Genomic DNA, 57,671 nt, shown 5'->3' with positions numbered 1-57,671 from the left:
AGATTTTTCTTCGACTGATCAAGACGATCATTGCTCCGCTGCTGTTTGGTACGCTGGTGGTCGGTATTGCGGGACATTCCGATCTGAAGCAAGTGGGCCGGATGGGCTGGAAATCGCTGCTCTATTTTGAAGTAGTCACAACGATAGCCCTCTTTATCGGTCTGGCCGCTATCAACATCAGCAAAGCCGGCGTCGGCATTACCCTGCCGGAAGTGGCCGGTGGCGAAAAACTGCCGGATGTCGCCAAACAGTCGATTTCAGACGTTGTTCTGCATATTTTCCCCGAAAACATCGCCAAATCCATCGCCAACGGCGAAGTGCTCCAGATCGTTGTTTTCAGCGTATTGTTTGCCATTGCGCTCGCCGTTACGAAAGAACATTACCGTCGCCCGGTGCTGAAATTTGCCGAGAGCCTGTCGGAAGTGATGTTCAAATTCACGTCCATCATCATGTATTTCGCTCCCATCGGGGTGGGTGCGGCCATTGCCTATACCGTCGGCCACATGGGGCTGGGCATTCTGGTGAACCTCTTTCAACTCCTGGCAACGCTCTACCTGGCCCTGCTGGCGTTCCTGCTGCTGGTGCTGTTTCCGGTGGCGCTGATTGCCAAAGTGCCCATTAAAAAATTCATTCAGGCGCTGGTCGAGCCGGTTTCGATTGCCTTTGCCACCACCAGTTCGGAAGCCGCCTTGCCCAAAGCGATGGAAGCCATGACACGTCTGGGTGTTCCCCGCAAAATTGTGGCCTTTGTCATGCCGACGGGCTACAGCTTCAACCTGGACGGCTCCACGCTTTACCTGTCGCTGGCGTCGGTTTTTGTGGCCCAGGCCGCCGGAATCGAAATGTCGTTCAGCCAGCAATTGCTGATGGTTTTCACCCTGATGCTGACCAGCAAAGGTGTGGCCGGTGTGCCGCGGGCCACGCTCGTCATCCTGCTGGGAACGTTGGCTTCGTTCGGCCTGCCCGTCGAGCCGGTTTTTATCATCCTCGGTATCGACGAATTAATGGACATGGCCCGGACATCGGTCAATGTGATTGGAAACTGTCTGGCCACGGTGGTGATTGCCCGGTGGGAAGGGGAATTTGACGAAAACGGTTCGACCATCGAGGCCGAAGACGAAGCGCTGGAAATGGAGGGGAAAGTATAGCGCAAAAAGGCCGTAATGGGCTATTTTTTAGCTGAATGGGGCGGTTTGATAGCCACTTCTTCCGCTTATTACCCCTAAATCCCCTGAAGGGGACTTTTTGCATCCGGATGATGCTGCGTCCAAGTCCCCTTCAGGGGATTTAGGGGTAAAAGGAAAGGTATTATAGTATGTTTTCAGAATTAATGAATAGGTAACATTGGATATTGGCATAGCGTCATAGTTTTGTGATAAACAACGCTATCCGTATGCTTCATCCACTTTTACGACACTTCATCAAGGACTTTTTAGTCCTCATTTTGTTGCTATTTGCCGTACAGGCAAACAGCTTCGCCCAGGTTTCCTTCACGGTTGGGAATCTGACCCGAACCGAAAATCTGGATGCTCTGCCCGCCAGCGGTTCGCCGGTTTTTACCCAGAACAGCACCATTCCCGGTCTGTACGGTGAACGAACCGGCACCGGCACCACCATCGTGGCCGGCACCGGAAGTTCCAATGCCGGAGCAATGAACAGCTTCGGAACCAGCGCCGACCGGGCTTTGGGTTCTGTTGGTTCCGGTAATGCGGCCGCTGGAAATTTCACGTACGGGTATCGGCTGAAAAATGAAACCGGTACGACCATTACGGCACTAACCGTGAATTACAACGGAGAGCAGTGGCGAAACAGTGCCGCCGTTGATCTACAGGTCGTTCAGTTTTCGTATTTGATTTCGACCTCCGCCATTGAAACCACCAGCCCGGCGGGCGGGGCGGTTCCAACCAATTACACCGCCGTTCCGGAATTAAACTTCTCCAACTCTGTTTCAGGTGGTACGGCGGGAGCCATCGACGGCAATGCCAATCGCCAGACTAAAAGCTTTACGATCAGTGGATTGTCGATCACGCCCGGTAGTGAAATCATGCTGCGGTGGTATGATCCCGACCACGCCGGTTCGGATCACGGGTTGGCCATCGACGACCTGAGCATTACGGCGACCATCGAAGGCGGAGGGACGCCAACGCCGGTTCTTTCCGTGAATCCACCCACCTTGTCGGGTTTTACCACCTCGGAAGGAACCGCTTCAACCCCCAAATCCTACACGATTTCCGGGACAAACCTAACCGCCGATGTGCTGATCACAGCACCCGCTGGTTTTGAAATCAGTACAGGCAGCACCTACACATCTTCCCTGACTTTGCCGCTCTCGAACAGCAGTGTGGCCGCCACCCCGATCAACGTCCGGCTGACCGGAGCCGCTCAGGGAACGCCGGGTGGAACTGTTACCAACGTCAGTGGTTCGGTGTCATTCGATATAACCGTCAGTGGAACGGTGTACGATCCCAATACCATCGCCAGCATCGCCCTGGCGCGCAGTCAGCCGGTGAATACGCCAATCTCCGCGTTACCGGGCGGGAAAATTGCGGGTCGGGTGACGGTCAGCAACCAGTTCAACGATGTGGCCTATATTCAGGATCCGACGGGCGGGATTGCAATTTTCAATGCGGCTTTCCGCAGCAGCATTCAGATTGGCGACTCGGTTCAGATCACGGGCGGAACGCTAGGCGCTTTCAACAGCAACAAGCAGGTTTCGGGAGCGGTCACCTTTACGAGCTTCGGTTCACAGGGGCCGCTGGCTCCCAGGGTAGTTACGACCACTCAACTACCTGATTTTGAAGGGCAACTGGTGACGGTGAATGCCGCCGTCATTCGCCCGAATACGACTGTGGCGTCGTCCAACCCGGTTTTTGTGCTGACGCCGGATGCCAATTTCCGGTTACAGGATGGCAGTGGCACGCAGGAAGTGCGGATCAACCGGGGGACGAATATTCCCGGCAACACCAACCCCGCCAATCCGGCGGCTATCACCGGGGTGGTCGGTCGGTTCAACACCGTCACGCAATTGCTGCCGCGCTCGACGCAGGACATACCGGGTTCCGTGCCCTATGCGCCGACGGGTGGCACCATTGCCCGAAGTCAGACGCTCGACGTAGCCACCTGGAACATCGAATGGCTGGGCAGCACTGGCAACGGCCCGACGAACGAAGCACAGCAGGTGACCAATGCCATTTCGGTCCTGAACAGTCTGCAATCGGACATCATTGTTCTGGAAGAAATCTCGTCGGACAATGCCATTGCCAGTTTGCTGGCGGGAATGCCGGGGTATCAGGGAAATTGCTCGCCTTTTGTTTCCAACAATCCGGGTCACGAAATTCCGGCCAATCCGGCGACACCGACGGCGACCTTACCCGCAAACACGCAGCGGGTTTGTATTTTGTATAAATCGGACGTAGCAACGCTGATTTCTCAAAAACCGTTGATGGAAAAAGTGGAAAACCTGACGGGCTATCCAACCGCCGTTGACAATTTCTGGGCATCCGGGCGGTATCCGTATTTGTGGAAATTCAACGTGACGGTGGCCGGGGTGAGCAAACAGGTCAATGTCATTGGCCTTCACGCCAAAGCCAACGAAGGCGGGGCCAATGCGCTGGTGGCGTATAACCGCCGGAAATACGATATTCAGGTGTTGTATGATACCCTGAAAGCGCAGTATCCGAATGATCTGCTGATTCTGGCGGGAGACTTCAACGACGACCTCGACCGGACGGTGGCCGATATCGCCACGACCGAAACGACGTACAAACCGTTTACTGACGATGCCGCTGGTTTTACGGGCGTAACCCAGGTGCTGAGTGACAACGGTTTCCGGACCTATCTGACGGAAGACAACGTGATCGATCACATCATGGTTTCCAATGAGTTAGCACCGGCTTACCTCGCCGGTTCGGCGGGGGTTGGAACACCGTATCTGACGATTCCTGATTATGGCAACACCACCTCCGATCACGTTCCGGTGGTGGCGCGTTTCGATCTGTCGCAGTTGACGCTGGTGAAAGTTCAATACCAGAACGGCGATAACGGAAATGGACAGGCTACCAACAACCAGATCAAACCGTATCTGAAACTGGTCAACGAGGGAACGACCGCCGTGCCCTACAGCGAATTGACGGTTCGCTACTGGTTTACGGCGGAAAATTACGCGGGCATCAACACCTTTATCGATTATGCGCAGTTGGGAAATAACAAAGTGAAGATGACCTACGTCCGGCAGGACACACCCGCCCGAAACGGAGCCAACGGATACGTCGAATACGGTTTTGATCCCTCAGCGGGCAGTCTGGCTGTGGGCGGTACGTCCGGCCCGATTCAAACCCGGATTGCGAACAAAGACTGGGCAGACCTGAGCGAAACCGATGATTACTCCTATCGGACCAATACCAGCTATGCCCTGACGGACCGCATAACGGTGTATCGCAACGGCACGCTGGTGTGGGGTGAGGAACCGCCCATCGCTCCGGCCCTGGTCAAGTTGAAGGTGCTTTCGGAGAACAAAAACAACCGGCCCAACTCCAATTCGATCAGCACCTTTCTGAAAGTCAACAATGAAGGCAATGTGCCGCTGGCGTATGGCGACCTAACGGTGCGCTACTGGTTTACGCCCGAAGGAACCGCCAGCCTGAATTATTTTATCGACTACGCCAAACTCGGCAATGCCAATGTGACGGGCCAGTTCGTTCCGGTCGACCCCGTGCGGACGGGTGCTGAAACCTACCTGGAACTGAAGGTGAATCCGGCGGTTGGCACCCTGTACCCGCTCAGTAATACGGGCAACATTCAGTACCGGATTTCGAAAGCCAACTGGTCGAATTTCGTGGAAACGGATGACTACTCGTACAAAGCGGCCGCACCTTTCTCCGAAAACGACCGCATTACGGTTTATTACCAGGGCAATCTGGTGTACGGAATTGAGCCAGCGGTTGCTTCCGGAGCGCGGTTGTCAACCTCTGAAACGAGCGAGGGGCTGCACGTTCGCGTGTTATCCAACCCGGTTTCAGACATCTTTGACGTAGAGTTTTCGGCACCGGCAGGCGAGGAGGTTCGTTTCCAACTGACGGATCTACAAGGCCGTACGGTTTTGCAGCACGCAATGCCGGCAACGGGCCAGTGGCAACGTCAGACGATGACTGTTCGTCACCAGGCTGCCGGCCTCTACCTGCTTCGCGCCCAGGCCGGACAACAATCCCGCTTGATCAAAATAGTGAAACCCTGACAGCGGCCGAAGGCCCTGTCAGCGGTTGAACGGCCGTATCACCAAAAAACTCCTGACAACAGCACGGCGCTTTGTCAGGAGTTTTCCTTTTTAAGAATCTATCGATCTGGAATTCTATTTTAAACTCAAATTTTCCAACCGCTGACAGGGCCCTAGGCCGCTGTCAGGGTTGGAAAATACGTTTATAAACCGGTCCCCGATAGGCAAACAAACCGTAAAAAACCGGGTAAAGCAGAAAATCCGTTAGCAACGTGGGCGTACGGAAGGTGATTTCGTCGGCAATGCGGGTGTGGTTGCCATCCCGGATGATCCGGTGTTTGTGGTGCCAGGAGGAGAGGAAGAAGGGCAGTTGGGTGCCTTTGTCGATAAAATAAATCTCCTGATCGATTTCCTGCTGCTCAATGATTACACTGATCCAGTCCTGTTTGAAAAGCAGAAAATTGAGACGCAAATGCACGGTATCTCCTTTCAGACAGCCATCAAACCGAACGACATCGACGGGCGGAAACGGCGGACTAAGCTGGTCGAACAACTGCCGGGTGAAGCCCGCCCACACGCGTCGGTAGTCCTGCTGAACGGAGGTATAAATAGTGATTTTCATAGGTACCCACGGACTGAAGCCCGCGTTTTTTGAGATAGTGGAAAAAACAGGGACTCAATCCGTGGGTACTGAAACCTAGAGTTGCTCCAGAATCCGCTCCATCGAAACCGCCTGTCCGATGTGCTGTTTCAGTTCGCTGATGGGCATCCGGATTTGCTCGGTCGTGTCGCGGTGGCGAATCGTGACGGTATCGTCTTCCAGCGTCTGGTAATCGACGGCGATGCAGAACGGTGTTCCGATCAGATCCTGGCGGGTATAGCGTTTGCCGATGGCGTCGCGTTCTTCGTAAATGACCCGGAAATCGTTGCGCAGGAGCTTGAGAATCTGCTGCGCTTTTTCGGGCAAACCGTCTTTCCGAACGAGCGGGAAGATGGCGGCTTTCACCGGCGCCAGGGCTGGGTGCAGTTTCAGGTACGTCCGGGTTTTCTGGGTTTCGCCTTCGCCCACCACTTCTTCCGTAAAGGCATTGCAGAAAACCGCCAGAAACAGCCGGTCGGCGCCGACGGACGTTTCAACCACGTACGGGATGTAATTACCGAACGGTTTGCCGTTTTCGTCGAGGTCGTTGTCGAAATATTGCTGCTTTTTCCGGCTCAGTTCCTGATGGCTTTTCAGGTCGAAATCAGTCCGGGAGTGAATGCCTTCCATTTCACGGAAGCCAAATGGAAACTGGTATTCGATGTCGACTGCAGCGTTGGCGTAGTGGGCCAGCTTCTCGTGAACGTGAAATTTCAATTTTTCGGCGGGCAAACCGACGGCTTTGTGGAAGTTCAGCCGGGCGGCTTTCCATTTTTCGTACCATTCCATTTCGGTGCCGGGCCGGACGAAAAACTGCATTTCCATCTGCTCGAACTCGCGCATCCGGAACGTAAACTGCCGGGCCACGATCTCGTTCCGAAACGCTTTACCGATTTGGGCAATCCCAAACGGAATCTTCATCCGACCGGTTTTCTGCACGTTCAGGAAGTTGACAAAAATACCCTGAGCGGTTTCCGGACGGAGGTAAATCAGGCTGGAATCTTCGGCCACGGAACCTACCTGCGTCGAGAACATCAGGTTAAATTGCCGCACTTCGGTCCAGTTGGCGGTTTTGGAAATCGGATCGACGATGCCTTCGCTGATGATCAGTTCGCGGACGGCGTCGAGATCGTTTTCGCCCAGTAACCGGCCCATCTCCATCAGCAGGGCGTGGCCTTTTTCAGGCTGGCCGTTGGCGGCATATTCCTCAGCTTTCAGTTCGAGCAACTGGTCGGCGCGGTAGCGTTTTTTGGAATCCTTGTTGTCGATCATCGGGTCGTTGAAGGAGTCCACGTGGCCCGACGCTTTCCACGTCAGCGGGTGCATGAAAATGGACGCATCGATGCCCACGACGTTGTCGTTGAGTTGCGTCATGGCCTTCCACCACACCGATTTGAGGTTATTTTTCAGTTCAACGCCGTTCTGACCGTAGTCATAAACCGCCTGTAACCCGTCGTAAATTTCGCTGGACGGGAACACGAAGCCGTATTCTTTGGCGTGGGAGATAATGTCTTGCAGAGAGGTGGCGGGTGCCTGTTTCGGTTTTGCGTCTTCCATGATGGCGCAAAAATACGGATTTAGACCAGTCGCCTGACAAAAAATTTATACTTTTGAGTAGAACACCAAAACCGTATCGAATAGAAGGCCAATTGACACAGAGACGGTTTCAAAAAACGAACAGACGTTACGGCCTTCCTTCATACACATTCAACCGGCTTTTCAGCAACCGAATCTCTTCCTGCATCGTTTCCACTTTCCGGAGCAGATGACTGATCGCGTCGATCCCGTCGACATTGATGTCCAGCTCGTAATAAAAGTGGCTGAATTTTTCGATCACCTGCAATTGATGGAGGGGAATCCACTTCCGGTCGTTTGCTACGACCAGCTCGACCAAGCCGTATTCTTCCAGTGAGAACACGAACGTTTCTTCAATCGCATAGTTCAGACAATATTCCTCAACAAGAATCACATCTTCCGGTTGCATAACATGAGCAGTTACAATTGAGAGATTTCCTTGAATAATTCTTTTTGTTTGTCCGTTAAACCGGTCGGGATTTTGACGGAATACGTGACGTATAAATCGCCAAACTGGCCGTCCTGTTTATAGACCGGGAAGCCTTTGCCTTTCAGCCGGACTTTCGTTCCATTCTGCGTTTCGGGACTCACTTTCAGCTTGACTTTGCCGCTCAGGGTCTCGATGGTGAGTTCACCGCCTAAAACCGCCGTATACAAGTCCAGGTCAACGGTCAGGTAGAGATCATCGTTCAGGCGTTTGAAAACCGGATCGTCGGCGATGACAAACGTAATGTACAGATCCCCCGCCGGGCCGCCGTTGGCACCCGGCCCGCCCTGGCTTTTGAGCTTGATGACCTGCCCGTTGGCAATACCGGCCGGAACCGTGATGCGGATATTTTTCCCGTTCACCGTGAGCGTGTGCTGGTGAGTCTGGTAGGCTTCCCGCAAACTGACGTGAAGCTCAGCGGTGTAATCCTGACCCCGAAACTGGGCCTGCCGACCGCTGCGGGGCTGTTCGCCAAAAAATGATTCAAAGAACTCGGAGAAATCGCCCCCGGAAAAGGACTCGCCGGAAGTCCGCGGTCCGCCCGGATTGCTCCGTTGCTGCGACTGCCGGGCCTGTTCAAACTGTTCGGCATGTTTCCAGTCTTCGCCGTATTGATCGTATTTCTTCCGTTTCTCCGGATCGCTCAACACCTCATTGGCTTCGTTGATTTGCTGGAATTTGGTATTGGCTTCCTTGTCATTGGGGTTGAGATCCGGATGGTATTTTCGGGCCAGTTTCCGGTAAGCCTTTTTAATAGCCTCCTCCGTTGCGCCCTTCTCGATGCCGAGTGTTTGATAATAATCAATAAATGCCATAGCGGTGTAAACGAACGTACTCCCAGAGAACTATTCTCCCATAGAATGAGTCGTTGAATTTACGAAGGATCTGTTCTGAAAAGCAATTTCTTTTTTGAAGCATTCCGTTACTTTTCAAATTTTCACCGTCTAATAAACAAGTTCCGGGAATCCCACCGTGACACCAATTTATCCACTCATCCCGGAATGTGTTCATGAAGAGGGCAGTAGCCATACTCCGCGATTATTTTGGAGTATCCCAGCAGGAAGCGCGGGGTATGTTAGCCCTGCTGACACTTACCGGCTTCCTGTTGCTGCTGCCGCTCGCCTACCGCCTGTGGGTTCCCGATTCGATTCCCGACACATCCGCGTCTGATAAACGACAGCTTGACAGTCTGGTGGCTTTGCTGGAAGTTGATAACCGTGAAGTTGATGAACGACGCGAAACGAGGCCAGGGCGTTACGAGCCCGACGTAAAAACCAAAAAAGCCGAACGGTTTGCGTTCGATCCCAACACCGTCGATGCTGAAAGCTGGCAACGGCTGGGGGCTCCGCGCTGGCTGGCCGACCGCATTGTTCGCTACCGTTCTAAAGGTGGTCAGTTTCGAAAAAAAGAAGACTTGCTGAGAATTTACGATTTTCCCCCGGAACTCTACGGCGAACTGGAACCGTATATCCGGCTGAGTGAGGGAAAAAAAACTGAAAAACCGTCTGAGAAATTCCGGGAACGGTTTGCTGATGCAGAACCGGAGAGGAACAAACCGTATGCTGACCGTAAACCGGCCTATTCCGTTTCCGCCGAACGCTACAGCAGGCCCGTGGTGCAACCTTTCGACATCAATACCGCCGACACCACCGAACTGAAAAAACTCCGGGGCATTGGTTCCAAACTGGCGGGGCGGATCATAAAATTTCGGGATGCACTGGGCGGTTTTATTTCACCGGATCAATACGCGGAGGTGTTTGGGCTGGACTCGCTGGCCCTTGAAGAATTGAATAAATATGGTCAAGTTCAAATGCCGGTTAAAAAGCTGGCGATCAATACCGCCACCGCCGAAGAACTGGATCGACACGTTTATCTCTCGAAACGGCAAGCCGAAATCATTGTCAATTACCGCACGCAACACGGGCCGTTTACCTCGCCCGAATCGCTCCGCAACATCCGGATTCTCGACGCCAAAACGATTGAAAAGCTGACGCCGTATCTGGCGTTTTGATACGCCCCTAAATCCCCTGAAGGGGACTTTCTGATCTGGATTTAGTCGCGTCCAAGTCCCCTTCAGGGGGTTTAGGGGCAAAATAGCCATTAAAAGTTCGGTTTCAGCAGATACTTCATATAGAAATCATCGATGGCTTTGACGGCTTCTTCCGGCGTATCGACCAGCGAAATCAGTTTCATATCGCCGGGACTGATGTTGTTTTCTTTCTCCAGCATCGTTTCTTCAATCCAGTCGACCAGCCCCTGCCAGAACGTCCGGCCAACCAGAACGATTGGGAAGCGCGCAATTTTTTTCGTCTGAATCAGCGTCAGCGATTCGAACAGTTCGTCCAGCGTACCAAAACCGCCCGGCAGGGCAATAAATCCCTGGGCGTATTTGACGAACATCACTTTTCGAACAAAGAAAAAGTCGAAATTGATGTTTTTGTCCGGATCGATGTAGATGTTGCTTTCCTGTTCGAACGGAAGCTGAATGTTCAGACCGACTGATTTACCGCCCTGCTCGAAGGCCCCTTTGTTTCCCGCTTCCATGATACCGGGGCCACCGCCGGTGATGACTCCGTAGCCGTGCTTCACGAGTTTAGCCGCAATTTCTTCGGCGATCTGGTAATACGGATTATCCGGTTTGGTCCGTGCCGATCCGAAGATGGACACACACGGCCCAATTTTGGCCAGTTTGTCGAAGCCTTCGACGAACTCGGCCATGACTTTGAAAATGACCCAGGAGTCGGCAATTTTTATTTCGTTCCAGTTCCGGTCCTGAAAGGCTTCTTTGATCCGTTGCTCGTCGGGGGTGAGCAGTAATTCGTCGCGTTTGTTAAGGTCTTTCTGTATTTGGGAAACGTTCTGAGCTTCTGATCGTTGTACTGTTTTTTCTGCGTCCATGTTCTTTCAGGATTTAGGAGAGGGAAGGCTGTGGATCAGGATTTGATGGAGGGTCGGTTGCAAAACCGGTCTTCCATTCCTGAGTCGTTCAAGCGCCTGTTTCTCCGGTGGTGGGTCTGTTTACAAACAAACTGGGCGGAATAACCGGCGTTACTTTTGCCAGCGTTTGTAAAATTTCCAGTGTGAATTGCGTTGATGATGCGTTTTTGATCGCTTACTTTGTCCAAAATTTTGACAGCACCGGGGCTTAAAACCCGGCTGTCACGCCGGTTCGGCAGCCTCTCAGCGCAGAACCGGAACATAATAACGTAATATCGTATTTTTAGTTTCATTTGTTCAAGAAAATCCCATGAAACCCTCCATTGCTGTTGGTGCCGATCATGCCGGCTTTGCCTATAAACAGGAAATTGTAGCCTGGCTGGAAAAAGAAGGCTATCCGACGAAAGACTTTGGTACCTACACGGAAACTTCTGCCGATTATCCGGATTTTGCGCATCCCGTGGCGTCGGCGGTTGAAGCCCATCAATTTGACTGGGGAATTCTGGTCTGTGGTAGCGGCAACGGGGTGGCCATTACGGCCAACAAACACCAGGGCATTCGGGCGGCTTTGTGCTGGAAACCCGAACTGGCGGCACTGGCCCGTCAGCACAACAACGCCAATATTCTTTGCCTGCCGGAACGGTATATTTCACCCGAAGAGGCACTGGAATGTGTGAAAGTGTTTCTGAAAACGGAATTTGAAGGCGGGCGTCACCAGACGCGCGTGGGCAAAATCAGTTGTTGATGGCTTCTTCTTTTCGTCGGTAAACGCCTTCCAATTCGGTTTTTTCATACATCGTGGACAGAGAAGGCGCACGCTGGAAGAGTTTTTTGATCACGCTTTCTTTGTCGATGATGTAACTGGGCGGGTCTTTGCGGAAATGGTCGTAAACGCTGATCACGCTTTCGTAATTGTCCAGATTGCGAAGATCGTATTTGGCCAGATCCCAGTTGAGATAGGGCGTGGCGGCCTGGTTGTTCCGGTAGGCACTGATGTCTTCGCCAATGACCAGAATCCGCTGCTGCTGAATGTGCCGGTCGATGGGTGAGGTTTTGACCTGTAACGCACTGAGTCGTCCTAACTCCCATCTCGGAACCAGTCCCAGGGCACCTTGGTAGAGGATGAGCAGCGTAAAGACAAAGACGCCCAGAAAAATCAGTTCGGCCATCCACTCCCGGCGGATGCCCTGAAAATAATACGAAGCAAAAAAGGCCAGGGCTGGCACAAAGCTGATGAACAGCATCGGTGCCAGAAAAGGCATCAGCGCCACCGAGACTATGGCTGTGACCGCCCAGATCATCATAATTTGCTGACACCGTTGCTGGAAGTTGACATACCGGGTCGTTTGCCGGAACAGACTCAGCAACCCCAGGGTCCCCATCGCAAAGGGCAGAAACATCGACGCCAGCAACGTCTGGAAGTCGGTCAGGTCATATTGCCGGACCCGAAAAACCGACGACAACAGATTGCGGTTCAGGTCGGTGAGGCTGTCGGCCAGGTAATAGTACAAAACCGTCAGCAAAATCGGGAAAGCAAAACCGAAAATCAGCAGCGAATGTTGCCGGAAACTTGCCCCGGTAAACAGCAGCAACGCCATCAGCGCCCAGAGAATGAACAGGGCGGAAGGCAGGTAAAACAGGGCGGCCAGACTGATGTAAAAACCGACTTCAAACACTTCGTCGGTGGCACCCCGCCGGTCCATCTGTTTGATAATCGTTCCGAAAGCCAGCAGCAGAAACGTGGTGGAAAGCAAAACCGGTGACAGGGTGCTGCAATCGAACGACATGTTCAGAAACAAGGCGTAGATCAGGCCGGGAATCCAGTTGCGATCCGGGTAGATATCCCGGGCGTTCATCATCCAGTTAAAATAGAAAACCTGAAAAGCCGCCACCGCCGTCCCGGCAACGTGATAGGCCAGGAGCGACCGCCCGAAAGTAAGGTCCAGAAGCCAGTAGACCAGCGCCGATAGCGGACTGACACTGTCCCAGATGTCGCGGTACAGCAGATTGCCGTTGTTCATCTGTTCGCCCACCAGCATCCAGTTCAGTTCCGGAATGAGCAGCGGAGGAGCCGACAGTAGAAACGGCAGACGAATCAGAACCAGCAAAAGCAACAGACTGACGATCTGAAGGGTGGCATTAACCCGAAAAAAACTTAACAAGCGACTAGTTGGTTTACCGTATGGAACCCGAAATGGAACGACGAAATTAAACCTTTCAGGTGAAAGAAGTCGAATAAAAGGCGGATATTTGCAGGGTGTTGAGTGAATAATGAACACTGAATAATGAATAGTGAATAACGAAATAGGATTTCTGATTCCTATTGAGCGGTCCCCTCATTATTCATTAATTTTAAAAGAGTATGGAATCGAAACGACAACAGAAAGTATCGAGGCTGTTGCAGAAAGACCTGAGTGAAATCTTTCAGCGCGATAGCCGACACCTGTTCAACGGCGCCTTTATCACCGTGACGAACGTACGGGTGTCACCCGATTTTAGCATTGCCCGGGTGTATCTGAGCTTTCTGGTAACGCCTAATAAAGAATTGCTGCTGGAATCGATCAAGGAAAAAGGCAAGGCCATTCGCCAGCAACTCGCCGACCGGGTGCGCCACCAGCTTCGGATTATGCCGGAACTGCATTTTTACCTGGACGATACCGCCGAATACGCAGCCAAAATGGACGCGATTTTCGCGAATCTCGACATCCCACCCGCACCGGAGGAAGAAGACGAAGAGTAACGTTTGGACCACACCATGAACCTTCCCCTCTGGATTGCCCGTCGGTATTTTTTCTCGAAACGCAAGCGTAGTTTCATCAATTTGATTTCGCTGGTATCGATGCTGGGCGTAGGGGTAGGCACGATGGCACTCGTGGTCGTCCTGTCGGTTTTTAACGGCATGGAAGAGCTAAACCGGATGATTTTCAAGACGTTCGAAGCGGACTTGACCGTGGCCCCGGCGCAGGGAAAACGCCTAACGGTTTCGCCCGCTATGTTGCAGAACATCCGGAAAAACGGGGAGGTTTTGCTCATCACGCAGGTGATCGAAGACAATGCCCTGGCGCGTTACCGCGAGGGGCAGACGGTGGTGAAGCTGAAAGGAATCGACAATTCGTATTTGCAACGCCGGCAACTGGACACGGCTTTGGTGGAAGGAAAACTGCGGTTGCAGGAAAATGGCGTCGATTACGCGCTGGTAGCCGAGGGTGTGCGAAATGCGTTGCTGATTTCACCCGAAGACATCCTGACGCCCCTCGAACTCTGGTATCCGCAAAACCGCAAAACCTACACGGTTTTGTCGGCCGATGCCTTTAATCAGGCTAATTTTTTGGTTTCGGGCGTATTTTATATTGAAGATAATTTTAACGATTACGTGTTGGCCCCGCTCAGTGTGGTTCGGGAACTGGTTGGCTATCAGCCCAATCAGATCTCTTCGCTGGAAGTGCAGGTGAAGCCGGAAACCGACATTGCGTCGTTGAAAAAGACGTTGCAGCAGCAATTGGGATCGACGGTAGTGATCAAAGACCGGGATGATTTGAACCCGGATCTGTTTCGGGCCATTCGGGTCGAGAAGTTGTTTGTAACCGTAACGCTGGGTTTTCTGGTGCTAATTGCATCGATCAATATCTTTTTCTCGTTGTCGATGCTGGCCATTGAAAAGAAAGACGATGTGGCCATTCTGTATGCGATGGGTGCGTCGCCCTCGCTGGTTCGGCGGATTTTTCTGTTCGAAGGTTCCATTGTCGCCTGTATTGGCGGTGTTGTGGGCCTGGTGATTGGGATTGCGTTGTGTCTGTTGCAGCAGCGGTTTGGCTTCGTATCGATGGGCATTGAGAGTTCGCTCATCGACGCGTATCCGGTGAAACTTCAGGCGAACGATCTGGTTCTTACGACCTTGATCGTGATTGTCGTGACCATTGTGGTATCCTGGTTTCCGGCTCAAAAAGCGGCTGCGGTTTCCAAAGCCGTTGACAGTGTGCAGTAGAGGAATGGAAAAATATTTACTAAAAAACGAATTTCCCCGTTTTGATAAGGCTAAGTGAATGATCTGTATGCTTAAAATTATCCGAAATATCGGGTTCGTCCTTCTTATTTTCATCAGCAGCCCGTGGGCACTGGGACAGAATCGCGCGGGTGATGCCGACAAAAAAAACGCTCCGCTCACGGTCAACGGCCCCTATAACGCCACCCGGACATTACCCCACGATTTGCTGCATACCAAGCTTGATCTGAGCTTCGACTGGGTGCGCCAGTGGGTCCACGGCATTGCCCGGTTGCGGTTTAAACCGCACTTTTATCCCCAGAATACGCTGGACGTTGATGCCAAAGGCTTTGAAATCAAGGGCGTTTTTCTGCTCGATACGTTGAAAACCGGCGAAACGGTTTTCGATACGCTTAATTACACCTACAACGACCGGCAAAAGATTCACGTTCTGCTGCCCCGAACCTACACCCGTGCCGATACCTTCGATATTCAGATTGTTTATACCGCCAAACCGAACGAACGACCATTGGGAGGCAGTGCGGCCATTTCGCAGGATAAAGGACTGTATTTTATCAACCACGACGGAGCGGAACCGAACAAACCCCGCCAGATCTGGACGCAGGGCGAAACCGAGGCCAATTCGTGCTGGTTTCCGACCATCGACACGCCCAATGAGAAAATGACGCAGGAGATTTACCTGACCGTCGAGAACAAATACCGGACGCTTTCCAACGGCAAACTCATTTCGTCAACGGTCAATCAGGACAGTTCGCGCACCGATTACTGGCGACAAACCTTGCCCCATTCCCCCTATCTGGCGATGATTGCCGTGGGCGATTTTGCCTACGTCAAGGATTCGCTGGCGGCAACACCCGAGCGGGGACCGCTGGAAGTGAGCTATTATGTGGAACCCGCCTACGAAAAAGACGCCCGCGCCATTTTTGGCCGGACGCCCGCGATGATCGAGTTTTTCGAGAAAAAATTCGGCGTGCCGTACGTCTGGGAGAAATACAGCCAAATTGCCGTGCGTGATTTTGTTACCGGCGCGATGGAAAACACCACGGCGACGGTTCACGGTGAAACCGTTCAGATGGACGGACGGCAACTGGTGGATGGCAATTCCGACGATGTGATTTCGCACGAACTCTCGCACCACTGGTTCGGAAACCTGACCACCGCCGAGTCGTGGGCCAACCTGCCGCTGAACGAAGCCTTTGCCACCTACGCCGAATACCTCTGGCGGGAACACAACGAAGGCACGTATTCGGCCGATATGCACGGTCTGGATGATCTGAATCAGTACATTGCCGAATCGGAAACCAAGCAGGAACCGCTGATCCGGTACCGCTACACCGACCGCGAGCAGATGTTCGACAGCCATTCGTATGCCAAAGGGGGCCGGGTGCTGCACCTGCTCCGCCGAACGATTGGCGACGATGCTTTTTTTGAATCCCTGACGCTGTACCTGAAACGCCACCGGTTCAAAACCGCCGAAATCAGCGATTTACGCGAAGTTTTTGAAGAAGTGACCGGCGAAGACCTGAACTGGTTTTTTGACCAGTGGTTCCTGAAACCGGGCCATCCGGTGATCAAGATCGAAAAAGAATACCGGCAGGGGGGCGTGCAGTTGACGGTTATTCAGCAACAGGATTCGACCAAAACCCCGATTTACCGCCTGCCGGTGAAAGTGGATCTGTGGGTAAAAGGGCAGAAGAAAAGCTACGATGTGGTGGTCGATAAAGCCAAACAGGTGCTGAATTTTACAGTGGAGCAACGTCCGGATTTGATCGTATTCGACGCGGATCACCGGATTGTGGGAACCGTTGAGCAGGAAAAAAACAAGCCGGAATTGTTGTTTCAGTTTTACCACACCGACAATTACCGCGACAAATACGAGTCCATCACCCGGCTGGAAGACAAAAGCAACCTGATCGACTCGACGGTTCGACACATGATGATGGATGCCATGCAGGATAAATTCTGGAAAATCCGTCAGGTGGCCGTAGGGAATTTTGCGGAATACGACGGCCAGGAGTTTGCGGAAGTAGAGCGGATTGTCCAGAGCAAAGCCCGCAACGACGAACGTTCGCTGGTGCGGCAGGAAGGCATCAACACGCTGGCTTCCTACGCCGACAATGTCAACGACCCGCTGTTCCGGGAAGCGCTCAACGATACGTCGTATGCTGTCGTGTCGTCGGCGCTGGATTCCTATTTGTTGTCAAAACCGGGAGACGCCAATGAAATTGCCGCCCGTTTTGAGAATGTCCCCAATGGCGACATCGTAACGGCGGTGGCCAATTATTACGCCAATTCGACCGATACAAGCCGCTATACCTGGTTCATCAACAAGATGAGCACCATGAAATCGCAGGATCTCTACAACTTTTTGCAGGTCTTCGGCAAATACCTGATTCGATCCGGGTCCGACACCCAGCGGCAGGCCATTCCGATGCTGGAAGTGATGGCGCGCACAAGTCCGGCGTATTTTGTGCGGTTTGGAGCCTATCAGGTGCTGGGTTTATTGCAGGACATCGAAGGCGTCAAATCCATGCGGAAAGACATTCGCCTGAGCGAGCGCGACCCGAAACTAAAGGAAATGTATGAGCAGTTTAAAGATTTTTAAAACCGTATTAGTTAAAAGCAAAACCCAGAAAACTCCTATGAAGAAACGATTTTTTACTTCGATTTTATGTGCTTTTATCGGCCTTTCCGTTGCGCTGGCCGCGGGTCCGATTGACGGGAAGTGGGTCGGAAAAATAGGTGACGATTATGCGTTGACCCTGGACCTGAAAACGGACGGCAACCAACTGACCGGAACCATCGGCAATGCGAATGGCGGCCTTCCCATCAAAGAGGGAAAGGTGGATGGCACTAGTTTTTCGTTCAAAACAGAATACGATGGAAATGTGATTCCCGTTAAAGGGACCGTTGAGGGTGACAAAATGATTCTGTCCGTCAATTACAATGGCAGCGAGGTTCCCGGAACCCTGATGCGTCAGGGCGGTTCTTCCAGCACGGCAACCGCCAGTCGTCCGCGGGCAAAACCCGAAGAAACCGAAGTGTGGGATCCGGTTCCGAAAGTCGTTACAACGGGCAAAACACCCCTCGATGCGCCTTCTGACGCAGTGATTCTTTTTGACGGCAAAAACCTGGATCAGTGGGTGACGGTGAAAGACAAATCGCCCGCCAACTGGACGGTTTCCAAAGGCGTTCTGACCGTCAATAAGGCCGCCGGTAACATCGAAACCAAGCGGTCGTTCACGAACTATCAGCTTCACATCGAATGGAAGATTCCCGAGAAAATCTCATTGACCGGCCAGAGCCGGGGCAACAGCGGTATCTTCCTGGCGTCTACCGGCCCCGGTGATGCGGGCTATGAGTTGCAGGTGCTGGATTCGTACGAAAACAAAACCTACTCGAACGGACAGGCGGGAAGCATTTACAAACAGGCGATTCCGCTGGCCAACGCCAGCAAAAAACCGGGCGAATGGCAGGTGTACGACGTGATCTGGAATGCTCCGAAATTCAACGCCGATGGCTCGGTGCAGACCCCGGCCCACGTGACGGTTATTCACAACGGCGTAGTGGTGCAGAACAACTACGAACTGAAGGGCGAAACGACGTACATCGGGCAACCCCAATACAAAAAGTACGAATCGGCACCGATCAAGTTGCAGGCTCACGGTGATAAAAGCGAACCGATCAGCTTCCGGAACATCTGGGTTCGGGAGTTATAGGTTTCTGATTACGAATGATGGATTTTAGAGAAAGGGGTGGCTGTAGCTGCCCTTTTTCCGTTTTAGAAAAAGTTAAAAAACTCGATTTACCACCTCCGGCCACTACGAAAAGCAAGAAGCAGCAGAAGATTTTCTTCTAAACGGAAACAGGCTGACTTAATATCCGAAACGGTGTGAAACGTTAACATTTAAGGTGAAAATGTTGACACCCTACCGGTCATAAGGAGGGAATTTCTTAACCTTAGTCTATGGCACACAGACCAAAGTGAGGATACTAGAGTACTAATCTGGTAAGTACTAAGGCGACAGAGTGCCTTTTGCCGCGATTATCACGCCAATCTAAACCGGGGTTTGTTCAAGTAATTGGTAAAATGTATTAGTTTTAGCAATGCAATGAGTAGCAGTCATAATTTTATAGTCTAAGCACCCACAAAGGTAAGACTAACTGCATCTTGCCATTTTTATAAAAAAGCCTTGCCCTTATAAATAAATAGATTATGAAATATAGCCACAAGCAATTAATATTTGCGAAATATTTAATGGAACGAATTGGGTTTAAAGATGAAGATAAAATATTAGATTATCTTGAACATTTGGAGTTACTGTATGGTAAATGGGTAGATTATACTAATCATGGTGACTGGAATTTTACAGTAAGCGATTGTATACAAATGCTACTCGATGAAGTAAAAATTAAATCAGAAAAAAAATCTATCGAAAAAAAATCTATCGAAAAAAAGGATTTAAAAAATCATACCTATACAGCTACAGACTTATCCAATTTTGTTTTTTGTCCAATAAGCTATGTCATTCAGAAATCTTTTAAAATAACTAATCCGTCAGGTCAAGAATACACAGAGACCGGAAGACAGCTACATGAACAATTAAGGCTAATAAATAAAAAAATACCGGTTGGAGTACATGAAAAAGATACAATGACACACGAAGTTTACAATGACGAAATTATTCGTAAAATTCGTAAATCAGAAATAATTTTTTGTGGACATGGAAGCGAAAATATATATTTTTCTAATCCAGAAGAAAAGTATTCAGGCCAACCTGATTATATATTCAAAGACGATGAGGGTACATATTTCGTAGTTGAAGAAAAGTTTATCTATATAAACAGTGAAAGAAAAAGGGATTTTCATCTGAACCATTTAGCTCAATTGTATTCATATATAAAATATATAAATCAGTACAAAATAAAATATGGCTACTTAATTTATTGGTATTACAATTTTCCAAATAATCACCTTCCTATGGTTATGTCAGTAAAAATAAGAAAAACTGAAGAAAATATACGAAGTTCTGATTTTTTAGACCAAGTATTTATTGACCTAAAAAAGCTAGATGATGGTGATAATGAAATTTTTGATGTTAATACACTTAATATGAAAAAATGTGCTGGCTGCGTTGTAAATAAATATTGCAATCATAAAACAGGAGTGTACAACGATTATACTTTACCTTACAACACAAATTATATACAACTTCATTATCCAAAATTTCCTGAAGAATTAAAAAAAAACAGATAAAAATTAATAATGAAGTGCAATATATGTCAGTATATTGATTGGAATACTAGATTTTCGGCTTGAAAATATTTTCCCGTTGCCTGTCTTGCGCTCTACGCATTTTAGCTGTTGCCGATGTATGGTAAAATTTGCGTTCTGGCTACATGTGTCTAATTTGTGGGCTCAACGTTGCACGATCATCGTCAGTGGAATTTGTCCAGCACTCGTTAAAATTTCACCTTGGTCTGTGGCACACAGACCAAGGTGAAGGCTCACCAAACCTGAGTAGCTACAGTGGTTTTGGGCCGGGCCGCAAACCGGAATCAATCCCTCCGCTCCGTCGTTATGATTTTGATACGGAGACGATATTTCGTTATTTGCGAGCGTCGTTTTCTGCCCGTTGCGCAGACCGTTTTCCGGCAACTTACCAATGAATAAACCAGAAAAGAAACTGTTTTTGCTGGATGCACTGGCGTTGATTTACCGCGCCCATTTTGCCTTCAGCAAAGCCCCCCGCATCACCTCCAGGGGCCTGAATACCAGTTGCGTATTCGGATTTACGAACGCCATGCTGGAGATTCTTCAAAAGGAAAAACCGACCCACATCGGCGTTGCGTTCGATAGCAGCAAAAAGACCTTCCGGCACGAGGCTTTTGTGGAATACAAGGCCAACCGTCAGGCCATGCCCGAGGACATTAGCATCGCCATTCCGTACGTGAAAAAGCTGGTGGAAGCCATGAACATTCCGATTCTGATTCTGGATGGCTACGAAGCGGATGACATCATCGGAACGCTCGCCAAACGGGCGTCGAAGGCTGGTTTCGAGGTGTTTATGATGACGCCGGATAAAGATTACGGCCAGCTCGTCGAAGAACACGTCTACATTTACCGCCCGGCGTTCATGGGAAAAGGAGCCGAGAAACTGGGGGTGAAAGAAGTACTTGATCGCTGGCAGATTCAGGAAATCAGTCAGGTGACCGACATGCTGGGGCTCATGGGCGATTCGGTCGATAATATTCCGGGGATTCCGGGCGTCGGCGAGAAAACCGCTCAGAAACTCGTGGCCGAATTTGGCAGCGTCGAAAACCTGATTGCCAATGCCGACAAACTGAAAGGCAAGCTGAAAGAGAACGTGGTGCAGTTTGCCCAGCAGGGCCTTTTGTCGAAGCAACTGGCCACCATTCACCTCGACGTTCCGCTCGATTTTAACGAAGAAGCCCTGCTCCATACCGAACCTGACAAACCCAAACTGTCGGCCTTGCTGGACGAACTCGAGTTCCGGCAATTGCGTCGGAGGCTGGTGGGCGAGGACGATTCCGAACCCAGCCCGTTTCCGGTGGCTCCGGCCAAACCGAGTGCCAAAGGGCAGATGGGCCTGTTCGATGAAGCGGTTTTGGCCCCCGCAGCAAGCCCGGCTGCGAATGCGTCCGGGACGGAGGGATTGCCGTTTACATTCGATAAAAAACCGGGTGTTGGGGCCGACATTTCGGCCTTCGAAAAAGGTGCCCGGCCGCAGGCAATTGCCAACACGGACGATATGCAGTCGGACTGGACGGAAGTGGAACCGGATGACCGACAGCCTGAACCCCGGCGCACGATTGATTCGGTCGTTCACGATTACCGGCTGGTCGACACCCCCGCGTTGCGGAAAAGTCTGGTGCATTACCTGAATCAGCAGGATACCTTGTGTTTCGATTCGGAAACGACCTCAACCGATCCCGTCGAGGCCGATCTGGTGGGATTGTCGTTTGCGTACCGCAAGGGCGAAGCGTTTTACGTGCCGGTACCGGCTGATCGGGAAGAAGCGCAGGCGATTGTCGAAGAGTTTCGGTCGGTTTTTGAAAATGCGGAGATCATCAAGGTTGGCCAGAACCTGAAATACGACATGCTGATGCTGAAAAAATACGGCATCGAAGTGCAGGGCAAGCTGTTCGATACGATGGTGGCGCATTACCTGATCGAACCGGAGCAGCGGCACAACATGGACATGATGGCGATGACGCACCTGAATTACGAACCGGTTTCGATCGAAACGCTGATTGGCAAGAAAGGGCCGAAGCAGTTGTCGATGCGCGATGTCGAAATTCAGAAAGTGGTCGAATACGCCGGGGAAGATGCCGACATTACCCTGCAATTGAAAGACACCTTTTTGCCACTGCTGGAGAAAAATCAGCTCACCAAACTGTTCTACGAAGTTGAAATGCCGCTGGTTCGCGTCCTCGGCGACATGGAACTGGGGGGCGTGAAAGTGGATATGAACGCCCTGGCCGAGCTTTCGGCGACGCTCGAAACCGACATCCGGCAGGTGCAGGGCGAAATTTATGAACTGGCGGGTGGCCCCTTCAATGTGGGATCGCCCAAACAGTTGGGCGAGGTGTTGTTTGACAAACTCAAGCTGGACAGCAAAGCGAAAAAGACTAAAACCGGGCAGTATGCCACCGGCGAGGAGATTCTGACCGATCTGGAAGCGGATCACGAAATTGCCCGGAAGATTCTGGATTACCGCGAACTGGTGAAGTTGAAAAACACCTATGTCGATGCGCTTCCGCTCATGATGAGTAAACACGACGGCCGGATTCATACCTCGTTCAACCAGGCGGTGGCGGCAACGGGGCGTTTGAGTTCGACCAATCCCAACCTGCAAAACATCCCGATCCGGACGCCCCGGGGTCGTGAAATCCGGAAGGCTTTTGTGCCCCACAGCGACGATTTTCTGATCATGTCGGCGGATTATTCGCAAATCGAACTGCGCATCATGGCGGCTTTCAGCGGGGATCAAACCATGCTGGATGCGTTCAACAACGGCATCGACATTCACACCCAAACCGCCAGCAAGGTGTTTAAAGTACCGCTAACAGAGGTCGATTCAGACATGCGCCGGAAGGCCAAAATGGTCAATTTCGGGATCATCTACGGGATTTCAGCGTTCGGCCTTTCGCGCCGGTTGCGGATTCCGCGCCGGGAAGCGGCCGAAATTATTCAGGAATATTTTGCCGGTTTTCCGGCCATTAAAGAGTATATGGATGGGGCGATTGCAAAGGCCCGCGAATGCGAATACGCCGAAACCATTTTGGGCCGACGCCGGTATTTGCGCGACATCAATTCCCGGAACATGACCGACCGGAGTTTTGCCGAGCGCAACGCCATCAACGCGCCCATCCAGGGATCGGCGGCCGATATGATCAAGATTGCGATGATCAACATCGACAAGTTTATTCGGGAAAACCGTCTGAAGTCGCGCATGATTCTGACGGTCCATGATGAACTGGTCTTCGATGCCCACAAGGATGAACTGGAGCTGTTGAAGGAAAACGTCGGAGAACTGATGCGAACGGCGATTCCGCTGGCGGTCAAGATGGAAACCGGTATTGGAATTGGCGAAAACTGGCTGGTGGCACATTGAAACAACCTGCCCAGATGAGCGGAAACCACTTCGTTATTCGATGTTTAGTATTCAATATTTATTAAAATCAACGCCAACTATGAGATGATGCCCTTGCCTAACAGTTGTTTAAGTGCCAGCGGCACGTAATGTTAATAGCAAATCGGTATTTTAAGAGCTCCAGGCGTGCCGGAGGTACGCGATATAGGCTGAGTTGCGTACCTCCGGCACGCCTGGAGCTCTTAAAATACCGATTTGCTATTAACATCGGACCCCTCCGGGGTCAATAATCTCACGGTTTGCTTTAAAATCAAAAAATGAATATCGAATATTGAACATTGAATATCGAAGTGTTTGAATTCGGGTTCATAAAGAATTAACAAGGTTACCGGGACGGAAGCCTTGTTTTTTTGTTAGTATTGAATCACTAATCCCTCGAAGCATGAAAAACATACTGGTTCCCACTGATTTTACCGGCACTTCCAATTTGGCCCTGGCCTGGGCGAAATTCATTGCCCAACACTATATCAACGATGGTCATGAAACGACGCTGGTGCTGGCGCACGTCACGCAGCCTTTTATTCCGGACACTACGTTGCCAACGGGCGAAGTAGGAGCGGGCATTCTGGCGGCTCAGGAAATGGAAGACGTTGGCGAGTTAAACCTGCAGGAGTTGGCCGAACAACTTGAACGGGAAGGGTTTGCGACCCGGATTGAAAACCGCTTTGGATCAATCGACGACGAAATTGTGGAGGTGGCCGATGAGTTGCAGCCGGATCTGATCGTGATGGGGCGGAGCCACATCGATACGTTTTTTGACTGGCTGGCGGGGAGTTCGGCGGCTGATGTGGCCATGACGGCCCACTGCCCGGTTTTGGTGGTGCCAACGCTGGAACACGGCGAAAGCCATCCGGTTCGGCTGGAAAACATCGTGTATGCAACCCAACTGGAGTTTGACGAAAACCACATCCTGAGGCCCGTCGTCCAGCTTGCCCGGATGTTTGAGTCCAAATTAAGACTCGTGAAAATCAAGGCCCTCAACCAGCCCAATGTGTATGACGACCGCCAGTTTCTGGATCAGATCGAAGCCGAATTTGGCCGGGAGCGGTTTGTGGAAGACACGGTGGATGCTGATAATGTGAAAGAAGGATTGACGAAATACAACAAAACCCACCAGGTCGATCTGCTGATTATGGCCACCCGCGAACGGGATTTCCTGAGCAAATTGCTGAATCCCAGCCTGACCAAACGCATGGTGCTAAGTTCCGACATACCGGTTTTGGTGTATCACGCGAAAGAAAACTACTAGTACCTCTGGACTTTAGTCCGTGGGTACCTGAAAACGATGGGCAGACGCCGGTACAAACATTCTGAAAAAAAAGTGGGAACCTCGCCGGGTTCCCTCATTTACGTTGGTCAGGATACCGACTACAAAACGGCAATCCGGCGAATTCTCTATAACGAAGCCAGCTATACCGTCGAAACCCTGAAGCGCCTGGATTCCTGCGGGCGACCGACTGACGGTTCACCATTCGTCTCCTGGCTCAACGTGGATGGCATTCACGAGCCCGCTGTGGTGGAGCGCATTGGCCAGCAATATCAATTGCACCCCTTGTTGCTCGAGGATGTTATGAATTCCCAGCAAAAGCCCAAAGTGGAAGAATACGACGGTGCTTACGTGTTTTCAACGCTTAAAATGCTGCATTTCAATTCTGATACGCAGGAGTTGGAAAATGAACACCTGAGTTTTGTGTTGGGGAAAAACTACCTGATCTCGTTTCAGGAGGAACGAAAAGTCGATTTGTTTCAGCCTGTTCTCGACCGCATCGAGGCTTCGGCGGGGAAAACCCGGCGCAACGGCCCCGATTATCTGCTTTATGCCCTGATGGATCTGGTGGTTGACCACTATTTTGTGGTGCTGGATAGCATCGGCGAAAAGCTCGAAATTCTGGAGAACAGCATCATTCAGCAGGTGGCCGGGCAGCAAACCCTGACGCGGCTGTATACTCTGAAACGCGAACTGACGTTGATGCGGAAAGTGGTCTGGCCCGTTCGCGAAATGATCAACCGGCTGATTCTGGAAGACAGTGAACTGATTCGTCCGGCCACCATGCCTTTTCTCCGCGATCTGTATGACCATGTGGTTCAGGTGCTCGACAGCATCGATTCCTACCGCGAACTGGCCACCGGTTTGCTGGATGTATACTTGTCGACGCTCAGCAACCGGATGAATGCCGTCATGAAAACGCTGACGATTTTTTCGGCTATTTTTATGCCGCTGACGTTTATTGTGGGCGTCTATGGAATGAATTTTGACAACATGCCGGAACTCCGCACCCAAAACGGCTATTTTGTCGTCATGGGCATCATGGTCGTTCTGACGGTTTTAATGGTTATTTATTTCCGCCGAAGGCGGTGGTTTTAGGTGATACAGTTTTTATGACAATTCAGGATTTTGGGATCAATACATCTGAGGTGTATCCGGTGACGGACAGCCGTCAGGTGTTGTCGCCGACGCAGAACGGGGCGGCAGAACCGGTTTTTTTTGCCATTCAGGGCGAACACCACGACGGGCATCGGTTCATTACGGAATTATACAAGAAGAACGTCCGGCAGTTTGTGGTCGAGACGGCCGCTTTGACGCCCGACCTGCGGCACGAATTGGCGCAATTGCCCGACGCCCGCATCCACGAGGTGGGCAGCAGCCTGAAAACTTTGCAGGAATTAGCCGCCGAACACCGCAGCCGGTTTACGATTCCGGTGGTCGGCATCACGGGAAGCAACGGCAAAACCATCGTGAAAGAATGGCTGGCGCAGGTGCTGTCGCCCGATTTCCGGATTCAGAAAAGCCCGAAAAGCTACAACTCCCAACTGGGGGTTCCGCTCTCGGTGTGGCCGCTGAACGAAAACCATACGCTGGGGATTTTTGAAGCGGGGATTTCGAAACCGGCTGAAATGCAGGCGCTTCAATCCATTATCAACCCCACGGTTGGCATTTTTACGAACGTCGGCCCGGCCCACGACGAAGGTTTCCGAAGCCAGAAGCAGAAAGTGGCCGAAAAGCTCCGTCTGTTCCGCAAAGCGGAGACGCTGATTTACCGGAAATCGTATTCGGAAATTGACGAAGAAATTCACTTGCTGCTCAAAGCCGTCAACCCAACCATTCGGCTGATCAGTTGGTCGACTGACCAGGCCGCAGCCGTTCCGGTTTCCTATGCGCTGAAGCCGATCGGTACGCAAATCAGTGTGCAATGGGAGGGACGGAACTATCGGGTTGAGGTGCCGTTTTCTGATTCTGCATCGCTCGAAAATGCGACGCACGTCCTGCTGGCCACACTGGTTTTGGGCGTTACGGACGCGAACCTTCTGCGGGAGCGGTTTGCCCGTTTGCGGCCCGTGTCGATGCGGCTGGAATTGAAAGAAGGCATTCACCGCAACCTGCTGATCGACGACACCTATAACAACGACCTCGCCGGTTTGTCAATTGCGCTTGATTTTCTGAACCAGCAGGATGCATCCCGCCAGAAAGTGCTGGTTCTGTCGGATCTGCTCGAAACCGGGATGAAACCGGACGAACTCTATCCGGCCATTGCGCGAATGGTGGCCGAAAAAGGCGTCAGCCAACTGGTTGGCGTCGGGCCGGAAATGGGGGGGTATCAATCGGTTTTTACGGTGCCAACCCGGTTTTATGCGACCACCAACGCGCTTTTGCAATCCGGTTACCTGAATGAATTGACGGATTCGGTGATTCTGGTGAAGGGCGCAAGGCGGTTTTCGTTTGAAAGCGTGGTCAGCCGTTTTGTGCAGAAATCGCACCGGACGGTTTTGGAAATAAACCTCGACGCCCTCACCCACAACCTGAATTTTTACCGGAACAAAGTCGGTTCGCAGACCAAAATCATGGTGATGGTGAAGGCCTTTGCCTACGGCAGCGGCAGTGCCGAGGTGGCCAGTCTGCTGCAATACCACCGTGTCGACTACCTGGCCGTAGCCTATGCCGACGAGGGCGCGGGGCTTCGTCAGAATGGGATTACGCTGCCCATTCTGGTGATGAATCCGGCACCGGAGTCGTTTCGGCAACTGCTTGATTATAACCTGGAACCGGAGATTTTCAGCTTTCGGATTCTGGAAGAATGGAGGCAGTTTCTGAAAGAAGAACATCCGCAACAGGGTGCTGAAAAACCGGTTGTAAAATACCCGCCTATTCACATCAAGCTCGATACGGGAATGCACCGGCTGGGTTTCCTGCCCGGCGAAATAACCGCTCTGGGGGAAGTCTTGACAGCTAATCCAGATCTTCGGGTGGCTTCGGTATTCAGTCATCTGGCGGGCTCCGACGAAGCGGAACACACGGCTTTTTCGCAGGAACAATACCGGCAACTGATCGCAGGTGCGACGCGACTTGAACAAATTCTGGGGTATCGCCCGCTGCGGCATTTACTCAACTCGGCGGGCATTGTGCGTTTGCCCGACTTCAAACTGGACATGGTTCGGCTCGGAATCGGACTGTATGGCGTTGAAGTGAGTAAACTGGAACCGCAACAGGTTCAGGCGGTGGGCACGTTGAAAACCATCATCAGCCAGATCAAAGACCTCAAAGCCGGAGAAACCGTGGGCTACAGTCGCCGGGGTGTTCTGACCCGCGACGCCCGCATCGCCACGCTGGCAGTCGGCTATGCCGATGGCTACGACCGTCGGTTGGGCAACGGCGTCGGGCAGGTTTGGGTCAATGGCGTTTTGTGCCCCACGGTGGGCAGTGTCTGCATGGATATGACGATGATCGATGTATCCGAAACGCAGGCGCAGGAGGGAGACGAAGTCATTTTGTTTGGTCAGCCGATTTCGATTGCGGATCTGGCGGAGCGCATCGGGACCATTCCTTACGAAATTCTGACGGGGGTAAGCGAGCGGGTGAAGCGGGTTTTCTACCGGGAATAATAAAAAAGCCCGCCAGCCGGAATCCGACTGACGGGCCTCATCTGTCCCCACAAACCGCTCTCACAGGGTTCTTCCAAGTTGGTAGATCAGCGTCTGCCCAACTTTTTTTTCCAGAGTAGAGAAGCTAGACAAGAGAGTAAAGACCAACTCAACTGGATTACTTTTTCTTTACTCTCTTGTCTATCCTCTTTACTCTCAGAAAAATCTATTTCGGTAATTTGGCTCGGGCTGCTTCCAGGGCCTGTTTTTTCACTTCAAGTTCTTTGGCCGAATTGACCTGATCGTTTTTGTTGGTCTCCGTATCGCGGGTCAACTGCTCCAGTTCGCGGACGTTCTCGTCCATCTTTTTCACCAGATTGTCTTTCTCTTTTTTGTTCCGTTCCAGATCCCGAACCAGCTTTTCGCCCTGTTTGACCAGTTTTTCCTGCTTTTTCTGGGCTTCGTTAAACGTATCATCCGCGAGTTTGATGTCGTAATTGATGCGCGTGCGCTCCGCAAAATCTTTGAGCAGGGTTTCCACCTGATCGTACATCGTGCTGCCCGGTTTCACATAATCGGCATTGCCTTTGTCGACGGCCAGAAAAACCGTGGCCTTTGCTTTGTCGGCGGTTACCTTGCTGGCCACGTTTAAAGGCTCGTTGGACAGCGCCGGAATGTTGGCGGCTGGCACCTTATAAACGCCACTGCGACCTGTGGTTACTTTTCCGTACGATTTCAGCAACGTCTCCCATTCTTTTTCAACAAATTTTCCTTCGATCGGTAGATTGAGGGAAAGACCCACCAGCGAAATCTGGTCTACTTTTTCGGTAGCCGACGACACGGTTTGGGCCAGAACAGACGGTGAAATCAGCAAAAAACCGATCAGGCCTGAGAAAATCAATACGGGTAAGAACGACTTAAACAAATGTGCTTTCATTAGTGTAACGATGGATAAACTGGTTTTCGTGTAATTAAAATTCGTTTCTTCCTGTCAGACAGGGTGGTGGCAAACAGGTACAGATCGCCCCCGGCGGCTAAGCTAAGCTTTTTACGCAGAGTCTCAGTGGATTCCGGAAAATTCCGGACGCTCAGGTTGGCTTTCCCGTCTGGTAAAAAAACGTGAACCGCTTTGCGATCCGGTTTACAATTTCCCAGTATTTCAAAGGATCGGCCGGGAAAGTCCGGAACTAGTCGATCACTCGTATACAAGTGACTGTTAGGGGCCAGTTTGAACAAACCCAACCGCTCGGCAACGATCCGAAAGGCGCCTGCTTTTAATAGAGACGCATTGGGCTCGTATAAGTAACGCAGCGGATCGCTAAATTGAACATCAGCGGTTCGTTCATCGTTTCGGCGGTAAATAAACACGCTGTCCGGTGCCGCCGAACGGAGGTTGACCGCCCTCACCTCAATCTCCGGATTTTCACGGCCCGCCAGAACAAAGAGTACTTCTTTGCACTCGTTGTCGACCGAAACCACATGCACCGCCGACACATCAGGGAGTTGCCGGATCACCAGCTCAATGTCGATCAGGGGCGACGTTTTCAACAAAACCGCTTTCGTTTTGTGGCGAAAACCGGTTGGGTCACCGGGGCGGTACCAGTCCAGAATATTGGGTTCACAATCCTCCAGCCGGACGACCTTGCCGCCCTGCTGATCGCGACGGGCCGGGTCCAGATACATCCAGTCGGCGGTTTCGGCAAACGCGGTCAAAAAGGCGGTTGCGTTGGTGTCCAGGCCCGATTGATGCGGAAATTCAATGTTATTTCCCCCCAGTTTGGGCAGGTTATAGGCGGCCAGTTCGGCCAGATTGGGCTGTTGTTCGATGTAAATGACCCGCTCGGCGTGGCGGGAAAAGGCGAGTGAATCGACGCCCATACCACCGGTTAGATCCAGAAGCAGCCCCGCTTTCGCTCCATTTTGGGAAATGATAGAAGCCTTATAAGCCGCCGTCCGTTCCGAGGACGCCTGTTCGACCGATAGCGCGGGGGGAAATACCAGTTCCGGATTTTCGTACCAGCCCGGCAGTTTGGTTCGCGCTTTCTGGCGGGCGACCAATTGATCCGCTATGGCTTTCACCCGAATACCGTCATCCATCGAATACCGCAATACGAACGTATGGGGGTCATCGTGCAGATGTTCCTGCATAAAAGCCCGTTCGCTGGAATTGAAAAGTAGCATTAATTAAAGAAATAGTGAAAACCGTGAAAAGATTAAAAACAGATTAAAATTTTATTACGAGTTTTGTGGTTATAGAACTGTTCTTAGGGCATGAACTTTTTATTTGCCTTCAGGACAGAACTATGCTACGCTAATTTTTCATCATAATTGAAGATAATATGAAATTCTTTAGACCTCTAAAGACCTTATCGCATTATTCCCCCTCTACGTTTCGCTCGGACTTGCCGGCTGGTTTATCGGTTTTTTTGGTGGCACTTCCCCTCTGTCTGGGGATTGCGCTGGCGTCGGGTGCGCCCTTGTTTTCGGGTTTGGTGGCCGGCATGATTGGCGGTCTTGTTATTGGATTTCTGTCGGGTTCTGAAGTCAGCGTCAGCGGTCCGGCGGCTGGTTTGGCCGTCATTGTGGCTGATAGCATCACCGGATTGGGTTCCTTCGAAGTATTTCTGACGGCGGTGGTTCTGGCCGGTATTGTTCAACTGGGCTTAGGCATCTTAAAAGCCGGGAAATTTAGCGGTTATTTTCCGGATAGTGTGATTCGGGGCCTGCTGGTTGCCATTGGCCTGGTGATTATTCTGAAACAGATTCCCCACGCCCTGGGTCGGGATAATGATTTTGAGGGTGAATTTGCTTTTCAGCAACTGGCCGACGGTGAAAACACCATTTCCGAAATTTACCGGGCCGTGGTGACGGCCAGCACCGGTGCCGTCATCATCAGCTTTGCCTCCTTTATCCTGCTTCATTTCTGGGGAAAAGCCGCTCAAAAAGGCATCGGTTTTTTCAAGAATTTCCCCGGCGCGTTGGCGGTGGTGGTTTTGGGTGTCGGTTTGAACGAACTGTTTCGGGTCATGATGCCCGAGTGGTATCTGGGAACCTCCAAACACCAGCACATGGTGCAAATTCCGGAAATAGAAGCCGGTAAAAGCGTGTTTTCTATTTTTTATTTTCCGGATTTTGGTGCCCTGACCAATCCAAAGGTCTACGTCACGGCGGTTACGATCGCCATTGTCGCGAGTTTGGAAACGCTCCTGAACCTGGAAGCCGCCGATAAACTCGATCCGGAAAAACGGGTGTCGTCGCCCGATCAGGAAATGGTGGCACAGGGAATTGGTAACATGGTTTCAGGATTGATTGGTGGGTTGCCGTTGACATCGGTGATTGTCCGGACATCGGCCAACGTCTACGGCGGTGGTAAAACCCGGGTTTCGAGCATCGTTCACGGTTTGTTTTTGATGCTGGCGGTATTTCTGGGAGCCCCGTTTCTGAACCTGATCCCGTTGTCCTGTCTGGCGGCTTTGCTGATCACCGTGGGCTATAAACTGGCCAAACCGGAAGTTTTCAAGAAGACGTACCGGGAAGGCATTTATCAGTTTATTCCGTTCATTGTCACGGTACTGGGAATCGTGTTCACGGATTTGCTCATTGGGATCGGGATCGGTCTGGTGGTCGGCATTGTGTTTGTTCTGCTGACTAACTTTCAGGCCGCCTTCCGGGTGGTGCGCGATGGAAACCGGGTGCTGATCAAGATCCAGAAAGACATGTATTTCCTGGTGAAGCCCCAGTTGAAAGAAACCCTGCGCGAGTTGCAGACGGGTGATGAAGTGCTGGTGGATGGCACCCACGCTTCCTTTATCGACCACGATATTTACAACATCCTGCAGGATTTCAAGGAAACGGCGCACACGCTGGACATCAAGTATGAACTGAAAAATGTATCATTAAAAAAACGTAGCTTACGGACCCATGCAAAGACACGAGAAGTTACTATTAGCGAATAAGGCCTGGGCATTGGACAAACTGGAACTCGATGAGTTCTATTTTGAGGCACTGGCGTCCGATCAAAAACCAGATTTTCTGTGGATTGGCTGTTCCGATAGCCGGGTCTCTGCCGAAGAAATCACCGGCACCCTGCCGGGCGAAATGTTCGTTCACCGCAACATCGCCAACCAGGTCATTTCGTCGGATCTGAATCTGCTCAGTGTTTTGCAATACGCCGTCGAAGTGCTGAAAGTTCGGCACGTGATTGTCTGTGGCCATTACGAGTGTGGTGGGGTAAAAGCCGCCCTGCTCAACAAGCGCTATGGGCTGATTGACAACTGGTTGCAGAACATTCAGAACGTAAAAGAAAAGTACTTCGACGAACTGAAAAATATGCCCGACGAGCCCAGCCGGTTTAACCGCCTGGTTGAACTCAGCACACGGGAGCAGGTGTATAACCTGGGCCACACGGCCATCGTTCAGAATGCCTGGAATCAGAAACAACCGCTCTGGCTGCACGGCTGGGTGTTTGACATTCACAACGGGCAACTGAAAGAAATCGTCAATCTATCGCCGGAAGACAAAGCCGACGTTCAGTTCGTTCGCGATCTGGGCGACGAAGACGGTTTGTCGAAAGCATTGACGACGGATATTAGGCTGTTGAAGTAATGGAAATGGTAGGGAATGTAAAATGTTAAATGATGAACGCCAAATGCAAAAGTGGGCTGGTGCTCCTTACTTTTACATTTGGCGTTCATCATTTGGCATTTTACATTCCTTTTTTTATTTCTCCAATACCCTCACCACCACCGTCGCATAATACAATCCGCCAACGCTGGGTCCGGCTGCGAAGGTGGTATAGGGGCGGTTTAGCAGATTGGTACCACCAATTTTCAACGACAAGCCGGGTTTTGTTAAATCGTAACGAAGCTGGGCGTCAACGGTATGGATGGCGGGAACCCGGCCGGTTGCCAGGGAAGATTGCCATAGAAACGAACTTTGGTATTTAAAATGCATCGAAAAGCCGAGGTTCTTCCAGAGGGTTGGGTTAGCGATTCCCACATTGGTGATCCATTTCGGGGTATTGAACGCTTCTTCCAGTCCGTCGCCCCGGTCGGTGTGGTCGAGTTGAGCCAGTGACGCATTCCCCGAAAGAACCCAATTGTGACCCGCCGAATACCGGACTCCCAGACTCGAACCGGAATTGAATACCCTCGTTTTGGAGTTGGTCCAGAGCCGGTAGCGATCCTGTTTGGAGCGGTCGGCCAGGGCATAGGCCAGCGAATCCGCATTGCGGGTTTGGGGAACATTCGCTTCGACCTGGGCGATGAAATTCCGGTACACGTTGTAGTAAAAATCGACGTCAACAGACAGGCGGTTTTCGAAGAATGACCCCTTGTAACCCACCTCCATGCTGTTGACCTGCTCGGGTTTGAGGTACGTGTAGGTATTGGCCCGAATCAATCCTTTATTTTTCTGAATGGCCTGCTCGGTCGTCAGTCCGTTCGTGTTGACGTCGGTGTTGATGGCGGCCTGAAAGGCATCGATCGATGTCCGGAAATAGGAGCGTTCAAAAATGCCCTGCGACATGATTTTCAAGCCCCCGACCCGCTTCACACCCCCCGAATTGACATTGGAAAACGCTTCGAAGAGCGACGGAAACCGGTAGCCGGTCTGGTAGGATGCCCGGAAATGGTGCCGTTCGCCGGGCGAAAAAACCGCCGACACCCGCGGGTTCAGCCGGGCGTCGAAATACCGGTTTTTGTCGACCCGGACTGAGCCGGTCAGCTTCAACTGCTCCTGAAAAAACGACCGCGATGCCTGGAGAAAACCGCCGGTTTTGTAATAAATCACATTCTGTCCCGACTCTTCGGGATTGATGAAATAATTGCCATCCGGGAAAACGACGTACTGCCGGTAGTCGAAACCCGCCAGCAGGTTGAGGCCGGTTTTTTCGCGGAAACCCGACCAAAGCACTTTCGTTGGTTCGGCCTGACCCTCTGCGTGATACAACCACGACTGCACCTGCAATGCCGCTCCGATGTCCCAATTGTTGATTTGGCGAAGCTTGTCAACCTGCGCATTGAACGCGGCCGAACCGGGCTGCGGTCGTCCCTGATCGGCGATGGTGCGGGCGGTTTGAAGAGCCTGGGAACTGGGCTGCCCGGTTTTCGTAGCGGCCAGAAAGTGGTTGGAAAAGTCGGTAAACCATTGATTATCTGACTTGAACGACCGCTCGATGTTCTCCGCCATCGAGCGAATGTTGTAGGATTCGCCGGTCGTTTCGTGCGTTCGGTAGGCGCGGAAGTGGACCGACGGCGATTCAAGCGTCAGGCCGTGCTGGTCGAGCCGGTACTCATCCAGTCGAAAGCGGTTGGTGCGCTGATACACCGTAGCGAGGGTTGCAGCTTTGTATTGGTATGAAACCGTTAGTTGGGGACGGATACGCCACAAAACCGCCACATCGCCCCGCAGATTGTGGAGCCGTAAATCGGCAGTTTCACTTTCAAAATAACCGGTTCGGGAAACGACGTATTTCTTGCCATCGAGCGTCAGCGTCCGGCGGTTGGCCGATTCGTCGCCGTAGACATTGATCCGATCCTGACCGGGATTTTCGGCGCCGACCAATCCCAGCGACGCATTGGCTCCGGGATTGAGGTCGTCCGGATCGCGGGCAATCCAGTCGTAGCCACTTTGGTACGTCAGGTTCAGTTTGACCGCCAACCGGGAACCGAGCGTTCGGGCATACCGCAGACTGGTTTCGTTGTACAGTTTCGCCGAAACAAGCGGATCGTTGACGTGATTCACCCCGGTTTTCTGACTCATACTCAGCCCCTGCGACGTAAAAGGGTCTTTGGTAATCAGTTGCACTAATCCGTTGAGGGCATTCATACCATACAGCGCCGAAGCCGCTCCCGGCACAATTTCGACCTGCTGAATGTCCAGATCCGAGGGCGCGAGGGCATTGGCGATGGGCGCTCCGATGTGCGGAGCCTGGTTGTCCATTCCGTCTACGAGCTGCACAAACCGGACATTGGTCGGATTAGCGAAGCCGCGCGTGTTGTACACTTTAAAGCCCAGACTGGAGGTCAGCAACTGAACACCTTTGAGATTTTCAATGGCATCAAAATACGACGGCTGCGCCGACAACCGGATTTGCCGCGCATCGAGGAGTTCGATGCTCACGGGCGATTTCAGGATGGATTCCGGCACCCGTGACGCCGTCACCACAATTTCGTTCAACTGAATTTTTCGGAGCGAATCCCGCTGAAAACGGGTGCTGTCAGACCGGCTTTGGGCTTCGGCAAGTTGGGCGATCAGAAGGAGCGAAACGAAGAAGGATTTCATACCAGGCGTTATTTCCGCTGAAAGATAACGATTCGTTATGTTCAGGTGAATATAACGCTGCTATTTTTTACAGATTCAGGATTTGCAATTCAGGTACTGAACCCCTTTTTCAGCCTAAAAACACTCCTTTTTCGCAGAGGTCTAGGAAAAAAGCGGTTTAAGTTGCTTTTTTATGCCGCATTCCAAACCCCTACACAGTACATGCGTATCAAACAATCCGCACCCTCCGAAGCAACCGGAGTCTGGCGGGTCATAACGGCCTCCTCGGTCGGCACTCTCATCGAGTGGTATGACTTCTACATTTTTGGCAGTCTGGCAACGATTCTCTCCGCCCAATTTTTCCCGAAAGACAATCCCACCGCCGGTTTTTTATCCACCCTGGCGACCTTTGCGGCCGGTTTCATTGTGCGGCCGTTTGGGGCGCTGGTGTTCGGTCGGCTGGGCGACATCGTGGGTCGAAAATATACCTTTCTGCTGACGCTCGTGCTGATGGGCGGGTCCACGTTTCTGATTGGCTGCGTGCCGGATTATGAAACCATCGGCATGTTGGCACCGGCATTGGTGTTGCTGCTCCGGCTCGTTCAGGGGTTGGCGTTAGGCGGTGAATACGGTGGGGCGGCTACCTACGTAGCCGAACACTCGCCCGATGGAAAGCGGGGGTATTTCACCAGTTTTATCCAGACAACGGCCACGCTCGGCCTGTTCGTTTCGCTGGGTGTCATTCTGCTCACCCGGCAGGCGATGGGCACCGACGCCTTCACGAGCTGGGGCTGGCGGGTGCCGTTTCTGCTGTCGTCCATTCTGGTCGGCGTTTCGATTTACATCCGGTTAAAGATGTCGGAATCACCTATTTTCCAGAAACTGAAAAGCGAAGGGAAAGTCTCGACTAACCCCTTGAAGGAGAGTTTTGGCAAAAAAGCCAACCTGAAAATGGTGTTGCTGGCCTTGTTTGGGGCCACGGCGGGGCAGGGCGTTATCTGGTATACCGGACAGTTTTACGCCCTGTCGTTCATTCAGAAAGTCTGCAACGTCGAGTTTGCGCAGTCGAACTACATCATTGCCATTGCGCTGATGGTGGCGACGCCGTTCTTCGTCATTTTTGGCGGTTTGTCCGACCGCATCGGCCGCCGGAACATCATGCTGGCCGGTATGTTGCTCGGCGTGTTGACGTATCGACCCATTTACCGGGCCATGTACAACCTGGCCGACCTGACGCAGAAAAACGAGCAGACCTTCCGGCGAAGCATCGAAACCAAACAGGAACGAATCGGGGATACGAAAGAATTTAATGCCACGATTTCGTCGGTTTCTTATTTTGACGACGGCACGATGTACCGGGAAACCCAACCCAAAACCGGTGCCGCGCCCGGCACGGCGGTGGTGAAGGAAGTGACGTTGGGAGACGAGTCGTTCTGGCTAATGACCGTTCTGGTCTTCATCCAGGTGCTCTACGTGACGATGGTCTACGGCCCCATTGCGGCTTTTCTGGTCGAGTTGTTTCCGACCCGGATCCGGTATACGTCCATGTCGTTGCCCTACCACATTGGAAACGGCGTTTTTGGCGGTTTGACACCGTTTATCGCAACGAGTCTCGTTGAAACGGCGAAGAAGACAAACACGCTCGAAGCTTATTTACAGGGCTTGTGGTATCCGATTGGTATAGCCGCCGTTTGCTTCGTGATCGGGGCTTTATACATCGACAAAAAACAGTACAAAACCGCTGACGACTAACCCCTTCCCGCAATGAATGCCATAAAAAAAGTACTCGGTCTGGTTTGTATGCTGGCCGGACTCGCCCTGATGATCGGGTTACCGTATCAAACCATCCAGAAACTGACGTCCGATACCGCCAGCGCGGAAGACTATGTGTTCTGGCTGGTGATTGTCGTCATTTTTTTTCCCATCACCGCCGGTCTGGCGTTGTTCGGGCGGTATGCCTGGCAGGGCGAATACGATAAAAATTAGAGCAAATTAGTGTAGTTTAGCGGCCTGAACTTTAGTATTTCAAGCATATGAATTTTCAAATCCGAACCTTTGACGAGTACCAGGAAGCGTATCGCTACAGCGTCGAGGACCCCGAGGGCTTTTGGGCTGAAATCGCTCAGAATTTTCAGTGGAAAAAGCCGTGGAAGAAAACGCTTCAATGGAATTTTGAAGAACCGAATGTGCAGTGGTTTGTGGGGGGTAAACTCAACATTACCGAAAACTGTCTCGATCGGCATCTGGCTGAGCGCGGTGATCAGCCTGCCATCATCTGGGAACCCAACGACCCGCACGAAGCCGGCGTTACGCTGACCTACCGCATGTTGCACGATCAGGTGTGCCGGATGGCTAACGTGTTGAAACGCAACGGCGTTGGTAAAGGCGACCGCGTCTGTATTTATATGCCGATGGTGCCGGAACTGGCCATTTCGGTGCTGGCCTGCGCCCGCATCGGTGCCGTTCACTCCGTGGTATTTGGCGGTTTTTCGGCTCAATCCATTGCCGACCGGATCAACGATGCGCAGTGTCGTCTGGTCATTACGTCCGATGGGGCCTATCGCGGAAATAAGGAAATTCCGATGAAGGAAACCGTCGACGATGCGCTCGTGCAGTGCCCCAGCGTTAAACGGGTGATTGTGCTGACCCGCACCCGCACCCCGGTTTCCATGATCAAGGGCCGGGATGTCTGGATGGAGCAGGAACTGAAGCAGGTCACCGCCGAATGCCCCGCCGAAGAAATGGACGCCGAAGACATGCTCTTCATCCTCTATACGTCCGGTTCGACGGGCAAACCCAAAGGCGTTGTGCATACCTGCGGAGGCTACATGATCTTTACGGCCTATACTTTCCAGAATGTGTTCCAGTATGAACCGGGTCAGGTGCATTTCTGTACGGCAGACATTGGCTGGATTACCGGACACAGTTACATCGTTTACGGTCCGCTGGCCTGTGGGGCAACATCGCTGCTGTTCGAGGGCGTTCCGACCTGGCCGGACAACGGTCGTTTCTGGGACATTGTCGATAAATACAAGGTCGATATTCTGTATACCGCCCCAACCGCGATCCGCTCACTGATGAGTTTTGGGCTGGAAAAAGTGGAAAACCACGACCTGAGTTCACTCAAAGTGCTGGGCTCGGTGGGCGAGCCGATCAACGAAGAAGCCTGGCACTGGTACGACGACCATATTGGCAAAAACCGTTGTCCGATTGTCGATACGTGGTGGCAAACCGAAACCGCCGGTATTCTGATTTCGCCCATTGCCGGACTAACGAAAACCAAGCCGACGTATGCCACCCTGCCGCTGCCGGGTGTTCAGCCCCTGCTGGTGGACGAAAACGGGCAGGAAATCGAAGGCAACGGCGTGAGCGGAAATCTGTGTATCAAGTTTCCGTGGCCGGGCATCATCCGCACGACCTACGGCGACCACGAACGGTGCAAGCAAACGTATTTCAGCACCTACAAAGGACTGTATTTCACCGGTGACGGCTGTTTACGCGACGAAGACGGTTATTACCGGATTACGGGTCGGGTCGATGACGTGCTGAACGTGTCGGGCCACCGCATCGGAACCGCCGAGGTAGAAAATGCCATCAACATGCACACCGGCGTGGTGGAAAGTGCCGTGGTCGGATATCCGCACGACATCAAAGGACAGGGCATTTATGCGTATGTCATCGCCGAAAGTCAGGTGTCGCACAGCGATGCGGAGTTGATGAAGCGGGACATTCTGGCGACGGTGAGCCGCGTGATCGGCCCGATTGCCAAACCCGACAAGATTCAGTTTGTCAGCGGATTACCCAAAACCCGTTCCGGAAAAATCATGCGCCGGATTCTGCGCAAAATTGCCGAAGGTGAAACCGGGAGTCTGGGCGACACCTCGACGCTGCTGGATCCGGCAGTGGTCGATGAAATCAAAGCGGGGGCGCTGATCAGTGTGAAAGGGTAAAGATCGGTTTACGGTATTCGTTTACGGTGGCTGACGCATGAAGCACGCGTCAGCCACCGTAAACCGTAAACTGATTCCAACCAATCCGGCCGAATTGGAGTCTCTCTCAAAAAAACGGAGAGACGATGAGACGAATACTACTACTGGTGATGATGGTGGGAGCGGGGTTGGGTTGGATAACCGACGTTCAGGCGTGTAGCTGTATGGATGGCGGATCGTTTTTCACCATTGCGGAGAAAGCCGCCTGGCAGCCGGGTGTGCTGATTGTCCGGGCGGAAGTCCGGGACCATGAGGCTCACGGCATGGATGTAAAAATTCTCGAAGTGCTGAACGGGAGCGAGGAGAAATCCGTGGTTCGGGTGTGGGGTGATCCGGGGTTCATGTGCCGACTCTACACGAATGGCTTTAAGAAAGGCGATAAACTTGTTCTCATCCTCGACCGGATTGAAAACGCGTATTATCAGGATGAGCGAAACGGTGATTATCAGTTGGGCGGCTGCGGTACCTACGTCGTTCGGGAAGATCAACGGATCAGTGGCCGGATCACGTCGTCTGATAAAGAAATGTCTAAAACGAAATTCTTCAATGAACTGGAACAGATCATGGGTAAGCACCAGCCGGATCTGGCAAAAATTTACCCCGTGCCGGCCGACAAGCTGCTGACGATCAGCGTTCCCGATCTGCCGTACTCAACCCTTTCGGCCCGGATCATTACCCTGGCGGGTCAGCCGCTGCAAACCCGGCAATTGGAAGTGGGGAAGCAGCATCAGATCGACGTTTCGACCCTGGCGAAAGGCGTGTATATCATCCTGTTCAGGACGGAACACCAGTTTTATACCCGCCGGTTTATCAAGCAGTAAGTCCGGGAAAAGTTCGCAAGAATCGGGTTTCGTCGGTGGGGTTTGTGGGGTAATTTTGTTTCATGCAAACGACAACACTCATGTACGAAACAGAAGCCAATCCCACCTACCAGCAGATTGCCCGGTCGATTGAGTTTTTGACCGAAAACTTTCGTCAGCAACCTTCGCTGGCCGATGTGGCCGACCGTGCCAACCTCAGTGAATACCATTTTCAACGGTTATTTTCGGACTGGGCTGGCGTTAGCCCCAAGAAATTTCTACAGTATTTAACCCTCGATTTTGCCAAAGAACGGTTGCGGAGTGGTCTCACCCTGGCCGAAGCCGCCGACGAGGCCGGGCTGTCCGGTACGGGGCGGTTGCACGACTTGTTTGTGGCCCTGGAAGGGATTACGCCCGGTCAGTTCAAACAGGCGGGTGACGGCCTGACGATCCGGTATGCGGTTTTTGAAAGCCCGTTTGGGCCGTATCTGCTCGGAACGATCGGCGATAAAATCTGTCGGCTGGAGTTCCTGGAAGAAGCCGAACCAACCGACGCCATGAGCATCGCCAACCGATTCGCCACCGATTGGCCCGAAGCGACGATCCTGCCCGATTCCGCAATGCTTCGCCCGCTGGCCGACACGATTTTTACCGATGCCGAACGAAAACCGTTGCGGGTTTTGGTCAAGGCATCACCGTTTCAACTGAAAGTATGGGAAGCCCTGTTGCGCATTCCGGAAGGCCAAGTGGTGAGTTATGACCAGATTGCTGCAGCGATTGGTATGCCGGCCGCTTCGCGGGCGGTCGGAACGGCCATCGGCTCCAATCCCGTGGGCTATCTGATTCCCTGCCACCGCGTCATCCGAAAAACCGGTTTGTTTGGGAATTATCGCTGGGGCGCTACCCGAAAAACCGCCTTGCTAGGCTGGGAAGCCGCTTATGCCGGGAAATAAACGGTCGAGGTAAGAAGTTAGACAAGAGAAAACAAATCCTTATAAAACAGACCGTAGAATGAGAATCGATCAAATGAACTGGGATGATGCGCGCGAATCGCTCGATGCGAACGGTTTTGCGCTCCTCCCTCAGGTACTCCCTCAGGACGAATGCCAGTCGCTTAAGGCGTTGTACGACGAACCGGGTCATTTTCGAAAAACAGTCGTGATGGAGCGTCACGGCTACGGGCAGGGAGAGTACAAATATTTCCAGTATCCGCTTCCTGAACCCATTCAGGCGCTGCGAAGGGCGATTTACAAAGCCATTGCGCCGGTTGCGAATGAGTGGGCAAGTTTGTTGAAACTTGGGATTCACTACCCCGCTGAACACACCGGTTTTCTGGATGAATGCCACCGGAATGAGCAGTGTCGGGCTACTCCGCTGCTGTTAAAATATGGTCCCGGTGGCTATAATGCAATGCACCAGGACTTGTACGGGGATGTTTATTTCCCCTTGCAGGCCGTCGTTTTTTTGAGCGAACCGGGCGTGGACTATTTCGGGGGTGAATTTGTCTTAACCGAACAAGCTCCCCGGGCACAGTCCAAAGCGACGGTTTTGGTTCCAAAACAAGGTGATGTTCTGCTCTTTACCACGCAGTTCAGACCTAAAAAAGGTACGAGGGGATATGCCCGGGTAACGATGAAGCACGGCGTCAGCACGGTTCATTCCGGAAGCCGGTACACCTTAGGCATTATTTTCCACGATGCGAAATGAGCCCACACGCCAACGCATACAAGACCCTGAAAGGGTCCAATCATTAGCCCCGGATAGAATCCGGGGAATGCAATCCGGAGAATGCAATTGAGATCCCGGCCAGCGAAACAGACCCTGAAAGGGTCCAATCATTAGCCCCGGATAGAATCCGGGGAATGCAATCCGGAGAATGCAATTGAGATCCCGGCCAGCGAAACAGACCCTGAAAGGGTCCAATCATTAGCCCCGGATAGAATCCGGGGAATGCAATCCGGAGAATGCAATTGAGATCCCGGCCAGCGAAACAGACCCTGAAAGGGTCCAATCATTAGCCCCGGATGCAATCCGGGTGACGTATAACCACCAACGATCAAGACCCTGAAAGAGTCATATCATTAAAGGGTCATATCTATTCAACCTTTTCAGGGTTGGTACACCGTTATACCTACATCCATTCCCCGGATGTTATCCGGGGCTAATGAGGTAACCCTTTCAGGGGCCTGATCGTTGGTGGGGGTCTAACGTTCCCAATCAATTTGATCAACGGCAGCGGTTGTTTGAATATTTTCGTCTGAACGAAATGACACCTAAACCGGTTTCGAATGGTTTGGGAAAACCGTCTTGTGCTATTTGAAGAATTTCGTAGATTTGAAAAGCGGCTCTGCTTTCTGCTTCCTATGAAACTTTTGGCCTATTCCCGATACGACTGGCTTTTACAAATCATCGTTGTTCCACTGTATATCAGTATTTTGAACTGGCTGCTGCTGGGCAATGACTATTGGCGAAGCTGGACGACCCTCGGGCTGGCGACCGGGTTAGCCTTTCTGGAGTCCTTTACAGCCTGGTATGTCAACAATGGCATTGCCATTCGGATCAACCAGTTGCATCCTGACCCTGAACAATACGTAAGCCGCGCCTTCCGGCGCTTCCTGTTTTGCTCCCTCAGTTCCGGTTTACACGTCGGGGTCCTGTTTTTCGTTTACTGGTTCATCGCGATGCCGGGTTTCGAACCGGAGATGAGCCGGTTGTTGCTGGGTCTGGTATTTACCACCATCATCGTGGCGATTGTGGTTATCACCTACGAAAGCATGGATAGCTTCGGACACTGGCAGCAGTCGCGCAGGGAAGTCGATACGCTGAGCAAAGCCCAGCTTCAGGCCCAGCTCGACACCCTTCGGCAACAGGTCAACCCGCATTTTCTGTTCAATAGCCTCAACTCACTGACGGCACTCATTAGCGAAAACCCGCAGCAGGCCGAAGTATTTGCCGAAGAACTCAGTTCGGTCTACCGGTATTTGCTCCGCAGCAACGAAAGCGCGTTGACGCCTCTGCAAAACGAACTGGAGTTCATTCAATCGTATTATCATCTGCTGAAAACCCGCCACGGCGAAGCCCTGACGCTGGTGACCCGGATTTATCCCGGCACGGAAACGATGCACCTGCCGCCCCTGACACTGCAATTGTTGATTGAAAATGCCGTCAAACACAACATCATTCTGCCCGAACAGCCACTTACGATTGTGCTCACGACCGATGCGCAACAGCATCTGATCGTGAGCAACAACCTCCAGCGCAAAGCCAGCCGGATTCTCTCCAACGGGGTGGGCCTGAGCAACATCCTGACCAAATACCAGATGCTGGGCCAGCCGGTTCCGAAAATCGAAGAAACCGGGCAGGAGTTTCGGGTAACGTTGCCGCTGGTCTGACCAGCGGCCGCCGACCCCCGTTTTTATTTCTCCGCCAGTTGCAGTTCTGCGTTCTTTTTGGCGATGTCGTTCTGAATTTTCGGCACGGTTTTCAGGAATTCATAAATCGCGCCCACTTCGTTGTCCGACAGCATGGGGCGTGGAAACATGGGCTGTTTGAGAACCGAGCCGTCGGGCCGAACACCGAGCTTCACCACCCGGATGAACTGCTCTTTGGTGTATTTTTTGGCGATCCCCGTCTGCTCGTCGAAGGTCAGGTTGGCCGTAATAACCGGTTTTCCGCCTTCGCCTTTCATTTCGATGCCACCGCCGTAATAGCCTTTGCTCTTTTCCGGATGAACTTTGTTTTGATCGATCAGGTCGCCGGAATGGCAGCTATAGCAGTCGCCGATGGCGTCGGCGGTATATTTGCCCCACGCAACCGGATCGGTGCTGTCGGGCAGCGACACCAGTTCCGGTGAATAGGTGAGGGGTTTCATCAGGGTGTGTGTCAGGAGTTTCGACACAAAACTCAGTTCCGATTCCGGGGCTTCTTCCTTGGTAGCCTGAACCGGGAAGCGGTCGGAGCGCAGCCAGGCTACCACCGATTTCAGGTCTTCGTCGGCCATGTTGGGATACTGGGGCATGATGGGAGCGAAGGTGCCATCGCGCCGGACGCCGGTTCGCAGGAAGTAAATCAATTCCCCATCGGTCCAGTTGCCAATGCCTTTTTCCAGGTCCTGGGTGATGTTTTTAGAGTACAGCTTGCCGAAGAGGGCCGGTACTTCGCCCAGGTATTTGCCGGTCAGGCGGTTTTCGTTGTTGGCGTGGCAGGCAAGGCACTGGATCTGGCCGATTACCTCGCCACGGGCCACGCGGGCGGGGGTGCTTTCGACGGTGATTTCCGGGATCGTGGGCGGATCGTAGCTCGGGACGCCCACAACGGCTACGTAGGTGCAATAACCGGCGATCAGCAAAACGAGGCTACCCAATGCGTAGCCGATAATTTTAAAAACTTTTTTCATGAGAGTGAGTGGATGAACAAAAAAGTGGTGTGGATAGGCTTTTTTCTTTCGAACAGTACAAAATTGCCGCACTTCCCTGCCTCACCCAATTTTCAACCCGCTGAACCGTAACAACTTCGGGATGAAGCGTCAAAAGAAGCCCATCATACGGGTCGGTTGGGGAGCGGAAAACCGGCCTGAAACCGTGTCTGTCTGCGCATTCCTTCCGATCTTTATTGTTTCTATTCAAGCACCAGAAAGTACCTTTTCCATGCCACTCGTTCATCTTGCCAAAGACCCCATTCTAAAGCAAATTATTGCGTCGACGCCCTTGCCCAAAGTGGCGTTTGCGTACGACGAAGACCCGACCCAAAACCGGATTTACCTGGCGTTGCTGGAAAGCATTGTTTCGCAGCAGATTTCTGTAAAAGCCGCCGATTCCATTTTTACCCGGTTTCTGGCCCTGTTTCCCGATGGCTATCCGTACCCGGAGCAGTTGGTAGGCAAGTCGGCGGAGGAATTGCGGAGCGCGGGGTTGTCGGGCCAGAAATCCGTCTATCTGCAAAGTGTGGCCGCATTTGCCCTGCAAAACCCGATGACGAATGAGTACCTCGGCCCACTGACCGACGAAGAAGTGGTGCAATACCTGCTGCCCATCAAGGGCGTAGGCCGCTGGACGGTCGAGATGTTGCTGATGTTTGTGCTGGATCGGCCCGACGTGTTCCCGATCGATGATCTGGTGATTCGACAGAAGATGGTGAAAGCCTACGGTCTGACCGAAACCGGCCGGGCGCTCTACAAACGCCTGCACGAAATCGCCGAACCCTGGCGCCCCCACCGCACACTGGCATCCCGGTATTTGTGGCGGTGGAAACCCTAAAGAGTGAAGAGTTAAGAGTGAAGAGTTATGAGTTGGCTTACGCATACTTAACTCTTAACTCTTAACTCATAACTCTTCACTCATAACTCCTTCAGTATTTCGTCACATCCGGATGGACTTTGATGATTTCGGAGGATAAAGTGCCGGTGGGGTCGACGGTCCAGCGTTCGGCGATGACGGTTTTGTTGGTCTGGTCGATGTAGTTGATGTCGATGGCCGGGCCGTTGATGGACAGCAGGGCGAAACCGTTAAAGCCGACGTCGCGACGGCGGATGCGCTCCCGAACGCGCTGGTCGTAGAACACAAGCTGGCCCAGATGGCCCTGGTCCGGCGGATTGGTTTCGACGGGCATGCCACCGTGGCCGACACAACGCCCCCAGGCTTTAATACCGTCCGGAAAACCATATTGATTGTAAAACGAAAGGCGGTGTTCGTGGCCCCAAAACCACAGAACCGGCCGTTCGGCAGCTCCGAAGATGGTTTTGAGTTGCCGACCCACCACCGGGTGATCGTCGCGAAACGAGGAGAAATACGGATGGTGGCTCAGGAAAATGATGCCGCGTTTGTCGTCCGGGTTGCCCAGCTTCACGGTTTCGGTCAGCCATTGCACCTGCTCTTTCCGCAGGTTGCAGTCGGGTTTAAACAGCACTTCCAGCAACGGGCGATTGGTCGAGTTGTAGCCCGTATCGAGTCCGATAATCCGCCAGTGTTCATTTTCCAGACAGAAAAAACCGGCCTGCTGGGTGGCAATCTGGCTCCCTTTCCGGATTTTCATGGCGGGGAGCAGGTGTTTGAAATACGCCGTACCGTTGGAATACATCTCATGATTGCCCGACAACGCCAGACTGCCGTGTTTGCCAAAATGCCAGGAAGCGTCGGGGTCTGTAAAATTGGTGGCCACTTCCTCCGGGGTGCCGACAAAGTAAATATCGCCGAGGTGAAGGGTGTAATCCGGGTCATGATCGCGGATCAGGTGACCGATCAGGTCCGATTCGGGGGTGTCGGTGGCCCAGTCCGACACCAGCGCCATCGTTACGGTTTCGGAGTAGGTATGCAGCGGATAAATGCCGTCGTCGCCGTTGCTGGGGTAAAACTGGTAGGCGGCTTTGGGGCCAAAGCGGCTTTTGAGGTAGTGGTAGGCGAAACCGAACAGATTGGTCGCAAAAAACGCGGCCACTTTGTTGGCCGAACCGCCTTCTTTCAATCGCTTTTCGTACAAAGCCACCTGCGTTTTGAGGTGGTTTTCCACATCGCTATGCCCTAAATCGACGTATTGCTCCGGGTCTCTTTTTTCTGAACTCATTGGTGAACTGATTACCCCCAACCTCCTGAAGGGCCGGGCTGTTAAGTGCTTTCGCTTTTTGCCCCCAACCCCCTAAAGGGGGCTTCAAAATCCGGATGTTTCAGCCCCCTTTAGGGGGTTGGGGGTGAAGTTTAAGGTCTACAGTTTACAAATCTACAACTTCAAGCCGCATCGCGGCATCGGCGTGGAGAAGAATGTACAAACCGTCGGGCCGAACGGCAATGGCCTTGGGTTTTAGCTCAAATTTCGGAATGGCAATGCGGGCTTTGCGGCCCACTTTGGCCCGTGAAAAAGCCGTCTCGATTTTATGGGGAAGCATGGTGAAATGTTCCTGAAGCGGTAGTTTCAGGGTAGCCTGCAGGGTGTCTTTGAGCGTATCGTGGAGCAGCCAGTCGGCGACCCGCGCCAGCGACTGTTCCGTATGCATGTCGTAGTCGATGTTCTTCATCACCAGTTCGTTGCGGATGGTGTCGAACGCCGGCCGACCCCGAAAATAGAGACTTCCCCGAATGGCTCCTCTGATGTCCGTCCGAACGATGAGGGCGTGTTCACCCCCGTAAATATGCGCTTTTTCGATGTTGACCAGGTGGTTGATCACGTTGAGTTTTTTGCCCCGGATCAAGGTGTTCAAAACCGCCGTCAGTTGGGTGTAGGGAATGCGGCTCAGCAGGTTGATCCGCGACATCATGGGCAGCGAGGCCACTTTCTGCAGGCGCGGAAGTTGGGCCAGGGGCGTGTAAACCGGTCGGGTACCAAATTTCGTATCGACGCCCAGTTTGAGCCGCATCGGAATCACAATCGTTTTCGGATTGCCGCGAATCGGCCCGACCAGCACGGCATAGGGGCGGGGAAGGAGCCAGACCTGCTGAAACTGCCGGTTGATGAGCAGCGGTTTCTGAATATCGTTCCAGACGGTTTGTAGTTCGCGGTCCAGCCGGAGTTCATTAAAAACCGCGTTGTCGATGGCGTTCTCGATGCCGTCTTGCCGTTTCTCCAGAATGCGGTCGGCCAGCCGGGTAACGGGGATGTCTATACCCAGCACCCGAATCCGGGGTTTGGTAATCCAGCGGTAGTTTTCCAACTCCACGCGGGTCTGCACGCGCCAGTTGTCCTGTACCGTCAGGGGGCTGCGAAACCGCACGTCGATGGCGCTATACACCCGGTTGCTGGTATCTTTTGAGTTGGTCAGCAGATTCAGGGGGTTGCTGAGCCAGATTTTCAGGGACGCACTGAATGTCAGCCGGGTGCCGTCAAAAGCAAGCTTGATCGGCCCGTTTCGTTCGATGCGCAGGTTTAAAGACCGGGATTTTCCGCTTTTGATTTCGGCCTTTTCGACCAGCACCACACCGAGTGCCTTGTTGATTTTTTCTTCGAGTTCAGAAATTTCAAACAGAATCGGAGCCGTCACGTAGGAACTGTCGGCCGTCAGGGAATCATCGAAATTGCGGGCTGCGGGAGGTTCAGGGTTGACTTTTTTGCAGGAAAAGATACCCGCCATCAACAAAGCCAGGATTGTGGTAATGGGAATATAAGAAGGGAATCGACTTCCCCCGCTTTCGTCACTCGTCATGTTGGGCCGGAATACGTACTACCAATTAGTTAACTGGTAACCGCCCTGATTTGTTAACAGACGCGACTTTTGTGTCGGTGCTGCACCCGCATCCCTTCGCACAACCGGCCTCTTTCCGGAACAAACTCTTCCACGCCCGACGACCGAGGTAGGCCACCGCACCCAGAAAAATCAGACCGATGAGGAGTTGTTCCAACATAAGTAGTTAAGAGTTAAGAATTAAAAGTTAAAAATAGGCGGTGTCGCAACTTTTAACTTTTAATTCTTAACTCTTAACTACACCCAATGGTTCCGGAGGGCGAGCTGGTAGGCGTGTTGGTAATGGTGTTCGCCGTGCCAGGCATAGTTGGCGAGGGCTTCGGCGAGCGAAAACTGCTTTTTGCTTTCGGGGTGGAAATACAGCCGCTGGAGCTGGGCATCCGTCAGATCGTTTAAAACCGCTACCCAACGCTGGTGTAAGTTGCTCAGAATGACCAGCGACGGCGCAATGGAAAGTCGGTAGTCGGGGAGGGTCGCCCACGCGTTTTCGTCATACGGTTTGATGGTCGGAATGGCCTCGGTCAAGGCCAGTTTGGTGCGGATGTAGGCATTCATGTGGCTGTCGGCGACGTGGTGAACCACCTGCCGGACGGTCCAGCCACCGGGGCGATAGGGCGTGTCGAGCCGGCTGTCGCCCCAGCGGCCCACCAGTTCGGTGAGGTTGTGCGGAAAAACCGCAATGGCGGCAATGTGCTCCTGCGATTGATCGAACGTATAAGTATGGCCGAACGTAAACGGGCCAATGGGATAGCGGAGATCGTTGGTGTCGGACATAAAACCTTGTTTTTAAAGAATCGGCAGCGTTCCTTCGTTGTTCCAGTATTCCTCGATGACGGCCAGCAGTTCGGGCTGCATGGCGCAACCGGCGAGCACGTCGCCCCGGAACAGAAACTCGTCGCCCCCGTTGAAGTCGGTGACGATGCCGCCCGCTTCGCGCACCAGCAACACGCCCGCGGCCATGTCCCAGGAGTTGAGGTTGAATTCGTAATAGGCTTCAAACCGTCCGCAGGCAACGTAGGCGAGGTCGATGGCGGCCGAACCCATCCGGCGCAGGCCGTGGGTGCGCTTCATGAGCGACGCCAGAATGGCCAGATACCGCTCGATGCGGTCCATGCTGGAATACGGAAAACCGGTGGCAATCATGCTTTCATTCAGCCGGGTTGCGGGCGACACGGCGATGCGCTCATCGACCGCGCCGTTGCGCAGACACCAGGCTCCTCCCCCCGTGTAGGCGTGGTAACACTCGTCGCGGTTGATGTCGTAAACCGCCCCCGCAATTGGTGTTTTGCCATCGGCCAGCCCGATGCTGACCGAAAAAACCGGGAGATTATGAATGAAATTCGCCGTGCCGTCGAGCGGATCGATGATCCAGTTCAGGCCGGTGCGGTCGGCGTTCTGGCCAATCGTACCTTCTTCGGTGATGAAACCGGCTTCGGGCAGCAGCGTGTGCAGGGCTTCGACAATCAGCTTCTCGGCTTCTTTGTCGACGTACGAAACCAGATTATTAACGTCTTTGTATTCAATGTGTTCACTGGAAAAAGAAAGCCTTTCCTGCCGGATGAATGCCCCGGCCTGCCGGGCAATTTCAGTGATCTGCTGGGTTAAACCCGCCAATTGGATATCAGGACCTGGCATAAGTGGACGCTGCGGTTTGGGTGGATGCCGTGCGGTATTGGTAAAACGCGCGAAACAACAAGGTTAGTAAAAAGAACGTAAACCCGTAGAGGTAATCCTGAAAAAATGCGTACAAAAAGAACAACACCAGACACACCATCGTCAACAGGAAATAGGTTCGGATTGTTTGCGGATTGCCCCGGCGCGTTACCCAGAAAATCAGCGGCACGTGGAGCGGCATCATGAACAGCAGCGCGGGGTTCCAGGTCGTGACGCCGTGGTCGGTGCCGAACCACAGGAAAACCAGAAACCAGCCCCAGAAACCGGTGAAGCCAAACAGCAGCCGGTCGAGCCAGAAACCGGCTTTTTTGGCCCGTTGCTGACGGCGCGTGATCAGAAAAACCACCACCAGCAACACCGCAAAGAAGAAATCCGGCGAAAGCAGATACGTCAGAAACGCGTTGGTTTCTTCCGCCGTGACGGCCCGGAACAGCATCAGACTGTTGGCCACCAGCGGTGTTTCCTGTCCGTTGGCGGTGATCAGTCGGGCGTGGTCGACTTCCGTATACACATTGTCGGGCAAATACATGGCCTGCCAGGGCGTGGCCTTGATGTCGGCCGGATAACCGATGCCGAGGTTCATGCCCATCCGCGCCCAGGCCTGGTTGGCAATGTACTCGTTCATCCAGTCGCGGTACGACTTGGTGGAATCGACCACGTTGGCAAACCGCAGGCTGTCGCCACAGGCTTTGACGAGCATGTCGCGCGGGCGGGTGGCGCAGTTGTCGTAATAAAACCGGTAGCTGTATTCCCGGTTTTCGGGCAGGGCGTTGGTTTCCAGAAGCTGAAAAAGCCGCTGTTTCTGGGCATCCGACAGGTTCAGGATTTGCTCCTTGAGCGTGCGGTTTTCCTGCTGCGACCCGTAAATCATGTTCGGCATGGGATACACCGACACGTAATAGGGCAGGGTGCCTTTCAGGAATTTGACGTAAAAATTGTCGGCGTAGGACGCAAACGTGCCGTAGTTATAGACCCGGTCGACGCCGTACATCGGGTCGCTGATCCACAGGGCCGTGTGGCCAAACGACGAATACAATTCATCCCCCGGCGCCACCGTGATCAGGCTGACTTTGGCCTGGGGGGAAAGGGTTTGGGCGAACGAGGAATGTAAAATGAAAAATGTAAAATGCAGAATGTAAAAGGCGCGGGCGAGCCGTTTACGATTTCCCCTGGACAACAATGACAAGTTCACCTTTTATCGTTTTTTCGGCAAAGTACGTAATTATTTCCTGTAACGAACCGCGAACGGTTTCTTCAAATAGTTTTGTCAGCTCGCGCGACACGCTGGCCTGTCGGTCGGGGCCGAAAACCTCGGCAAACTGGGTCAGCGATTTCACCAGCCGGTGGGGCGATTCGTAGAAAACCATCGTGCGGGTTTCTTCGGCCAGCTCACCGAGCCGGGTCTGGCGGCCTTTTTTGTGGGGCAGAAACCCCTCGAACGTAAACCGGTCGGCGGGCAAACCCGAGTTGACCAGCGCCGGAACAAAGGCCGTGGGGCCGGGCAGGCACTCGACCGGAATCTCGTGTTTGATGCACTCACGCACGAGCAGAAAACCGGGGTCCGAGATGGCGGGCGTTCCGGCGTCCGACACCAGCGCCAGGGTTTTGCCCGCTTTGAGTTGGGCAATGACGCGCTGCACGGTCTGGTGTTCATTGAAAATGTGGTAGCTGTGGAGCGGTTTGCTGATCTGGAGGTGTTTCAGCAGAAAACCCGAGGTGCGCGTGTCTTCCGCCAGAATGGCATCCACCGACTTCAGCACATTCACCGCCCGCAGCGTAATGTCATCTAAGTTACCGATGGGGGTGGGGACGAGGTAGAGTTTCATTTTTGGTTAATGAGTGAATGATAGAATGAGTGAATGATAGAATGGTTTGCAAAGATCCCGGCAGGCTATTCTATCATTCACTCATTCTATCATTCTAAATTGAACTGATCGCTTCCGCCAGTTTGCGGTCTTTCTCCGTGACGGTGTTGCCCGCGTCGTGGGTGCTGAGTTGGAACGAGACCTGGTTGTAGGTGTTGGTCCACGTGGGGTGGTGGTCCATTTTTTCGGCGATGAGGGCCACGCGGGTCATAAACGCGAAGGCTTCGCTGAAATCCCGGAACGTGAAGGTTCGGGTGAGTTGGTTGTTTTCTTCCTGCCACATAGCCGTCGACCGGGCTGATACCCGGATGGTTTGGAAGGCAAGTTAGGGGATCGGAAGGAAAAAATACGGATTTTGGCGGAGGGTGTTGGGAAAATAAAAAAACCGTCTTACTTTTGCACCCACAATCAGTGACCCAGAGGGATGGCGGAGTGGTCGATCGCGGCAGTCTTGAAAACTGTTGACTGTAATAGGTCCGGGGGTTCGAATCCCTCTCCCTCTGCAAAAACCCTCAAAACAGCCTGTTTTGAGGGTTTTTTGTTAAAGTGTACCCAGATTTGTACCATATGTACTAAAATTTTCAGTCCAACAGCATTGTATTTTAGCTACTAATTTGGGGTAATCTTTATTTTTGGATGCCTACAAAAGAAATTAATGTTTGATTATTATAATCAGACTATTTTTGCTTCTGCCCTCTTCAAAGAACGCACCTTAAATATTCCCAATCATTAATTATTTGTAACAAAAGTGAAGGAATTTAAAGCGAACGCTGCTAATCCAACATATCTCAGTTTATTCAGCGGATGTGGTGGATTTGATGACGGTTTTGAACAGGCAGGTTTTGTATCTAAAGGCGCTTTTGATATAGATAACTCTGTGATTGAAACTTACAGACATAACTTTAATGGTCCTATATATAAGCATGATTTGAGTAGTTTATCATTACCGATAAATTTTGAAAAATCAACAATTGATGTTGTGATTTCTGGTTCTCCATGTCAAGGGTTTTCTACAGCGGGTCTTAGAAAGTTGGATGATCCTAGAAATAAATTATTAATTGCTGGAGGGGAAATAGCGATAAAATTGCTTCCTAAAGTATTTGTTGCTGAAAATGTTATGGGGTCGTTTAATGGAAAACATAAGCAGTTTTGGAATGACCTAATTGGGTTATTAAATGAAAACAAATACAATGTTGAATTTCTTAAATGTGAAGGAACTGATTTTGGACTAGCGCAAATCAGAAAGAGAGTTTTTTTAATTGCTTGGAGAGGAGATGGCGGTATTTCATTTGATATTGAAAAAAAACCAGTTAAAGTTTTAAAAGATGTTTTGATGAATATTAATGGCTTGCCTAATCAAGATGTATATTTTCCCATTAAAGATGAAAAGGTTGAAAAAATAATTACTTGTATAAAGCCTGGTCAAAAACTGTGTAATGTCAGAGGCGGTAATGGAATAATTCATACTTGGGATATACCAGAAGTGTTTGGGGATACAAATGAAAAAGAGAAACAAGTATTAAGAGTTATTAAAGAGTTAAGGAGGAAGTTAAGAATAAGAAATTATGGGGATGCTGACCCAGTACTAATTGAAGATATAAAATCAAAATTAAATTTCTCACCAATACAATTTCTTGATTCGCTTGTTAATAAAGGTTATGTTAAAGTCATTGGGGGTAGATATGATTTGATTCACTCCTTTAATGGTCTTTACAAAAGGTTAGAATGGAATAAACCATCTATGACAGTTGATACAAGATTTGGAGATGCAAGATATTTTTTGCATCCAGAGGAAATGCGAGGATTTACTGTAAGAGAAGCAGCTAGGATACAAGGCTTTAGGGATTCATTTGTATTTTATGGATCTAAGCAACAACAATTTAAAATGATTGGGAATGCTGTTCCACCACCAATGGCAAGTGCAATTGCAAATATTATAAAAGAAAAAATATTATCTATATGAGCAGTCAAAAACATAATGATAAAATTATAAAATGGTCTAATGAGGAGGGTGGTTCCAAATATGTTTTATATAATAACCTTCTTGAATATTTAGGGAATAATCTGTTTGATGATTTTGAGCCAACTATGGGCCCTTTTCCAGACTTTACATCAAGGCTTGAAAAATGGATAAATAATATTTCAGATGACGATAGCCAAAAGATATTGCTAGAATTAGCAACTAGAATTTTTTATGTCGGCTCCAAAGAGTTTATTTCATTATATCGTACTGCATATAATTCAATTATTAAAAGATGGTTAATTGATCAGATAGGCGCCGATTTTGATTCTCTTAATTACATTGAAAACCTAAAATCAGCATTGGATGCAGTTTGGTTTTTACCAATAACTGATAGCCTCAGAATAAATCAATTCTACAAAGTAAACCAAATTGACACTAAGAATACATTTAGAGGAGATATTAGGTCTATGAAGTTTTTCGTTAATAATAATGATAAGTTTGATGAATATATTTTACAAAGGGGAATTAAATATATTGTATTGCTTGAGGATTTTGTTGGGTCGGGTACTCAAGCTTTAAGTTCTTTAAAATTTGTTTCAGAATTAAAAAATGAAATTAAAGTATTATTCGTACCGCTTATAATATGCCACAATGGTTTGGATAATATTATTAGAAAAATGAATTCCTATAGTAATTTTTTTGTTAAACCTGTAATTTCTTTAGATGCTGAACATTTTGTTAATGATGATACTTCAAAGTTTGCGAATAATATTCAATTATATGAACTTTTGTCACATACATTTAAAAAAGTCAAAGGTAGCTTGACAGATGGAGCAATTAAAAAGCTTACTCCATATGGTTATAAAAATACTGGCGGGTTGACAGTTTTGTATTCAAATACTCCTAATAATAGTTTGCCCTTGATATTTATTAAATCAGATACTTGGGAACCTTTGTTTCAAAGAAACTCTAGAGATTAGTTATGGGACAAAAATTGAATCCTTTTCATGAGTTGTATGTGACAGAATCAATTGGTTCTGACGCCTTTGTAAAACTATTTAGTGATGTACTTGTTGATCATACCTTAGCATTGTTTAAGCCAGGGAATGTCGTACTAAAAGGTCTGCCTGGAACAGGTAAAAGTATGATGCTTAGTTTGCTGAAACCTTCTGTTAGAATTGCTTACAAAAGATGTGATGCAATTTTCCCGGTTCCACCTAGATTTAGCAATTTTATTGGTGCTGGGATTAATTTAATAAGAAGTAGTGTAAGTGATTTTGGGCAAAGACCAATTGTAGAAGGGAAATACTTAGATTTAAACGAACTAGCTGTTTATTTTGGTGATTTTTTAAATTATTGGGTTGTTAAAGATATATTAAATTCAGTTGTAGAATTAGGGAATGAATTAGGGGAAGAATTACAAATAGATATTTCTAAAGAAAAGTTAAATTATTTCGCAACTACTTTGAAAAAAGATGAGTCTTGGTTTGGTTACTTGGACTCCGTAAATACTTTTGATGATCTTATTGCTAAGCTAAAAAATAGGATAATTTCATATCGCTCCTATTTAAATTTTAACTCTGAGAATATTCCTGATGATATAGTTACTTCTAAGACCTCTATTGGTGTTCCCATTTCCATCGTAGCTAACTTACTCCGTGAACTCAAGGTCGTTCATCATGATACCAACATATTTGTGATGATTGACCAGTATGAAGAACTTGCTTGGTTAGAGGATAGCATTGAGGGACTTGGCGTGAAGTATAAATCAGTAATAAATAAATTATTAGCAACTAGAGATAATAGTGTCTCTTATCGGATAGGTACGCGTCCTTTTGCTTGGAATGATGAGTTTCAATCAATTCTTGGAACATCAGCAAAATTAGAAGCACTAAGAAATTATAGTCCAGTTTCAATTGATGGAGTTCTCAAACGACAAGAACATTCTAAAACTTATTTATTTCCTGCATTTGCTGAAGATATCTTTTCAAAAAGATTAAAAGCTGTTGATTACAAATTTGATGACTCTAACACTAATTTGTTGCGCGAAATTTTTGGTAGAAGTGTTGACCCAAGAGAAAAAGCACTTAGATATGTTAAGAATCAATCGAAAGATAAAATCATAGAAATCGATAGTTCTTGGCCTGAACATTGGAAGCAATTTTTACTCTCACTTGTAGTTGAAGATCCATTTTCTGCTCGTTTAGGAGAAGCGTGGGCAAGGCAGAAGGGGAAAGAGAACATTGTTAACCAACTTACTTTTGAAAGACCTTTCCCTTGGGAGAAAAAAGAATATTGGAAAAAGGAACGTGTAGGTCAAGCTTTGATTCAGATTGCATCCAGGAATCGACAACAGCTATATTGGGAAGGAAAAAGCGATATAATTCAATTAGCCGGGGGCAATATTCTGGCTTTCTTAAGCCTATGTCAACAAATTTGGGAAGTTTGGATGAGAGATACTAAAAATCAAGATGATTATTCACTCCCTAAATTAGATTATATTATTCAAACACTTGGTGTACTTGAAGCTAGTATTAAGTGGTATGAAAGTATTTCAGAAAGGAAAGGGGGAAGTGATAGGAAGTTATTTATTAATTACGTTGGAGCTAAATTTTATAGGTCTTTAATTGAAGATTCTAGAATGTCATATCCTGGTCATACTGGATTTTCTATTGCATTGAGTGAATTGGAGAATAATCCACATGTATACAAATTTTTAAAAGAAGCCTCGGATTTTGGTGATCTACAAGAAAGACCTCATACTACTAAATCCAGTTCAGGTGAAAAAAGAATAAAATGGTATTTGAATTCAATGCTTTCTCCAATTTTCAAGCTTCCAGTTTCTCACACAAAAGAACCTTTATATATATCAATATCTGATTTAGAAACTTGGCTTGTAGAAGCGAGTGCGGTTACGTCAAAAAAACCTTTAATTAAGAAATTAGCTTCTAAACCTAAAAAGCCACGTAAAGGGGCTGATCCTAATCAATCTCATCTTTTTTTTGAAGGTAATGAATAATAATTTTGAATTTAAACCTTGGGGTGAACTTGAATGGCTTTTTTCAAAAACTGTTAAATCAAATTTTGATTTAATTGCCTCGCTTTCTCCTGAAGATAGATGTACTAGTACATTTGAAATATGCAGATCAGCAAAAAGGATTAAATCTGCTTTATTTTTAGAAATCATAGATCCAATTGATACCAAAGGACATAATAGCTTAAGAATTAAAAATAAAAATAAAATAAGTGGTAATATAGATGTTTCTTTTTCAACCCATAAGTTGTTAGAGCCTATTAGCGGCTTGATCAGAATTGTTAACAATTTTATTGACAATTCTGATGGGAATATTATCGTAGATATTAGCACATTTCCAAAGCGTTTCTTTTTCCTGATTATTAAATCTCTTTTAAAATCTTCCAAGGTTAAAACTTTATTTGTAACATGTTCTACTCCTAAAAAGTACTCTTCTGGGAATTTATCCGACAACCCAAACTCTTGGACTCATATCCCTACTTTTGTTCCTGATGACCCTGATTTAAGGTTTGATTTAGCAATAATTG

The 57,671-nt window shown here is 50.7% G+C and carries 45 protein-coding genes and 1 tRNA gene (2 of these 46 cut by a window edge); 28 read left to right on the top strand and 18 right to left on the bottom strand.

The window, feature by feature from the left end:
- Together DUE52_RS10285 and DUE52_RS10280 are read left to right on the top strand one after the other, a co-directional pair.
- Positions 1–1,148, top strand: the 3' portion of a protein-coding gene (locus DUE52_RS10285) for a dicarboxylate/amino acid:cation symporter (RefSeq protein ID WP_229312129.1). 229 nt of this gene lie to the left of the window's left edge; the window shows 1,148 of its 1,377 coding nt (coding positions 230–1,377); its start codon lies beyond the left edge, outside the window; the stop codon is at positions 1,146–1,148.
- Positions 1,149–1,393: 245 nt separating this feature from the next.
- Positions 1,394–5,233, top strand: coding sequence for a cellulose binding domain-containing protein (locus tag DUE52_RS10280; protein WP_114405918.1), 3,840 nt, complete (start codon positions 1,394–1,396; stop codon positions 5,231–5,233).
- 163 nt (positions 5,234–5,396) lie between these two features.
- On the opposite strand, the gene DUE52_RS10275 is transcribed toward DUE52_RS10280, so the two are convergent.
- The 4 genes from DUE52_RS10275 to DUE52_RS10260 all read right to left on the bottom strand — a co-directional run bounded on the left by DUE52_RS10275 (position 5,397) and on the right by DUE52_RS10260 (position 8,729).
- Positions 5,397–5,834 carry an SRPBCC family protein gene (locus tag DUE52_RS10275; protein ID WP_114405917.1) on the bottom strand — a complete coding sequence of 146 codons (438 nt, stop codon included), beginning with the start codon at positions 5,832–5,834 and terminating at the stop codon, positions 5,397–5,399.
- 75 nt (positions 5,835–5,909) lie between these two features.
- The gene (locus tag DUE52_RS10270; protein ID WP_114405916.1) at positions 5,910–7,409 is read right to left on the bottom strand and encodes a glycine--tRNA ligase; all 1,500 of its coding nucleotides are present in this window, start codon (positions 7,407–7,409) and stop codon (positions 5,910–5,912) included.
- Positions 7,410–7,536: 127 nt separating this feature from the next.
- Positions 7,537–7,836, bottom strand: coding sequence for a chaperone modulator CbpM (locus DUE52_RS10265; protein WP_114405915.1), 300 nt, complete (start codon positions 7,834–7,836; stop codon positions 7,537–7,539).
- A gap of 11 nt (positions 7,837–7,847) precedes the next feature.
- Positions 7,848–8,729 (bottom strand): DnaJ C-terminal domain-containing protein, encoded by an 882-nt coding sequence (locus DUE52_RS10260; RefSeq protein WP_114405914.1) that lies wholly within the window; start codon positions 8,727–8,729, stop codon positions 7,848–7,850.
- Positions 8,730–8,923: 194 nt separating this feature from the next.
- On the opposite strand from DUE52_RS10260, the gene DUE52_RS10255 reads away from it, so the two are divergent.
- A complete protein-coding gene (locus DUE52_RS10255) occupies positions 8,924–9,925 on the top strand; it encodes a ComEA family DNA-binding protein (RefSeq protein ID WP_114405913.1) in 1,002 nt (333 codons plus the stop codon).
- A gap of 89 nt (positions 9,926–10,014) precedes the next feature.
- Here DUE52_RS10255 and DUE52_RS10250 read toward each other — a convergent pair whose 3' ends face one another.
- Positions 10,015–10,812 (bottom strand): LOG family protein, encoded by a 798-nt coding sequence (locus DUE52_RS10250; RefSeq protein ID WP_114405912.1) that lies wholly within the window; start codon positions 10,810–10,812, stop codon positions 10,015–10,017.
- Between the two features lie 349 nt (positions 10,813–11,161).
- Between DUE52_RS10250 and rpiB the strand changes: the two genes are divergently transcribed.
- Positions 11,162–11,596: a ribose 5-phosphate isomerase B gene (rpiB, locus tag DUE52_RS10240; RefSeq protein ID WP_114405910.1), complete on the top strand. Its 435-nt coding sequence runs from the start codon at positions 11,162–11,164 to the stop codon at positions 11,594–11,596.
- On the opposite strand, the gene DUE52_RS10235 is transcribed toward rpiB, so the two are convergent.
- Entirely contained in the window at positions 11,586–13,013 is a 1,428-nt protein-coding gene (locus DUE52_RS10235; protein WP_114405909.1) for a hypothetical protein, read from the bottom strand. The two genes, rpiB and DUE52_RS10235, sit on opposite strands and share 11 nt — an antisense overlap.
- Positions 13,014–13,213: 200 nt before the next feature.
- Between DUE52_RS10235 and rbfA the strand changes: the two genes are divergently transcribed.
- The 9 genes from rbfA to DUE52_RS10190 all read left to right on the top strand — a co-directional run bounded on the left by rbfA (position 13,214) and on the right by DUE52_RS10190 (position 28,410).
- On the top strand, positions 13,214–13,591 hold the full coding sequence (gene rbfA / locus DUE52_RS10230; RefSeq protein WP_114405908.1) for a 30S ribosome-binding factor RbfA: 378 nt from the start codon (positions 13,214–13,216) through the stop codon (positions 13,589–13,591).
- 15 nt (positions 13,592–13,606) lie between these two features.
- On the top strand, positions 13,607–14,836 hold the full coding sequence (locus DUE52_RS10225; protein WP_114405907.1) for an FtsX-like permease family protein: 1,230 nt from the start codon (positions 13,607–13,609) through the stop codon (positions 14,834–14,836).
- Between the two features lie 67 nt (positions 14,837–14,903).
- On the top strand, positions 14,904–17,459 hold the full coding sequence (locus DUE52_RS10220) for a M1 family metallopeptidase (RefSeq protein WP_114406029.1): 2,556 nt from the start codon (positions 14,904–14,906) through the stop codon (positions 17,457–17,459).
- Between the two features lie 37 nt (positions 17,460–17,496).
- A complete protein-coding gene (locus DUE52_RS10215) occupies positions 17,497–18,573 on the top strand; it encodes a 3-keto-disaccharide hydrolase (RefSeq protein WP_229312128.1) in 1,077 nt (358 codons plus the stop codon).
- 497 nt (positions 18,574–19,070) lie between these two features.
- On the top strand, positions 19,071–20,111 hold the full coding sequence (locus tag DUE52_RS10210) for a PD-(D/E)XK nuclease family protein (protein WP_114405906.1): 1,041 nt from the start codon (positions 19,071–19,073) through the stop codon (positions 20,109–20,111).
- 409 nt (positions 20,112–20,520) lie between these two features.
- Positions 20,521–23,493: a DNA polymerase I gene (polA, locus tag DUE52_RS10205; protein ID WP_114405905.1), complete on the top strand. Its 2,973-nt coding sequence runs from the start codon at positions 20,521–20,523 to the stop codon at positions 23,491–23,493.
- Between the two features lie 421 nt (positions 23,494–23,914).
- Entirely contained in the window at positions 23,915–24,781 is an 867-nt protein-coding gene (locus DUE52_RS10200) for a universal stress protein (protein ID WP_114405904.1), read from the top strand.
- A 36-nt stretch (positions 24,782–24,817) separates the two neighbouring features.
- Positions 24,818–25,897 (top strand): magnesium/cobalt transporter CorA, encoded by a 1,080-nt coding sequence (corA, locus tag DUE52_RS10195; protein WP_114405903.1) that lies wholly within the window; start codon positions 24,818–24,820, stop codon positions 25,895–25,897.
- 14 nt (positions 25,898–25,911) lie between these two features.
- Positions 25,912–28,410: a bifunctional UDP-N-acetylmuramoyl-tripeptide:D-alanyl-D-alanine ligase/alanine racemase gene (locus DUE52_RS10190; RefSeq protein ID WP_114405902.1), complete on the top strand. Its 2,499-nt coding sequence runs from the start codon at positions 25,912–25,914 to the stop codon at positions 28,408–28,410.
- 205 nt (positions 28,411–28,615) lie between these two features.
- Here the strand turns inward: DUE52_RS10190 and DUE52_RS10185 are convergent, their stop codons facing one another.
- Positions 28,616–29,326, bottom strand: coding sequence for a hypothetical protein (locus tag DUE52_RS10185; protein ID WP_114405901.1), 711 nt, complete (start codon positions 29,324–29,326; stop codon positions 28,616–28,618).
- On the bottom strand, positions 29,326–30,570 hold the full coding sequence (locus DUE52_RS10180; protein WP_114405900.1) for a THUMP-like domain-containing protein: 1,245 nt from the start codon (positions 30,568–30,570) through the stop codon (positions 29,326–29,328). The genes DUE52_RS10185 and DUE52_RS10180 overlap by 1 nt, the downstream gene beginning before the upstream one ends.
- A 158-nt stretch (positions 30,571–30,728) precedes the next feature.
- Here DUE52_RS10180 and DUE52_RS10175 point away from each other — a divergent pair, with 158 nt between their 5' ends.
- Positions 30,729–32,345, top strand: a complete 1,617-nt coding sequence (locus DUE52_RS10175) for a SulP family inorganic anion transporter (RefSeq protein ID WP_114405899.1) — start codon at positions 30,729–30,731, stop codon at positions 32,343–32,345.
- Positions 32,311–32,994: a carbonic anhydrase gene (locus tag DUE52_RS10170; protein WP_114405898.1), complete on the top strand. Its 684-nt coding sequence runs from the start codon at positions 32,311–32,313 to the stop codon at positions 32,992–32,994. Before DUE52_RS10175 ends, DUE52_RS10170 begins: the two co-directional genes overlap by 35 nt.
- 114 nt (positions 32,995–33,108) lie before the next feature.
- On the opposite strand, the gene DUE52_RS10165 is transcribed toward DUE52_RS10170, so the two are convergent.
- Positions 33,109–35,673 (bottom strand): TonB-dependent receptor plug domain-containing protein, encoded by a 2,565-nt coding sequence (locus DUE52_RS10165; RefSeq protein WP_114405897.1) that lies wholly within the window; start codon positions 35,671–35,673, stop codon positions 33,109–33,111.
- Positions 35,674–35,874: 201 nt separating this feature from the next.
- Here DUE52_RS10165 and DUE52_RS10160 point away from each other — a divergent pair, with 201 nt between their 5' ends.
- The 7 genes from DUE52_RS10160 to DUE52_RS10130 all read left to right on the top strand — a co-directional run bounded on the left by DUE52_RS10160 (position 35,875) and on the right by DUE52_RS10130 (position 43,833).
- Positions 35,875–37,404, top strand: a complete 1,530-nt coding sequence (locus tag DUE52_RS10160) for an MFS transporter (protein ID WP_114405896.1) — start codon at positions 35,875–35,877, stop codon at positions 37,402–37,404.
- 12 nt (positions 37,405–37,416) lie between these two features.
- Positions 37,417–37,638, top strand: a complete 222-nt coding sequence (locus tag DUE52_RS10155) for a DUF6814 family protein (protein ID WP_114405895.1) — start codon at positions 37,417–37,419, stop codon at positions 37,636–37,638.
- A 47-nt stretch (positions 37,639–37,685) separates the two neighbouring features.
- Positions 37,686–39,602 (top strand): acetate--CoA ligase, encoded by a 1,917-nt coding sequence (acs, locus tag DUE52_RS10150; RefSeq protein ID WP_114405894.1) that lies wholly within the window; start codon positions 37,686–37,688, stop codon positions 39,600–39,602.
- Positions 39,603–39,727: 125 nt separating this feature from the next.
- Positions 39,728–40,462: a T9SS type A sorting domain-containing protein gene (locus DUE52_RS10145; RefSeq protein WP_114405893.1), complete on the top strand. Its 735-nt coding sequence runs from the start codon at positions 39,728–39,730 to the stop codon at positions 40,460–40,462.
- Positions 40,463–40,524: 62 nt separating this feature from the next.
- Positions 40,525–41,394, top strand: coding sequence for a methylated-DNA--[protein]-cysteine S-methyltransferase (locus tag DUE52_RS10140; RefSeq protein ID WP_229312127.1), 870 nt, complete (start codon positions 40,525–40,527; stop codon positions 41,392–41,394).
- A 58-nt stretch (positions 41,395–41,452) separates the two neighbouring features.
- On the top strand, positions 41,453–42,148 hold the full coding sequence (locus DUE52_RS10135; protein ID WP_114405891.1) for a 2OG-Fe(II) oxygenase: 696 nt from the start codon (positions 41,453–41,455) through the stop codon (positions 42,146–42,148).
- Between the two features lie 656 nt (positions 42,149–42,804).
- On the top strand, positions 42,805–43,833 hold the full coding sequence (locus DUE52_RS10130) for a sensor histidine kinase (protein WP_114405890.1): 1,029 nt from the start codon (positions 42,805–42,807) through the stop codon (positions 43,831–43,833).
- Between the two features lie 23 nt (positions 43,834–43,856).
- Here the strand turns inward: DUE52_RS10130 and DUE52_RS10125 are convergent, their stop codons facing one another.
- The gene (locus DUE52_RS10125; protein ID WP_114405889.1) at positions 43,857–44,837 is read right to left on the bottom strand and encodes a c-type cytochrome; all 981 of its coding nucleotides are present in this window, start codon (positions 44,835–44,837) and stop codon (positions 43,857–43,859) included.
- A gap of 250 nt (positions 44,838–45,087) precedes the next feature.
- Here DUE52_RS10125 and DUE52_RS10120 point away from each other — a divergent pair, with 250 nt between their 5' ends.
- Positions 45,088–45,696, top strand: a complete 609-nt coding sequence (locus DUE52_RS10120; RefSeq protein ID WP_114405888.1) for a DNA-3-methyladenine glycosylase family protein — start codon at positions 45,088–45,090, stop codon at positions 45,694–45,696.
- 91 nt (positions 45,697–45,787) lie between these two features.
- Here the strand turns inward: DUE52_RS10120 and DUE52_RS10115 are convergent, their stop codons facing one another.
- The 8 genes from DUE52_RS10115 to DUE52_RS10080 form a co-directional block, all read right to left on the bottom strand.
- Positions 45,788–46,999: a metallophosphoesterase family protein gene (locus DUE52_RS10115; RefSeq protein WP_114405887.1), complete on the bottom strand. Its 1,212-nt coding sequence runs from the start codon at positions 46,997–46,999 to the stop codon at positions 45,788–45,790.
- Positions 47,000–47,144: 145 nt separating this feature from the next.
- Entirely contained in the window at positions 47,145–48,569 is a 1,425-nt protein-coding gene (locus DUE52_RS10110; protein WP_114405886.1) for a DUF4403 family protein, read from the bottom strand.
- A 25-nt stretch (positions 48,570–48,594) separates the two neighbouring features.
- Positions 48,595–48,768, bottom strand: coding sequence for a FeoB-associated Cys-rich membrane protein (locus tag DUE52_RS10105; protein ID WP_229312126.1), 174 nt, complete (start codon positions 48,766–48,768; stop codon positions 48,595–48,597).
- A 77-nt stretch (positions 48,769–48,845) separates the two neighbouring features.
- Positions 48,846–49,382 (bottom strand): YfiT family bacillithiol transferase, encoded by a 537-nt coding sequence (locus DUE52_RS10100; RefSeq protein WP_114405885.1) that lies wholly within the window; start codon positions 49,380–49,382, stop codon positions 48,846–48,848.
- Positions 49,383–49,394: 12 nt separating this feature from the next.
- Positions 49,395–50,243 (bottom strand): inositol monophosphatase family protein, encoded by an 849-nt coding sequence (locus tag DUE52_RS10095; protein WP_170315686.1) that lies wholly within the window; start codon positions 50,241–50,243, stop codon positions 49,395–49,397.
- Positions 50,230–51,474, bottom strand: a complete 1,245-nt coding sequence (locus DUE52_RS10090; protein ID WP_114405884.1) for a lipoprotein N-acyltransferase Lnb domain-containing protein — start codon at positions 51,472–51,474, stop codon at positions 50,230–50,232. Before DUE52_RS10090 ends, DUE52_RS10095 begins: the two co-directional genes overlap by 14 nt.
- Positions 51,440–52,108 carry a 16S rRNA (cytidine(1402)-2'-O)-methyltransferase gene (rsmI, locus tag DUE52_RS10085; protein WP_114405883.1) on the bottom strand — a complete coding sequence of 223 codons (669 nt, stop codon included), beginning with the start codon at positions 52,106–52,108 and terminating at the stop codon, positions 51,440–51,442. The genes DUE52_RS10090 and rsmI overlap by 35 nt, the downstream gene beginning before the upstream one ends.
- Positions 52,109–52,202: 94 nt before the next feature.
- Positions 52,203–52,430 carry a 4a-hydroxytetrahydrobiopterin dehydratase gene (locus DUE52_RS10080; protein WP_114405882.1) on the bottom strand — a complete coding sequence of 76 codons (228 nt, stop codon included), beginning with the start codon at positions 52,428–52,430 and terminating at the stop codon, positions 52,203–52,205.
- Between the two features lie 135 nt (positions 52,431–52,565).
- Here DUE52_RS10080 and DUE52_RS10075 point away from each other — a divergent pair.
- The 5 genes from DUE52_RS10075 to DUE52_RS32075 form a co-directional block, all read left to right on the top strand.
- A tRNA-Ser gene (locus tag DUE52_RS10075) sits at positions 52,566–52,650 on the top strand.
- Between the two features lie 245 nt (positions 52,651–52,895).
- Positions 52,896–54,110, top strand: a complete 1,215-nt coding sequence (locus tag DUE52_RS10070) for a DNA cytosine methyltransferase (RefSeq protein ID WP_114405881.1) — start codon at positions 52,896–52,898, stop codon at positions 54,108–54,110.
- On the top strand, positions 54,107–55,090 hold the full coding sequence (locus tag DUE52_RS10065; protein WP_114405880.1) for a phosphoribosyltransferase-like protein: 984 nt from the start codon (positions 54,107–54,109) through the stop codon (positions 55,088–55,090). The genes DUE52_RS10070 and DUE52_RS10065 overlap by 4 nt, the downstream gene beginning before the upstream one ends.
- Before the next feature lie 2 nt (positions 55,091–55,092).
- Positions 55,093–57,129, top strand: coding sequence for an ORC-CDC6 family AAA ATPase (locus DUE52_RS10060; protein ID WP_114405879.1), 2,037 nt, complete (start codon positions 55,093–55,095; stop codon positions 57,127–57,129).
- Positions 57,122–57,671: the 5' portion of a hypothetical protein gene (locus tag DUE52_RS32075; protein ID WP_133299805.1), read on the top strand. Its footprint extends 425 nt past the window's final position; 550 of the gene's 975 nt are visible here — the first part of the coding sequence; the start codon lies at positions 57,122–57,124; its stop codon lies off the right edge, out of view. Before DUE52_RS10060 ends, DUE52_RS32075 begins: the two co-directional genes overlap by 8 nt.

Source organism: Larkinella punicea (genome assembly GCF_003334855.1).
In the GTDB taxonomy this organism is placed as follows: Bacteria; Bacteroidota; Bacteroidia; order Cytophagales; family Spirosomataceae; genus Larkinella; species Larkinella punicea.
This window is presented reverse-complemented; position numbering and strand designations above follow the sequence as displayed.

Excerpts from the sequence above, each read along its gene's own strand:
- DUE52_RS10225 (WP_114405907.1), top strand. The coding sequence starts at position 13,607 with ATGAACCTTCCCCTCTGGATTGCCCGTCGGTATTTTTTCTCGAAACGC.
- DUE52_RS10200 (WP_114405904.1), top strand. The coding sequence starts at position 23,915 with ATGAAAAACATACTGGTTCCCACTGATTTTACCGGCACTTCCAATTTG.
- DUE52_RS10255 (WP_114405913.1), top strand. The coding sequence starts at position 8,924 with ATGAAGAGGGCAGTAGCCATACTCCGCGATTATTTTGGAGTATCCCAG.
- DUE52_RS10250 (WP_114405912.1), bottom strand. The coding sequence starts at position 10,812 with ATGGACGCAGAAAAAACAGTACAACGATCAGAAGCTCAGAACGTTTCC.
- DUE52_RS10110 (WP_114405886.1), bottom strand. The coding sequence starts at position 48,569 with ATGACGAGTGACGAAAGCGGGGGAAGTCGATTCCCTTCTTATATTCCC.
- DUE52_RS10165 (WP_114405897.1), bottom strand. The coding sequence starts at position 35,673 with ATGAAATCCTTCTTCGTTTCGCTCCTTCTGATCGCCCAACTTGCCGAA.
- DUE52_RS10065 (WP_114405880.1), top strand. The coding sequence starts at position 54,107 with ATGAGCAGTCAAAAACATAATGATAAAATTATAAAATGGTCTAATGAG.
- DUE52_RS10120 (WP_114405888.1), top strand. The coding sequence starts at position 45,088 with ATGCCACTCGTTCATCTTGCCAAAGACCCCATTCTAAAGCAAATTATT.
- DUE52_RS10270 (WP_114405916.1), bottom strand. The coding sequence starts at position 7,409 with ATGGAAGACGCAAAACCGAAACAGGCACCCGCCACCTCTCTGCAAGAC.
- corA (WP_114405903.1), top strand. The coding sequence starts at position 24,818 with ATGGGCAGACGCCGGTACAAACATTCTGAAAAAAAAGTGGGAACCTCG.
- DUE52_RS10275 (WP_114405917.1), bottom strand. The coding sequence starts at position 5,834 with ATGAAAATCACTATTTATACCTCCGTTCAGCAGGACTACCGACGCGTG.
- DUE52_RS10280 (WP_114405918.1), top strand. The coding sequence starts at position 1,394 with ATGCTTCATCCACTTTTACGACACTTCATCAAGGACTTTTTAGTCCTC.
- DUE52_RS10210 (WP_114405906.1), top strand. The coding sequence starts at position 19,071 with ATGAAATATAGCCACAAGCAATTAATATTTGCGAAATATTTAATGGAA.
- DUE52_RS10100 (WP_114405885.1), bottom strand. The coding sequence starts at position 49,382 with ATGTCCGACACCAACGATCTCCGCTATCCCATTGGCCCGTTTACGTTC.
- DUE52_RS10260 (WP_114405914.1), bottom strand. The coding sequence starts at position 8,729 with ATGGCATTTATTGATTATTATCAAACACTCGGCATCGAGAAGGGCGCA.
- DUE52_RS10215 (WP_229312128.1), top strand. The coding sequence starts at position 17,497 with ATGAAGAAACGATTTTTTACTTCGATTTTATGTGCTTTTATCGGCCTT.
- DUE52_RS10175 (WP_114405899.1), top strand. The coding sequence starts at position 30,729 with ATGAAATTCTTTAGACCTCTAAAGACCTTATCGCATTATTCCCCCTCT.
- DUE52_RS10190 (WP_114405902.1), top strand. The coding sequence starts at position 25,912 with ATGACAATTCAGGATTTTGGGATCAATACATCTGAGGTGTATCCGGTG.
- DUE52_RS10060 (WP_114405879.1), top strand. The coding sequence starts at position 55,093 with ATGGGACAAAAATTGAATCCTTTTCATGAGTTGTATGTGACAGAATCA.
- DUE52_RS10130 (WP_114405890.1), top strand. The coding sequence starts at position 42,805 with ATGAAACTTTTGGCCTATTCCCGATACGACTGGCTTTTACAAATCATC.
- DUE52_RS10265 (WP_114405915.1), bottom strand. The coding sequence starts at position 7,836 with ATGCAACCGGAAGATGTGATTCTTGTTGAGGAATATTGTCTGAACTAT.
- DUE52_RS10170 (WP_114405898.1), top strand. The coding sequence starts at position 32,311 with ATGCAAAGACACGAGAAGTTACTATTAGCGAATAAGGCCTGGGCATTG.
- DUE52_RS10220 (WP_114406029.1), top strand. The coding sequence starts at position 14,904 with ATGCTTAAAATTATCCGAAATATCGGGTTCGTCCTTCTTATTTTCATC.
- DUE52_RS10180 (WP_114405900.1), bottom strand. The coding sequence starts at position 30,570 with ATGCTACTTTTCAATTCCAGCGAACGGGCTTTTATGCAGGAACATCTG.
- DUE52_RS10185 (WP_114405901.1), bottom strand. The coding sequence starts at position 29,326 with ATGAAAGCACATTTGTTTAAGTCGTTCTTACCCGTATTGATTTTCTCA.
- DUE52_RS10155 (WP_114405895.1), top strand. The coding sequence starts at position 37,417 with ATGAATGCCATAAAAAAAGTACTCGGTCTGGTTTGTATGCTGGCCGGA.
- rbfA (WP_114405908.1), top strand. The coding sequence starts at position 13,214 with ATGGAATCGAAACGACAACAGAAAGTATCGAGGCTGTTGCAGAAAGAC.
- DUE52_RS10145 (WP_114405893.1), top strand. The coding sequence starts at position 39,728 with ATGAGACGAATACTACTACTGGTGATGATGGTGGGAGCGGGGTTGGGT.
- DUE52_RS10160 (WP_114405896.1), top strand. The coding sequence starts at position 35,875 with ATGCGTATCAAACAATCCGCACCCTCCGAAGCAACCGGAGTCTGGCGG.
- DUE52_RS10135 (WP_114405891.1), top strand. The coding sequence starts at position 41,453 with ATGAGAATCGATCAAATGAACTGGGATGATGCGCGCGAATCGCTCGAT.
- DUE52_RS10080 (WP_114405882.1), bottom strand. The coding sequence starts at position 52,430 with ATGTGGCAGGAAGAAAACAACCAACTCACCCGAACCTTCACGTTCCGG.
- DUE52_RS10125 (WP_114405889.1), bottom strand. The coding sequence starts at position 44,837 with ATGAAAAAAGTTTTTAAAATTATCGGCTACGCATTGGGTAGCCTCGTT.
- DUE52_RS10105 (WP_229312126.1), bottom strand. The coding sequence starts at position 48,768 with ATGTTGGAACAACTCCTCATCGGTCTGATTTTTCTGGGTGCGGTGGCC.
- polA (WP_114405905.1), top strand. The coding sequence starts at position 20,521 with ATGAATAAACCAGAAAAGAAACTGTTTTTGCTGGATGCACTGGCGTTG.
- DUE52_RS10140 (WP_229312127.1), top strand. The coding sequence starts at position 40,525 with ATGCAAACGACAACACTCATGTACGAAACAGAAGCCAATCCCACCTAC.
- rsmI (WP_114405883.1), bottom strand. The coding sequence starts at position 52,108 with ATGAAACTCTACCTCGTCCCCACCCCCATCGGTAACTTAGATGACATT.
- DUE52_RS10115 (WP_114405887.1), bottom strand. The coding sequence starts at position 46,999 with ATGAGTTCAGAAAAAAGAGACCCGGAGCAATACGTCGATTTAGGGCAT.
- DUE52_RS10095 (WP_170315686.1), bottom strand. The coding sequence starts at position 50,243 with ATGCCAGGTCCTGATATCCAATTGGCGGGTTTAACCCAGCAGATCACT.
- acs (WP_114405894.1), top strand. The coding sequence starts at position 37,686 with ATGAATTTTCAAATCCGAACCTTTGACGAGTACCAGGAAGCGTATCGC.
- rpiB (WP_114405910.1), top strand. The coding sequence starts at position 11,162 with ATGAAACCCTCCATTGCTGTTGGTGCCGATCATGCCGGCTTTGCCTAT.